Origin of the sequence: Agrobacterium deltaense RV3 (assembly GCF_900013505.1) — a bacterium.
Taxonomy (GTDB): domain Bacteria; phylum Pseudomonadota; class Alphaproteobacteria; order Rhizobiales; family Rhizobiaceae; genus Agrobacterium; species Agrobacterium leguminum.
In genome coordinates, this window is record NZ_LT009746.1 from 1,790,420 (window position 1) to 1,842,936 (window position 52,517).

The following is a 52,517-nucleotide window of genomic DNA, read 5'->3' on the forward strand; positions in this document are numbered from 1 at the left end:
AATGGGATGGTCCGCCTCGTCCTCCTGCCGCATCATGAGGCGGCCAAACCGAAGGAGGTTGCAATGCCACAGCGCAATATGCCGCGCCCAGCGGCTGTCTACGGAATTGATATTGGCAAGAACATCTTTCACGTTGTCGGCCTCGGGAGCGATGGCGTGCCAGTGCAAAAGGTTCGTTTCCGACGCGACACGCTGCTACAGTTCTTCGAGCGCGCAGCACCGGCGATCGTGGGTATGGAGTCGTGCGCCGGATCTCAGTGGATTGCCAGGAAGATACAGGCGCTTGGACATAAGGTGCGCTTGATCCCCGCGCAGTTCGTGAAGCCCTACGTGAAGTCGAACAAGAGCGACATCATCGACGCGGAAGCGATCGCTGAAGCTGCCACACGTCCAACAATGCGATTTGCTGCACTCAAGAGCGAGGAACAAGCCGATCTTCAGGCTTTGCACAGGATCCGGGATCAGATGATCGGAACGCGAACGCGTCTGATCAATCAGATGCGAGCTTTCTGCCTCGAATACGGGATCGCCCTGCGCCAAGGCGCAGGCCTATTCAAGGTCGACCTGCCGCACGCTGTCGAAGATCAATCCAACGATCTCTCGTCGGCAATGCGTAAGCTGCTCGCAGACCTGTTTGCCGATCTGCGCCAATTGGAACAGCGCATTGGTGACGTCACACGCGAGATCGAGGCGATCGCCAGTCGCGAGGATGTCGCACGACGGCTCATGACGATCCCTGGGATCGGAGCGTTGGGAGCCACCGCACTTCTTGCCGCGGTTGGCAACGGCCGACAATTCCAGAAAGCTCGCGATCTGGCAGCGTGGCTTGGCCTTGTGCCACGGGAATACTCGACCGGAGGAAAGCAGAAGCTTCTCGGCATCAGTAAGCGGGGAAACCGCTATGTGCGCAAGCTCCTTGTTCATGGAGCACGATCCTGCTTTCGGCACCTCGACCGAACACGAGATCGATTGGGGAACTGGCTGAATGGCCTTCAGGCACGAATGCACCCCAACAAAGCTGTAGTCGCACTTGCCGCTAAAATGGCCCGGATTGTCTGGGTCGTCCTGACCAAGCCTGGAGCGCTCTACGAACGCAGGGACCCTGCCTTCACCTGACGCTCCTGGCTCGATTGCAAGGCTCGAGAATAGTGATGACGAAACAGTGGATCAACATGCCGTAAGTCCTGTGCAAAAAAGCGGGCTTCGTGCCCGAACCATTTATTGGGAACGGCATGTGCGGATCTCATCATGGCCTGGCTGCAACCGCAGCCCACTCGCGAGAGGCCGGATACATTTATGCAACTGGAATCGTCATTTACGATGTCGCGTACCCTTGCACGGACGAGGCGGACCATACATTTTTGAGAGAAGCTCGCGGAGTGCGGCTGTATCCAGCATCTGCTCGGCGAGCAGCTTCTTCAACTTGGCATTCTCGTCCTCAAGCGCCTTCAAACGTTTGGCCTCTGACACTTCCATGCCGCCATATTTGGCCTTCCAATTATAAAAGGTCGCCTCGGAAATCCCGTGCTTGCGGCAAAGATCAGCCGCCTTAACGCCAGCCTCTTGCTCCTTCAGCACCCCAATAATCTGCTCTTCCGTAAATCTCTGCTTCTTCATAAGTCCGTCCTCGATGGGCCGGACTCTAATCCAATCTGGAGGAAATTCTCAGTGGCAGGTCACCTTCATTGGTCTCAACGGTAACGGCATTTTCAACCAACTGATCCATCAGCCAGCTGGCAGCTAGCGAAGCCGTGACAGCGCGGGTTATCTCAGGCGTGGCTGTAGAGCTATGCACGTCACCGATGACGTAGGATGCTGCAACCGTCGTCACCGCGGCCAGCGGGTTGCGATCTCCAAAAGCTTCGTACGGATCGCTGTCTCTGTAAGCAGAAAGCATGAAATTGTGTCGCCAGCCATATCCCAGGGCTGTTTTGCTAGTGCGGCGACCAGAGTCATAGTTCCGTGACACTGTCAGCCCGAAAGGAAAGGCGCGCGAGCCCACGAAAATATCATCGTGGTCATAATAGAAACTCCCCGAACGAAGATCTATCGGATCTAAAGACGACGGCGGCCGGAATTGTGTCTGGTTTGTCAATGCGCTCGCAGCAAAGGAGTTTCGCAAAGACGTCTGTACAGAAGAGTAACCTCCTTTATAGCCGCCTGCGATCCTCGCTGAATACGCACTTGAGACATAAGTGCTGCCCGAATACACCTCTTCCTTCTGGTAGTAGCCATTCCCGACCCACGCGTTGACGGTTCGGGAGCCATTTTGCGGAATTACGAGCGTCCTCACCCCGCTGCTCGGTGCTGCGAAGAACGCGTCGATGTTGTTTAGATCGGCAGTCGCCCATCCGCTGAGGAGCGGTCTGACAACCGAAAGCCAGTTCGAGTCGTTTGCCTCAATGAAGCCCGCGCCGGCTCCATTCGTGTAGTCGAACATACGCGGCGTCGATACCGCTTCGACGGACTGCATCTGTTTAACCGTGGAGGATTCAAGCGTGGCAATACGCGTTGCGGCAGCATAAAAAAGGCCAGCCCATGTCGCATCGGACACGCTCGCCTTCTTCTTGTTGGAACTTCCAAGGCTCGCACGAATATCGATATACGCGCCGCTGTTCCAGCCGACGATACCCATATCAGCATGGGCAGTTCTTGCGATGTTGAACAAGGTGTCGGCCACCCTCGAGCTCTCATAGGCTTGCGCAAAGAAAGCTGCGCTAATGGTCGCAAGGTTTCCGCCCATTACCTCCTCGGATGTGGATGCCGCACCACTCGCTACCGCCGCTGAAACCTTTCTCTGAAAACGCGTCACTGCGTCTCGACCGATCTCACCGGCCGAGAGCACCAGAACATATGCATAAGTGGTACCGACGGACACTCTTCCCGTGACGCTGTAATTGTTGAACAGGGTGGCATATGGCATCGAGACGGTGAAGGTAATGGTTTGGGACGTTGCAGCCGTCGCGGTGCCGGTGCCCACTGTTGTTCCGTCGAGTTTCAGGATCGGTTGTTTGGACGAACTGTAGGTTAGCGTTAGCCTTTTGCCAGCGATTTCATCGGTGAAGTAGGTCTTCGTAACCGTCGGGCTCGTACCATTGTCCGAGATTGCGACCGTGATTGCAGTGCGGAGTGAATTCGTCGCTGGTCCGCATGCTGATATCTCGCTGCACGTCGAGGTCAGCGGGTCGAATGTCGAGCCATAGTTGGTATTTGTGATAACGCGGCCGCCGAAGATTTCGGCCATTGATGCGGCAGCGTGATTGGTCCCGATATAGCTGGCGAGCGTAGCTGCGTATGTGTTCAGTTGAGTACTGATATTCGTCTTGTTGACGTTCTTGAGCGAGGTGACACCTGCAGGCAAGCCCGAGACGGTCGAAGATCCGGCTGTCGCCGCAGTCAGAAACGCCGAACGGTCGTAACCCATCGCCGCCGCGACATCTATCGGCTGATAGTACTGGAAAGACTTGAATGATGGATCAAGTCTGTACGTTGTCGTGCCCACGGTCGCTTCCGTGTTCAGCATCGTAAGCGTGACCTGTGCCGGGTTGAGTCCCGATGTCACACATGCGCCGCCAACCGTCATGCGGATGCAATTGGGAATAGATCCGTTTCCGAGCGCCTGATCAATCAATGCCGCGTCATCATCGACGCCGAGCAGATTCGAAACTGCTGCTCCGGAAAGATTGGCATTGCCATAACGGAAGTTTGCGGTGATGCAGGACTGACGCAAAAGCGTCACGAACAGCTGGTTCTGGTCCGCATTGTTTCCCCGCTTGTCGAGAAGCGTTTGTAATGCCCCTTTTTTGAGCCCAAAGGTCGGCGAGAACTCGATGTTGTAGTAAATGTACTCGTAGATTTGACTTAAGTTGTAATTCAACGCCCGGGCCAGTTCCGCGATTTCGGGATCGGCTGCCGGTGGCGTGCAACTTAGCGTGACGACGCCGGGAGCCGCCCGGACTGGTTCTGTCGGGATCAGGAACGCTGTCACGAAAGAGGTAATGGCCAATACGAACGCGAGCATTAATCTTCCGCATGAAAAGGCACAGCTTCGCATCGCCGGAACTCCAACGTTGGGTTAGACAGGTCTGATGATCTTGAGTGTTGATAAGTCTGCGGGATCGGAACGAATTGGTTAGGGCAGCCCGATTACCGGAGGCTTTTCCTCAACGGCGGTCCCTGCAGGCAGGGGGCGCATGATAATGTCAGGGCCTAGCGCATCGTTGCGCAGTTTGCTTTCCAGCGCTGGCGCGTCGGGTGAAGCAATAGCGAAATCGGCGCGCTTCATGCCGTGTGGCGTCGTATCGCCTTCCGGCAACTCATGCCCAAGTATAGCTTTGATATTAAATTTCATGAGCGGCTGATTGCCCGTTCGCGACTGAGCCGCGACAGGCACTGGGTCAATTGGGGGCAGTTTTCGAGATTTGAGAACCTCTTCGGCCTGCTCCGGCGTCATCGACGGCATCTTCAGGTTGCCGATTAACGGTTGATCGGGAATTGATGCCTGTTGTGCGGATGCAGTGCATGCCCCCGTCAACGTGACGGCGACAAGCATGGCTCGTGCTTTAGCATGGAGTGTCATGTACTATCCCCCAAAGTTCATTAGTACATGATCATACGGTGTCTGATGACGGAAGCGTTGTCAATCCTTAGTTGATTTTTTATTTTGAGGCCGCGAATTCAATATTCTTTGAGCTAAAACACAGGATCAAGAAATATTCAAAAATTACTCGAAGTCTCGCAACAACTAATTGATTTAAAATATAATTTTTCCGAATCCGCCAGACAAATCGTGTGGCGCGTATTTAGAGAAAAGAATATTAAGTTAGCGACTACACGGATGGATTGAATTTCACACATTTCCGGACTATGATCGATGCCTGATCTCAAATGGCAATATTTGTGAGAGTTCCGCGCTAACTTCAGGAGTTCGCATGACCCACCGTGCCTCAGTGATCCGGCAATATTTGCCCTACCTTACGTGCACGGCAGCGGTCGTGACTGCGGCTGTGAGCTATCTTTTTCTACCTACGCCTAAACTCGCCGAAGCTGCGACACCGGGAACGATAACTTATACATACGACAGCGTCGGCGGAATTCGAGGAGACGCCAATCCTACGGGCAACTCCGGGATCTACCAGTATGATAACGCCGGCAACCGAACCTCCATGACACTCAACTAGCTGACAAAGGCGGCGTGTTCAACAAATCCACGGTTCTTCTCCTCGGAAAGCTTTTTATACGCTACGCTCCTGATTTGGACAAACCAACAGGACGAAAATCAACCTCGATGGATGAATACGGCTGAGCAAACTGGACGAGGATTTGGCGCGTCTGCCCGACCAAGAACGTCGCTCTGTCGAATGTCCAGCACGTATCGAATTAATGGTCTCCGAGCGCTTGGCCGTGTGGGCCACCATAAGCCTCGTGAAACTTCTCTAACTCTTTGAGAAAAGAGTTTGCATAAAACCCTGAGCGGACCGGGAACGCTCGACCATCGAATAAAAAACTCAACACAGGTGACCGTTCGGGCTTTCGCTTGGGATGCCATGTAACGACTGGAAAGAAACCCCGAATATATATGGTATGAACTGACTTCACATCCTGCCACGCGACAAAAACAGGCTTGCTTAACACGCGCCGAACCGTGAACCCTTCTGGCGCGAGGGTGACCTTGGAGCGTCTGAATATGCTAGAAAGGTAAATCGTCGAGAACCAAGCAAACATCAAAGACAGCAGACCGAAGAAGACACCTGAAATATGACTCAACGTCGAAATAGAGAATAGGACCCATGTCATAGGAAGTAAAATTGCCGCTCCAAAAATGGAAAACCACCGGCTTGAATAATAAGTTTTCGTGTCCAATTTGCGCGCTCAAAAACGGTTTGGTTTTTGTTTCGGATCATATGCCCAAACGTCAAACATTGATATTCTGAATTCTCTCTATTTCATTGGCGATCCTCAAACGAACGCGCTCTGGGACCTTTTCAGTCTGCGACATAACCAACGCGCGGTCGAAGTAATCCTCTGCTTCATTCGAACCATACCGTTTATGCGCGTCTGCCAGCGTCAAACTGAGCGTGATACGAAGATAGTCCGTTTCGAGACGGCCATCGGTGTTGTTTTGCAAAGTCGCCTCTGTGGCCGTCAGTCGCGAAATCGCAATGGACAGGGCTTTTTTATTGGATGGCATCCGGGCGAAAATGCAACTCGCCAATCCGGCTTGAGCTTGGACGTTTCCGATAAACTGTGCCGAACAATCCTCGTAAAATTCTGTTGCGGTATCGTAGTCCAATCCGATCAATGCCGTCAGTTTGAAAATACAAAAATCAGTTTCACCCGAGACGGATGGCAGCTCACGTTCCATAATTTCGATGATTTCAAGCGCCTCGTTAAAATCTCCGAAGGCAAGTCTGTCAAACAGATCCCGGCCCAATTGGAGCTTTCTGACATCGCTGGTGGCCACCCGTGATGCCCATCGTTCCCTCGCGGCATCGACATTCCAGCTTCCGTCGAAGATGGATGGAAGATCCGCTTTTAGATCGTTCGGGTCTCCCATCCAGATAATTGAGTTCGAGCTGTCGATCACAAAACCCGCGGGTAGGCCGCCTTGTCCACTCGCCTCCAGCCACGTCCTCGTGACCAACCCTCGGAATAACGCCGAACTCTGCGAGCCGGGTTGTTCCAAGGCAAGTATCGCTTTTGACGCCCCTTGCTCGATAGCCAATGCGCAAGCGTTCGTATCCCGTACCATTACCGCGACACCGTGACACGGCACGTTATGTTCAGCACCGATCTCAGCGAGTTCCTGGACGATAGGAAGGCATCCGCCGCAGTCAAGATTCCACAAAACTACGAAGCTCAATCGATCGAATTTTGTCAGAACGGCGGCGGGGCCACCTACTCTTAACGGCGGAGCCTGATCCTTCGGCAGAAGTCGGGTAGCTTGCACGGGTCGCTCCTGCAATTCAGCACTCAAAATAAGCAAACTTTCCATATGGCCTACCACTGGGAACACAAAAGCAATCGACGGTCATGCCACAATTAATAGACCAGTGGCAGGGTTGGCCTTGCGGGCACAAAGCCATCGCTCTTGGCATGTCTTCGTCTTCCTGTTGAACATCGACATCGGAAGAATCATCTGAGCGCGCCGCTACATTGTGAACCAGTGATCCAGAAGCGACCAAAATACCTGGTCCCTTCAAAGGTGACGCAATCAGTTGCTCTCTCGGTGCTGCCCTCTGACTTCCCGGCACGTGGGGCAATTGTTTCAGGTTGTTGACGCTATAGGAAATCACGCCGCCATCATTTTGCGTATCGACGAGCCACATTTTCTTGTCCAACTCGGCCGACAAATTCAGGTCACGATAGTTATCAGTCAGGCCGTATTTTACCCTCAGCGCTGATATTTCGCCTGAGAAACCAATGGGGCCACCGATCTGGGTATAAATAAGGATGTTGTTGCTTACGCTTAGGGTAATCCCCTCATCGAGACGGATCTCTCGTTTTCCGTCAGTTTCAAAACGATAAGTTCGGATGGTCCCGTAGAAGTCCAGTGTTCGTTGAACCGTGTACTCGCGGTGACCGGTCGAGTTCGGTTTGGAATATGAGAGCATGAGCTATGTCGTTCCGGGAAGTCCCTTTTCCCATTTTTTCCCTGTCGTTCTGCACTTGGAAATGGTATTTTGCGCGCAAAACGGAGAAAATCACAGTTTTGCAATTTGTGAATGCATTTGTTCGCGGCCGTTCACAGATTGGGTTTAAATACATGAGTCAAAAAGGAAGAGGGCGGAGCATCCCGGCTGGCGCGTCTGATCGAGTTGCTGGCGGAAGAATGCACGCGCGAGGATGCGGGCAAAGAACTGATCATCCGGCGTATGCTGGAGGTTTTGCTGGTCGAAGTGCTGCGTCGGCCGAATGCGGCCAACGAGGCAATTCCGGCGGGACTGGTGAAGGGAATGCGTCTGCCGGGGCTTGCGCGCGCATTGTCCGCCATGCACGCCAATATCCGCGCGAACTGGACTGTCGCCGAACTTGCCGGCATCGCCGGCATGTCGCGCTCGGCCTTCGCGGCGCGTTTTCATGAAATGCTCGGCTGCGCGCCGGTTGAATATCTGGCCCGCTGGCGGATGGCGCTTGCCAGGGACGCGCTGATGCGCGGGCGGAAGTCGCTCGACGATATTGCGGATGAGATCGGTTATGAATCCGCCAGCGCATTCAGCACCGCTTTCCGCAGGAGAACGGGTGTCGCTCCGGGCAGCTTTGCCCGTGCGAACAGCGACAGGCACTGACTGCGCGGATTTTCTTCAGCCGTGCAGGTCACGGCGACGGCAGGAGCCTTTTCCGACCATCTAGAGGGAGTGACGTTGATCCGTGCCGGTATAGGCGCGTTCGCTCCAGAGCAGGGCTTTGCGCAGCCGATCCGATATTGCTTCGGTTATGGCGCCCACGAACAGTATATGGTCTGCGGCATCGATGGAACCGACAAGTTCGCAGTCCATGGACAGAAGCGCATCGGCAAGTCTGGGGCTTCCTGACGGCCAGGCATCCCAGTCCCCAACGCTGAACCGGTCCGGGTGATTTCCTTTGCCCGCAAAGACATCGGCAACCTCCTCCTGTCCTCTAGCCAGTGCCGCAACGGAGAAGCGTCGGCTCGCTGCGATGAGATCGACCATGCGACTGCTGGCGTCGATGGAGATCATCAGAAGCGGCGGTTCTGCGCTGAGCGGCATGAAGGAGGTGATTGTGCGTCCAACCCGCTCTCCGGCGTGGCAGGCAGCGGCCACCGCCACGGTGAAGGTTAGGCCGGCCATTGAATCCTTGAATTCACGCGGAGAGATCATCGGAGAGGCGCAAGCTTTCGGCGGAACATGCGCGTGATTGACCACACCACCATCAATCAGCCTGAGATTATGAGACATGATGTGCCGAGCTAACCGCCCGCTCCCGGATTTTTCGAAAAAATGGACATCTTCGCTGCAGCGCCATTCATGATGTCGGCATTGTCAGGCGGTGACTTTTTCTCGTGCACGCGCGGCCAGATACCGGAATAGTGGCGATTGAGGTCGAGCCAGACATGCAGCCCCGCTTCGGTATCCGGCCGGATCGCGGCGGCGGGACATTCGGCCTCGCAAATCCCGCAGTCGATACATTGATCGGGGTGAATGACGAGCATGTTCTCGCCTTCATAGAAACATTCGACCGGACAGACTTCCACGCAGTCCATGTATTTGCAGGCGATGCAGTTTTCGGTGACGACATAGGGCATTGAGACGCTCGAAGAGAGTTGCAGCCGGACGGCGGCTGTCCGGCTGCGCCTGATCCGGCCGGCCGCCCAGGGCAGCGGGACCGGCCGGATCGGTGGGGCTCAAATCAAAGGCGGGCGGCGACCGCCTGCCAGTTCACCAGATTGTCGAGGAAGTTTTCGAGGTAAGCGGGGCGCTTGTTGCGGAAATCGATGTAATAGCTGTGTTCCCAGACATCGCAGCCAAGAAGCGCCTTCTGCCCGAAGCACAGCGGATTGACCCCGTTTTCAGTGCGGGTGATCTTCAGCGAACCGTCGGTATCCACCACCAGCCATGCCCAACCCGAACCGAACTGGGAGGCGCCGGAGAGGGCGAAATTCTGCTTGAACAGCGCGACCGAGCCGAAGGACTGCGTCAGCGCATCTTCCAGCACCTTGGGGATCGCATGATTTTCCGGCCCCATGATTTCCCAGAAGAGATTGTGGTTCCAGTGCTGGGAGGCATTGTTGAATATGCCGGATTGCGCCACCGCACCCTTCTCATAGGTGCCCCGAACGACCTCTTCGAGGCTCCTGTTTTCCCATTCGGTGCCGACGATCGCCTTGTTGAGATTATCGACATAGGCCTTGTGGTGAAGATCGTGATGGAACTTCAGCGTCTCCTCTGACATGCCCGAGGGGGCGAGCGCATCATGGGCATAGGGGAGGTCGGGAAGCTGGAAAGCCATGGGGTATCCTTTGTCAACTGTTCGCTCAAGAGCATGGAAAGAGCCTTGCGAAAACAAGGTGACAGTACTTCTAGGACCTCAACCATGGTTCAGGTCAAGCGGTTTTTTCGCGCTGTGTCGTGCGCGCCAGTCGGAGTAACGGATGAATGTTTCGGAGTGCCAAAGCTCACCTTTCGCGATTTGAGACCGGCGTAATCAATGGTCCTGCCTGATATTGCCGCCGCGGCGGCGCAACATTGCGTCCGTTCTCGCAAAGCGGGAGGAATTCATGGCCGAGCCGTTGGAATTGGTGGCGTATTCTTCAGAGCAGCAGATGTCCCTGACCTGGTTGAATGGTATAAGAAACATCTCGGCATCGACAATCTGCATAAATCGGTATGGCAGCAGGACGCCGGAATGACGATTTTTGGGCCTTTCGCCAGAGACAGCGATTATTTCGACAGTGCTGAACAGCAATGGATGATCTCGATGCCCTCATCGCGAAGCTCACGGACGAAGGTGTAGAGGTTGAAACTCGGGCCGAATGGGATTCGGAGGTTGGACGTTTCGCCGGATACACGACCTGGAAGGCAATCCCGTGGAATTGTGGGAGCCCGCCCGAACCTGAAGACGTTTGCGCTCCGCAATGCTCGGACCGGGGGTGAGTGAGGCTAAAACATTCCCTTTGTTAGTCCGCAACCGCAATGGTTGACCACTGGATGAACTCCGAATTCGGCGATCGAGATCGAGCCATCTCATTGCCCAAATATGTCGCCGGCTGCGAAGCAATTTTAGTTTTCCTTAACTTTGGTACCTGTGAGGGGCTTGCAGGGTGATACGTATTGCAATAACTTCTGGTTGTTATTTGAATCAAAGGATCCATAGCGGGGAAATTCGGCGGATTGTCGTGAAAAATCACGGATGAAAAATGATAATCTTGCCATGACGTTGGTAGGATTGATTATTACGTGAATTTTTGACGTGCGCGGCTCTTTGAGCAAATGACTTACGACTATCGTTTCGTAATAAAATATACTACTTTAACGCTTCTTGGATCAGATGATCTGATCTATTAACCCGGTAGGGATCGACAGCAAGGACGGCTGCACAGTGAAGCATGAGCGGCATTGCCGCGACCAACTTCATTTCAAATGCAGGCCTCCTAAACATGCCCCTCGCTGCTTTCATTACTGGTTTCCGATCGCCACTTCCTCCTGATTTTTGTCTCGCAATTGTGATGGCGGTTCGAGTTTCCGCTTATTCCCCGATCGCTATCCAGGCAGAGCGGAATACCTTGGGTAATTCGAGGGCCGCGCCCAACAGTTCCAAATGGGCCGTCACCACCCTGCTTTTGGCGGGACTGCTCGCGGCAGAACCGGCAAGTGCCCAGTCGCCCGCCGATGATTTTTCCCGCCAACAGGATCAGCAACAGCAGTTGCAGCGGCTTGAAAACCTGAAACAGATAACCCCTGATAGTGTCATTGGCCGTGAGGGCGAGGCACCGCGAGGCGACGCGAAGCCCGATGATTTATGCTTCGATATCTCCCGTGTGGAGATCGAAGGTGCGGCGAATCTGTCTGCCGCTACGCTTGGAACACTGACGCGGCCTTTCAACGATCGTTGCGTCGGCGTTGCCGACATCACCTCCCTCCTCAAGGCCATCACTGACATCTATCTAGACAAGGGGTTCGTGACGTCACGCGCCTATGTTCCGCCGCAGGATATTGCCGGAACAGGATTGCTGAGATTGGTCGTTGTCGAAGGCACGATCGCGGATATCTACCTCAATGGTCAACCGGCCGAGCAGAACGGTTCATTCGCCACGGCCTTTCCCGGCATGAAAGGAAAGGTTGCCAACATTCGTGATGTTGAGCAGGGGCTGGACCAGATCAACCGTCTGTCGTCCAATAACGCCAAGACTTCGATGTTGCCGGGAAAAACGGATGGTACATCCATTCTCAACGTCGAGAACAAGCCGGGCAAACCCTGGTACGTGAGCATTTCCAATAATAGTCTCGGCCAGCAAAGCACCGGCTACTCCCAAAGCAATATTTCCCTGGGTTTCGATGACCTCTTGGGTCTCAATGATCAGTTGGGGCTATCTTATGGGCGTAGCGGCCCGGACTACCCCTGGGATGATGACGGTCGCGGGCGCAGTAACAGTTATTCGGTCAATACAAGCGTACCCTATGGCTACTGGACGTTTTCGGCGAATGGTTCCTGGTACGAATATGACAGCGCCATCCCCGGCAATTTCGGGTCTATCGAAACCTCCGGTAATTCCGGTCAGGTTGGATTTGGCATCGACCGCGTCATTCTGCGCGACAAGGACTCCATCACGACCCTCAGAGGCGGTCTCACCTACAAGCAGACCGACAACTTCCTTCTCGGTAACCGGATTGAGGTCGGAAGCCGCCGATACACCATAGGCACTCTGGGCTTGTCGCGTTCACAAAGAATACTGGGTGGCGTCATCGCCCTCGATTTTGCCCTTGATAAGGGTCTCGATCTCTTTGACGCGGTGGAGGCCGGAGAGCCCGGAGCCGGCACGGCCGATCCTCGGTTCCTGAAACTCAACACGACCGTCAGCGCGACGCGGCCGTTCGAGGCGGCTGGCCAGCGGTTCGAGTTAACCACGCTCCTCAATGCCCAATATTCGCCCGATAACATGTTTGGCGCAGAACAGATCGGCCTTGGTGGCCCCAGCAACGCACGCGGCCTGAGGGAAGGCGTCATATTCGGCAATAACGGGTTTTTCAGCCGCAACGAATTGACCTGGCGGACAATGCCATGGGAGGGCACCATTCTTGCGCCCGTTCTGGGCGAGCTACGCCCCTACCTCGGTCTCGATTACGGCCGGGTGTTCTCGCAGCATCGCTTCGATATCCCCGACGGCCACCTCGCGAGCTGGACCGTTGGTGCAAAACTCGTGGGGGGAAACATCAGCGCCGATTTTGGCTACTCCCAGGCATTTTCCAGCAGCGTCAATGGCGGGCGCGGAAATCTCATTTTCGCCAGCGTGACGGCACGCTGGTAGGCTTCAAAAGAGAATATTATGATCAACTCTTCTTTTCGCACCCCTAAATTATCTCTCGTCTCCGCCATGGTGGCGACAGCCATTGTCGTTTCCGGTTGCGGTGGCCGGGCGGCACATCCGGTGTCTTCGACCAACCCGGCCGACAGTGCTTTCGACTGCGCCGGCATAAAGCGCGAGTTCGAGGCCAACGAGCGGCAGGTGCTGGCGACGGTGAAAGAACGATCCGACGCGCAGGGTAAAAACGTGATCCTTGGTGCGACAGGTGTTCTTCTGTTCTGGCCGGCCCTTTTTTTCATGGATCCGAAATCGCCGGAAAAACTGGAGATCGACGCCTTGCGTAACCGCAATCAGGTCCTTGCCGAGATTGCCAGAAGCAAAAAATGCCCAGCTCCGCAATCGAAGCTGGCAGATGTCTACAAGAAACTCGACAGCAAGCCATCCCCGGCCGACACGAGCAGAAAAGACCGCTAAGCCCCAAATTCCGTCTGCCACGAGAGGCGAGCAACAATGACATCACAGTTTAAGCGTCTTCCACGCAAGACAATCGACCTCGCGTTGCTCGCTGGTGCTGGGACGCTGGCTCAAAAAATCATTGCCACCGTTGTCAGTTTTACGCTCCTGCTTCAGCCAGCGCTTCTTCACGCACAGGACATATCGCCGGAAGTTGGAGGATCTTTGGCAAATCGCCCCGGGATAGGGGCTGCTCCGAACGGAGTGCCGCTCATTGATATCGTCGGACCCAACAGCCAAGGTCTGTCGCACAACAAATACAACAATTTCAACGTCGGCACACAGGGCGTCATCCTCAACAACTTCAACGGCGAGATCGGTACATCGAAACTGGGTGGCGTGACACCCGGCAATCCAAATCTCCAAGGTAAAGGCCCTGCGTCCGTCATCCTCAATGAGGTCACGTCGCAAAACCGCAGTTCGCTTCTCGGTCCAACCGAAGTGTTCGGTGGCAGGGCCGATGTCATCATTGCCAATCCGAACGGGATCACCTGCGACGGCTGCGGTTTCATCAACACGCCGCGCGCCACGCTGACGACGGGTGTACCTGACATTGGCACCGATGGACGTCTCAATGGATTCACGGTGAACGCAGGGGATGTCACTTTCGGCCCTGGGGGTGGGAATTTTGCGCTCGGTGATGGTGCAGTCAGTCTGTTCGATGTCGTGTCCCGTACCATCCAGATCGACGGAACGATCTACGGCGAGGACCTGCGTCTGACCGCCGGTAGGAGCAAGTTCGATTATACCACCGGGGAGGCAACAGCGCTCGATGCCACCTCCGGGACACCTGAATACGCAATCGATGGTTCAGCACTCGGGGCCATGCAGGCCGGCCGCATCAAGATGGTTGTCACGGAAAAAGGGGCTGGCGTTCGCATGCGCGGCGACATGGCGGCCAATGCCGGTGAGCTCTCGCTGTCGGCAGACGGTAAAATTTCGATCGGCAATGCCTCTGGCAATAACGGCGTCAGCATCTCTTCGAAGAGCAGTGTTTCGGCCGGTCGTCTGACCTCGAAAAAATCGGTGTCGGTCAAGGCGGGCAAGGACGCCAGGGTCGCTTCTATCGGTGCAGAAGAGGATATCCTGATCAATGGCGGAGCAGGCTTCATCGATGTCGCCGGTACTCTCGGGGCGAGTGGCGCACTCAACCTTCTGGCAGACGGGCGTATTGCCTTGGCCGACGCGTCTGCTGCCGGACCTGTTTCGCTATGGTCGGGGGCTGGCTCCATTGCCATCAGCGGCACGGCCCAGTCTGGCGCGGCGATGTCGCTTACGGCGGCCTCAGGAGCGATCACGGCGGGCTCACTCCTTTCGAAAGGTGATTTGGCTCTGCTCTCCGGCCTTGATCTGGGGATTTCCGGGCTCGTGCTTGCAGAAGGGAATTTGCAGGCTTCGGCTGGCGCCGACATCCGCTATGACAGTCTGGAGGCAAACGGAGACGTTTTACTGTCTTCGACAAATGGTGTCATCAGCTTCGATAAGCGCACGGCCGCCGGGGGCGACATCAGGATCACGCAGCAAAATGCTGACCTTTCCAATAACAGGAGCAGACTTGCCACATCCGGCACGCTCTACATCAATGCCAATAATATCAATCTCACCAACAGCACGCTGACATCAGGCGGTATTGATCTCACCTCATCTGGAACGACAGATCTGACGGGTGCGCGGCTCAATGCTGTCACCGCGAGCAGCACTGCTGGTTCTGCTCAGGGATCAGGTGACATCGCGATCCAAACGGGTAGCCTCACTGCGAATGGCGCCACCAATATTCTGGCGGCCCATGATCTGACGCTGTCGCTTTCGCAGCTTGCCAACTCCGGTCAGCTGGCTGCTGGCAATGATCTTACCCTCAATATCGCCGGCAACCTGACCAACACCGCCACGGGGCTGATCTATGCCGGCAACGATGCCGCACTTTTCGTGGGCGGCGTGCTGGCCAATGATCAGGGGGCGATTGTCGCAGGTCGTGACGTCACGATTGCCGGCAGCGCTTCAGGCGCGCGCAATGCTGCTACGGTCAACAGTTCAGGTCTGATTTCCTCTGGTCGCAATATCTCGATCCTGACGGCAAATCTGCGTAACGAGAAAAGCGTGGCTCCGACCTATACGAGCCAGCAAATCTCAAACGCACTCGTGTCGGCTTATGACACTTATTATGCACGCCTGTGTGGAGATTGTTCATCTTCCGTCTCTTTTGCTGATAAGCAGTTCGTCATTGGTGCGCCCATTCGCCATGTCTATCGTGATGTAACCGAGGACCGCCTCACATCGGCTGGAAGCCCCGCGGCGGCGATCAAGGCGGGTAATACGCTTTTTGTCGATACCGTCGATCTTACCAATGCCTACAGCAACATTGAAGCCGGCTCCGGCATGACGTTTGTTGGCACAGGCACGCTGACAAATCTCGGCTTGCAGCTGCAGCGCACGACGTCGGTCAACTGCAATCAAAGCTCGGGTTGCCAATATTATCCTGATGTCATCTTCCAGTGGGAAGAAAGGCGGGACAGCGGCGATACCGGAGGCCATGAATTCTCATATCAAGTTTCCATGCCTGGCCCCAGCCCGTTTGGAACGCGGGATGCGTCAAAGGATATCGGCCCCGGACGAACCGTGGAAAGCGTAGAGGCGATCGGTGGGGTTCCAGCGGCAATCCGCTCGGGCGGAGCACTTGGTATCACCGGCTTTGCTGCCGTCAACAATACGGCTTCGGCCGGAACGATCGCCGACCGTGTTGCCGTTGCAGCGCCTGCGCCTTCGAACAATCCGACCGCATTGCTGTCCAGTATGACGGCAAGCGGTGCGCTGTTCACGCTTGGCGGCGTCGCCACCCCACAGTCCGGCGGTTTTGGCGGCACCATTCCTGGCCAGAGCTTTCTCTATGAAACCCGCGCCGCCTTCCTCGACGTCTCGAAATTCTACGGTTCCAGCTATTTCCTTGGCCGCATTGGCTACCAGCCGGATCGCCAGGTCCAGTTCCTTGGTGACGCCTATTTCGAGAACCAATATATTGAGCAGCAGCTCAGGCTGGCGACAGGCTCCGGTTTTACGGGGCAGGATTCGATTACCCAGATAAAGCAGCTGCTTGATAACGGAGCCGCCTATCTGGGAGCGAGCCAGCGCCAGTTCGGCCAACCGCTGACGGCTGAAGAGATCGCCAGCCTCACCGAATCCGTCGTCGTTTATGAGTGGCAGACGGTGAACGGTACGACCGTTCTTGCGCCGGTACTGCATCTCGCCGCCAATGACAGGGAAAGATTGAATTCTGCGGGCGCGCTGATCGCGGGCAATCAGGTGACGATCGATACCGGCCTGCTTGCAACATCAGGGATGATTGCATCGACTGGTGATCTTAGCGTTTTCGGTTCGTCGATCGCGGCAATCGGCGGCACCTTCACGGCGGGTGGCAATGCCTCGCTGAAGGGTAACGAGAGCATTCTGCTCGCCAATGCGAAGGTGACGGCCGGCGGCAATCTCGGCCTGACGTCGAATGGAGACATCAATATCTCCGTCACCGAACGGTCAACGACCAGCACTTTGCGCGACAAGCGGAGTTCTACGACAGTTGTCAGAACCACAAGTCAGGGCTCCGAGATCACCGCGGGCGGATCGGTCTCAGCCAATGCAGGTGGTAACCTCAACGTCATCGGCAGCACGATTGCCGCTGATGGAACGGTCGGTCTGAAAGCGACCGGCGATGTGACAATCGCTGAGGCCATCGACACCACCACGATAGATTACACCTACAGGAAAAAGGGCGGTCTGTTCGGCGGAAGCAAACAGACGACGAGCCACACGGAAACGCAGACCGTCGTCGGATCATCGGTTAGCAGTGGGAAGGGCGTGTCCATCATCTCAGGTGGAGATACCGTCGTCTCCGCCTCGAAGGTGACTGCCGGCGACGAGACCGACAAAGCCGATATCAATGTCAGCGCGGGCGGCGATCTGCTGATCGCGTCGGGCAAGAATACGGCGGAGTTCGAGCAGAGCTCCTCATCCAAGGGCTTTCTCTCGAAAAAGAGCTCGACGCAGTACAACTATGATGAAGCCACAGTCGGCTCCGAGCTTTCCGCGTCCGGCAATATCAAGCTGGATGCTGGCGGCAACGCTGTCATCGCCGGCTCGAATGTGACGGCAGGCGATGCGATCGGCGTTGCGGGCGACAGCGTCGCCATCATCGGGGCCGAGGAACAGCATGCGCTGGAAAGCTCGAGCAAGAAGTCCGGTCTGTTCGCCGGTTCCGGCGGTGGTTTCCTCTCGCTATGGGGCAAGGAGCAGAAAGAAAGGAGCCAATCGTCCGGTCTTAACGTTGGCTCCGGGCTGAGCGCTGGAACCGATGTCACTCTTACGGCGCGCGAAAACGACGTCAATGTGATCGGCTCTTCCATCATGGCCGGCCGCGACATCGCGCTGGAGGCAGCCCGCGACGTCAATATCACTCCCGGGGCTGAAAGTGCCTCATCGCAGGAGAAGGAAAAACGCTCGGGCTTCGGCATTCAGGTGAAATCTGGCAACGGCAGCGCATCGATCGGTATCGGCTACGGCAAGTCGGTCGATCAGACCAGCCAGTCATCAGAGACTAACGCCAGATCCATCCTGTTTGCCGGTCGTGACCTCACGATATCAGCAGGTCGTGATGCTAACCTGCAGGCGGCTGAGGTGTCCGCAGAGCGTGATGTTGCCATCCTCGCAGACCGTAACGTCAACCTTCTCTCGGCGCAGGACAAGTCCAACTACGAACACATGCATGAGGAGATGTTTGCCGGCGTGACGCTATCAGTCTCGACCTCGCTGGTCAGCGCTGCCGACAGCGTCGGCAACGCGGCGCAGAAGCTTACGACCATCAACGACGGCTATTCTGCCGCCAATGCTGCCTTTGCATCGCTCAAGGCCTATGATGCGCTCGACACTGTCGTCAACGGCAATGTCGCTTCGGCCTCGCTCACCGCCGGCTTCACCTATACAAAAGACAAGGCGGCGGGGACGGGCTCTGTTCCCGTTCTCACCGAAATCAATGCCGGCCGCTCGGTAACGATCGAAGCCGCATCCGGCGATATCACCGGCCATGGCGTGCAAATCTCGGCCGGCTATGATGCTTATGGCCTGCCGGTCGACAGCGCCGACGACAAGGCCGGCGATATCACGCTTTCGGCCGGCAATGATATTACCCTTAAAAGCGCCGAGGCGACGCGGAGTTCGTCGTCCAGCAGCACGTCCGCCGGCGCCAGTATCGGCATTGGCGGCGGCGTCAGCCTGTCGGGTGGCGTCGGCGTCGGGCTGACAGGCGGCGCCAGTGCGTCCACGGCCAAGGCGAACGCCAACGGAACTACCCAGATCAACAGCCACGTCAGCGGTACCGGCGACATCGTCATCCAGTCCGGCAACAACACGACGCTCGCCGGTGCGCTCGTTGCCGGTGAGACAGTGACGGCCGACATCGGCGGCGATCTCACCATCGTCTCCGTTCCCGATACCGGCGAGACCACGAACAAATCCACCTCTGGCGGCCTTAGCCTCGGCGGGGGGAAGAGCCTCATCTCCGGTATTCAGATCGGTGGCGGTGCGGGGTCCGGGTCGACGAACTGGGTTTCCGAGCAGTCTGGTCTCGTTTCCGCGGACACGATGAATGTCACCGTCGGCGGCAATACCCATCTCGGTGCCGGCAAGATCGTCTCCGGCTCGGGCGATCTCACTCTCGACACAGGCACGCTTACCCATGAGAACTTCGAGGGCCAGAAGCAGTATGAGGGCTTCAGCGCCAATCTCGGCCTCGATCTCACCGGCGGCAAAGGAACCGATGCCAATCCGGTCGGCAACAGCACGCTCGAAGGCAGCTATCAGCTCGATGATACCCGCCAGAGCGTCCGCGCCACCGTCGGCCCTGGGGACATCGTCGTTCGCAATCCCGACCAGCAGGCGGCACTTGAGCACGACGGTGAAACAAATCCTCTCTCCGAACTCAACCGTGATCCGGGCAAGGCTCATGAGATCACAAAGGACAAACATGTCGGCATCGATTTCTATCTTTCAACCAACAGCCTGAAGGCTGCGGCAGAGGGGATCAACGTCGTCGGCAAGGCTCTTGGCGACGCCTTCGAGGCACTGGGGACGAAGCTTGCGGCTTCCGGTGATCTGACGCCGGATGAATTGGCGACAGCCCGTAAAGTCGCCAAAGCGCTGGATTCCGGCACACTCGATATCGCAGCGCTTGCGACCTGCGCGGGCCGGCAAGGCTTCAATCTCCTCGATCTTTTGTTCACGCCGGCCTATGCATCTGGATGCGTCCTGTTCGACAAAAACGGCAAGGAGATCGCTGAACTGACGGCGAATGAGCGTGAAGCCTGCATACAGATGCTGGCGACGCTGATGGAGACCTATACCGAGAAATATGTGACCGGTGCGGCTGGCAAGGGTGAACTGCCGGGCAGCGTCAAAATACTTGCGGCACAGTTACGCAAGGTTGGTTCGGACGAACAGCTGGTCGCGGGTTTCCAGGCGATCGGTATGTCGGCCTCGTTCATCCGGGATGTCACGATAAGGCTGACGCTCGGTGAGGAAGGCTACAAGGAATACAAGGCAGCGTTCGAGCCGCTTGCGGCAGCCGGCACGTTGGGCAAGGAGGCCAGCGAGCGGGCGATTGCCGACATTGCTGCCAAACACGGTCTTTCCTTTGAGGATACCAAAGACCTCAAACTCCTCGTCGGGGTCACTACCGCAGCAATCATTGGAGTCGTGGGTATCAAGGCAGGCGGCTCGCTCAGCAGCAAAGAAATCGAAATTGTTTCGAAACAAATTGCTGATGGTCACGCATTCCAAAAGCATATACTTGAAAAAGGCGAACTGGCTGGTATGGGCATACGAACTAGGGCGCAACTTGCCGACTTTATCAGCGAAACAATGAGGAAACCTTCAGATGTAAAGGCATTGGGTGGTGGTAGAACGGCATACTGGAACGACGAGTATCAATCGGTAATTATACACAACCCCAAAGCAGGAGACGGTGGGACTATTTTTCAACCAAAGAACGGAAAATTGTATTTTGACAACATGAGGTAAGGACAATGAACCCTTCGGAAACGCCAATTAAGAACGCTAAAATCAGCATCGAATTTAGTAGAAAAGAATTAACTATTCTGTCGTCTTCCTTAAATGAAGTGCTGAATGGCATAGGTGCATTTGAATTCGAGACAAGAATTGGAGGCGAAAATTCGGAAGTAATAAAGCTTCTGGAGATGCTCAATTTTTATATAGATAATTTTGATAAATCTGAACAGCCTCCATTTTCGACCGGACATTAAAACTTATCCACGCTAGGTCGTGTTGACAAAGTGGATTCCAAATCGGCTGAAGCGTGATTCAAGACTGCTTTTTAGGAGGCAGTATTGGCGCGAGGCGATTTGAGTGACGAGGAATGGCGTGTAATCGAGCCGTTCCTACCCAGAGAACGGGGACGCAAATCGCGGCCCGCTCACGATAATCGGCGCTTTTTGAACGGGATGCTGCATGTCCTGCGCGTTGGTTGCCCGTGGCGCGACACGCACGAACGTTACGGCAAATGGAACTCTGTCTATGTCCGTTTCCGACGGTGGGCTGAGCAAGGCGTCTGGGACGCTCTGCTTGAGACCCTTGTGGAGCTTGGCTTAACCGACGACTGGCAGCATATGATCGACAGCACGACCGTTCGCGGTCATTCGCAGGCTGCTGGCGCAAAAGGGGGACTGATAAGGAGGCTTTTGGTCGATTCACGCGGCGGCTTTACGACAAAAATACACGCCCGAGCAGACGGTCAGGGACGCCCTCTCGGCTTTGTCCTGACCGGCGGTGAGGCATCAGATTACAAGGCCGTTCCCCAACTTCTTGCTATTCCCGTCAGCAGACCGCGCAAAATGCTGGCGGACAAGGGATATAATGCGGATGCAATTCGCGAAGAACTCCTGCTGCATGGCACTCGTCCTGTCATCCCATCGCGCTCGACGCGGAAGCGCTCACCTCCTTGCGATTACGTTGCATACAAAGACCGGAACCGCATCGAGCGCATGTTCAATAAGCTGAAGCAGTTCAGGCGCATCGCTACGCGCTATGACAAGACGAGGATGTCGTTTGCTGGCTTCCTGGCGTTGGCCTCAGCCAAACTCTGGTTGCCCTTCATTTGCGCACAGGCTTAGGGCGCTCTTTCTCCGCTCCCCAGAAAGAAAGCCGCGCGTCTGGCGCTTCCTTGTGAACCGCAATCTGCATATGAGCCCGAAGCTCCTTGCGGAAACGTGAGGCGTTGCGTGCTCCCCATACGCCGACGAAGCAATCTCCGGACGCATCGTTCTTGAAGACTGCCGCCCCGCCAAAGGCCGAAGACAGGCCACCTTCGCCAATGACACCTCCGTTACCGTAAACTGCGACAACGCAATCCAGCGGCGCAACGCTGACCACTGTATCGCCGGATGGGGCGAAACCTGCGCTTCTGAAAAGGTAGACAGGACAAGGAGAAGTCATCATTCCCTGAGCATATCTCCGTCATCGGAGATCACAAGCGCCTGATGTAACTTTGTCAACACGACCTAACAGGTATCAAATGATCAAAGATCCAGAGAAACGCCAAGCATGTGGTGTTTTCATGAACCAGAGGTTCATAGCGGTAAACACAATGTCGGGCTGGCGGCTTCTTATCGCTGACCCAAAGGGTTTACGTTGTCGTTTGCCACCTGACACAAGCGATTTTGAAATAGGTTCTGTCGTATTGTCAGCTTTGGCCAAGAGCAGGCTTGTCCATCCCGACGAAGATATTGAATTATCAAAAAACTCAAAAATTGAGGAGCGCTACGCCGCCTGGGTGGCGGATTTAATGCAGACTTATGGCTACAAGACCAAAAGCGCGCTATTTAAAGGCATGCTGCACTGCGATGTCGAAGTCAAGGCCGGCGAGATGACGATTCGTCCTACAAAGCGCGAGCGGGGCGACGGGTTCGGTCCAACCCTTCGGCGAGAGAAAGACTATGTACACTTGTCCGCAGACAGCTCACCTGAAGAGGTAGGCGCAGGTGTGCGGCTGGCACTGAGCCGTTCCATCGGCTAGAGGGGCAGGCATTTAATCTAATGAAGATGATATCCAGAATGTAAGCGACAAGCTGAGGCCGTTCAGGCCTTGTAGCTTCACGGCCTGAGAGCAGCAGGTAGGCCAAAGGCTCGACGCCGTAAGCCCGACAAATCAGCGATCGTTTCGTGCCCCTACTATCGGCTCAATCCAAGCCCGCGAGACCGATTGAGCTGCCGTCTCAGCGCGTGGTCATGGCTGAGTTCTGCATGGCGTGTTCGATGCACCATGCGGGCGATTGTCTGGATCTGCTCGGCCTGCCTTGCGAACTCCGGGCGTGCTGCAAGCTCTTCGGCAATCCTGCGAGGATCGGAGCTTCCGAACCGCTGGGTGAGCGCTTCGGCCACCAGCTTTGCCTCATCGAGCGCGGCTCGGCCCTCAGGTAACGATCGCAGCTCTTTGATGAACTTGCTTCGCCTCTCGACCGGCATCTTCTCCATCTTCGCAAGGATTTCGGCACCGCGGGGCGTGAGGCCGGGCACCTCGATCACGTCACGCTTTTCGCGTTGCCATTGTTCGCTCGCGCGTTCTTCGCTAAGCCGGCGCTCCCATGCTTCGGAGACATAGCCGATATGGGCAGAGAGAGACCTGGCATATTGCAGCGCCTCTTTCCGCTCCTTGTTGTTTCCGAACATCCCCGACTTGCCACGTAGCTCCCCGAAGCGTTCTGGCTGCTCTGCCATGGCCTTCGCCATGATATTGCCGTTGCCTTCCTTCTCGGTCATCGCGGTGCGCAGTCTCGCTGAGACCTCGGCCGGATCACGGAACACGCGCCGCACCAGAGATTCGACTGTATCGAACCTCTGATCGATCACGGATATCGCCCTTTCCCGGGCTATTTGTTCGATGCTGCGGTCGTATCGGGTGATCGCTGGTACCAGCGGACCGGGCTTACCGGCTTCCAGCGGCGAGTGCTGGCCGACGACTTCTGTCGGGGCAGGGGCGGCGCCGTCTTGCGACATGAGATCGGGCCACCGGATGCGGCGATAATCTTGCCTCGTCGCTCTCTGGCCGTCCGGCTGATCGTGATTAATATCCGGAACGAGATCATTGCGACGATTTTCGCGGCGAACAGGACCGGCGAGATCGCCGGCAGGTTCCTCGTAAACCTGCTGACGCTCTGATGGCCGGTCCTGTTGCTCCCGCACCGGATGGGCCGCGCGGGACAGGACCTCTTGACGCTCATCCCGGGCGGAAGCAAGTTCAATCTCGCTCCTGACCCCGAGCTTCTCCGCGATGCCCCGCCGCTCGGCAAAGTCCCTGACATAGTCCAGCGTCGTTTCCTTCGCGCCGGAACGCGACAGGCGGTTTTCTAACTGCTGGTAGGCCAGTTCATCACCCGTAACGACGCGCCACGCATTTCGTTGGACCTGCGTACCGTCCGGAAGCCTGACAGGCGTGGCTCCTTGATGGTGCAGTCCAATCCTGTCCCCGATCTTTGGCGAGGCCTCCTGCATGGCCCGTTTGAGATCAACGCCCCACACCGTGTGCCGCTCGCCCTTGTCATTCTCCAGCGTCACAAAATAGTTTTCTCGCGCCTGGCGATTATGCTCATAGGGAGCCGCGCCGTGATCGACCAGCCGGCCGGCCTTGGTGAACTCCTGGCTGTCGGCATAGAGCTGCACGCTGTCGCGATGCCTGGTCATGGCAACATAGGTCAGATGCCGGTCCATGGTGCCGGACGCCAGCACAAAGGCGCGATCGACTGTCGCCCCCTGATTTTTATGAATCGTCGTCGCATAACCGTGATCGATCGCCTGGTAGCTGTCTGTTGGAATGCTGACGCTGTCGCCACCTCGGCCATCGAGCCGGGCGATGATCTTATTCGGCTCGACATGCTCGACCGTGCCAAGCATGCCGTTTTTCACGCGGAGGTCGCGGTTGTTTTCGAGGAAGATGATCCGGTCACCGGGGGCGAAGGCGCGTTTGCCGTTATTGGTCTGGAACACGCGTTCTCCGCCGTCCTCACCATCCCCACGGTCCCCACCGTCGCTCAGCCCGTGGCCGCGCTCCAGCCGTTGTCTGTTCTGAAGCTCGGAGCGAATGGCGGCATTGAGGGCGCGCACATCGGCGCGGCGATGCGCCATGGCAATCCGGGTGCCATCCGGCCGCTTGGCACTGTCGGCAACATACTCATGCACGATCTCTGCCATTGCCGCGTCGCGGCTTTCCGCAAAGTGGATGTCGCCGTGATCGCGGTAGGCGGCAAGGCCCTCGGCCGTCTTGTGGGTCGCAAAGGCAACTGACGCTTGCCTCTGCCAATCCTGGTGCTGGCGGCGAATGTCGGAAAGTTCGACATGGCCGATCTGCTCGGCAATCGCCCTGAAGGGTGCGCCGGCCCCGATCGCCTGGAGCTGCTCATGGTCGCCGACAAGAACGATCTTTGCACTACGCGCTTCAGCCTCGCCGATAAAGCGGGCAAGCTGCCGGCTCCCGACCATGCCCGCTTCGTCGATGACGAACACGTCGCCACGGCCGATCAGATCTCGGCCGTGGTTCCAGCTGTAAGTCCATGACGCCAGGGTGCGGCTTTGAATTCCGGAACTTTCCTCAAGACCCTCGGCTGCCTTTCCGGCAAGCGCCGCACCATGGACCTGATAACCTTGAGCCTCCCACGCCTCACGGGCGGCTGCCAGCATGGTGGACTTTCCCGCACCAGCGAACCCGACCACAGCCGCGATGCCTTTAGGGCCCGTAACATGTTTGATCGCATGACGCTGTTCGTCCGACAATCCTGCTGGTGGATCGCTCGCAGCCACCATTCCGCCGGAGCTTTTCCGAAGAGAGCTATCCTGCCTTTCCATTGCGCGCTCGACATGGCGGGGATCAACCCGATGGCAATGTGCCTGATGCAACCGCTTGGCCGACCGCGCCATCGCGAGTTCCAGGTCGATCATCTCCTGGGTCGAATAGCGCGCATTGGACACGTTGCCTGTCTCAGGATCGATGCGCTCAGCCTGAAGCTCGACGAGCGCTGGTGATGCCATAACAGCCGCAAAAGTGTTCCGAAATGTCTGCGCGTCATCGTTTATATAGCGATGCAGGGTCCTGGCAATGTCGTGCCGATCGAACACGCTCTTTTCATTGCTGATCAGCAACAAAACCTGTTCCGGCTTTTGGCGGATCAGCTCGGCATTTTGCCGTGCTGCCTTGTCATCCAGCCGGCCGCGCTCGACTGCCATCCCTCGCCGTGCCATCTGCGAGGCATGCACGCCCATATGCCCGGTCGGCGACAACTCGAGGCCGCGCTGAGCAAGGGAGCGATGATCGATGCGAACGTCCAGGCCTTCGCGTTGAAGCTGACGGATGGCGATGCCTTCCCATGACTGCCTGATATCTTGAAGCTGCATGTCGGTCGTCGCCATACCGTTTGCCAACAGCCGTGCGTTCTTGTGCTCCAGAAAAGTTTTCTCGCCAAGGCCGACCCGGCGAACCTCTCGCGTCGTCATCAGCACATGCGCATGGTAGTTCCGGATGTCACCATGCTCGCCTGGCGAATGGATGGCAAAATCCACTGCCGCGCCATAGCGGTTTGCCAGATCCTGGGCAAAGGCGCGCGCAGCCTTCAGTCGCCCCTCTGGCGAAAGCTCACGCGGAAGCGCGATTTCGAATTCGCGGGCAACGCGGGCATCTTTTCGCTTTTCTGCAAACTCGGCAGCGTTCCACAAAGCCGAACGATCCAAAGCCCAGTCGGCAGAAAGACCTTCCGGCAGCACGATCTCGATGTGCTCCACTCCTTCTTTCCGGGTAAAATCATGCACGAGACCATCGCGGTGATTGGTGAGAAGAACCGCGCAACGATAGGCGGCAGATGCCACAGCGCTGCGGCCGGATGAGCGCGAGACAGGTTTGGTGCTGAGATGATAAATCGCCAACCGAAATCTCCGATCCGCAAACGGGGAAATTCAGGGCTCAACTGCGGTGCAAGTCGTAAGTGCGCCCTTGTCTGTTTACCGGTGACGACGCTAGCAACATCAAATGGGTATTTCGACTACTAAAAGTAGTAGTCGCCAAGTGGCAATTGCTCGTGTTTGAATAGGGACACAAACGCATCAATCAGGGGAGGGCGATACGCGGGCTGATAGCACGACTGATCGGGAAGAAGGGAGGAGTGGAGGAAGACATTGCAGGCACGGCTCGACAAACAGGAGCGCGCAGGCAACCTGCCGGAAGATTTTGCGTGCAGGAGACAGGCATTCGATTGGCGGCTGCCAAAAATCGGAGTTTCAAAGAAGTTTACAATGGCCCATACAGGATACCGTCCAGAAACGGAGCAGACATGAAGACCAGCCTTGAACATTTGCCGGAACGTAAGCAACGCGAGCTTGCGCGTGTCGTCGGAATTATTCAGGAAGAATTTGCTGATCTGGTCGAGCGCTCGAAGTCTGACGCCAAGAAGGATGGACGGATTTTCAAAATCATCCTGTTTGGTTCTTACGCACGTGGCATCTGGGTGGATGAACCGCATACGTCGAAAGGCTACCGCTCGGATTTCGACATTCTCGTCATCGTTAGCAACAAGGAACTGGCCGATCCCAAATACTGGGACAAGGCGACAGACCGGCTGATGTGGGACAAGGAGATCGAGACGCCCGTGGGCCTCATTGTGCACGGCGCTCGGGAGATCACCAACTTTTTGAATGATGGGCAGGCCTTCTTCGTCGATATCACTCGCGAGGGTATCGTCCTCTACGAATTCGATGACAGAGAACTCGCCGGGCCCAAGCCTCTTAGACCTAACGATGCACTAAGAGTGGCGGAAGAACATTTCCAGCGGGAAATGAAGAGCGCAAGCGAGTTTCTCGAGCTAGCCGAAATCGCTTCTGGAAAGGAAATGGATAAAAAAGCCGTCTTCCTGCTCCACCAAGCAGTTGAGACCGCCTACAACTGCTATCTCCTGACGCTGACAAATTATTCGCCAGCGTCGCACAATCTCAAATTCCTGCGTGGACTTTCCGAAGGTCGCGATCACCGTTTGATCGAGATCTGGCCGCGCGACCGTCAGCGATTTACCACATGGTACAACATCCTGAATGAGGCCTACGTCAAGGCGCGCTATTCGAAGCGTTTCGAGGTTTCCGAAGAGGCGCTCACCTGGCTTCAGGAGCGGACCGCAGAACTTCACAAGCTGGTGGAGACGCTCTGCCGCGAGCACATCGAAAAGCTGGAACAGGCCGCGGGACAGGCCGCAAATTCCAGCGACTGAGATTCACGGGTGGCTCCACAACCTTGAGCTCAGGCAACAGCCACCGCGGCGTCATGAACCATTGGGTCCAACCTCTTCTTGCAATCGCTATGTCGATCTCCTCATAGAAACTGGTCTGCCTTTCAGGAGCGAAGCCGTGGTCGACAGCGGCAGTTCCGGTGCGGCCGCAATCGAAAGGAATAATCGTGGCAAGGAAAACCATCGCACAGCGCCTGGCTGAACTGGACGCGCAACGGTCTGCACTCAAGGCCCGTCTCTCGAAAACCGAGCGCAACAACGATATGCGCCGCAAGGTCCTGATCGGGTCGCTGGTTCTGCATCACCTGGAGACCTCGGATGATCAGGAGTTTAAGAAGCAGCTTGGTGCATGGCTGCGTCGCGAACTGCCGGGCTTTCTGACACGCGACAATGACAGGGCGCTCTTTGACGACCTGATCGGACCAGGACCGCCGGGCACGGGAGAGAATGATGGTAGCGGGCAGGGCGCTCCATGAACCGGTTGCGACTTTCTTTGGACGCATTCAAGAACATGATGCGAGCCGCCGCACGTGATCCTCTTTGGGCATTTCTGGCTTTGATCACCATGCCCTTCCGGATATGGAAACCGATTCTCGGATTTGTCGTCATCCTCATCATCGTCACGTTTGTGATCGGCATGGGTGGCCGTCATTTCCTCGAGCAAACGGGTTTCGGGCGCGGCTCGCTTGTCTACATCCTCCCCGATTTCGTCACCTTGCTGGCGCTTGCCGTCATCACCTTCCGGTTCATCACCAGCGCGCTGATTTTGCATTTCGGGGAAAGTGACGATGATACCCACGGCTCCGCCCGCTTTGCGACAGACAATGAGATAGCCGCTCTCACTGCGTCCGGCTCCGGCCTCCTGATCGGTCGTGATACGAAAACGGCCAAGCCCCTGCGCTACGATGGCCCGGCCCATCTCCTGACGATGGCGCCGACGCGTACCGGCAAGGGCGTGGGAACGATCATTCCAAACCTGCTGACCGCCGACCGTTCCGTGATCTGCGTCGATCCAAAAGGCGAAAATGCGAGGATCACCGGCCGTGCTCGTCAAAAATTCGGGCCGGTTCATGTGCTCGATCCCTTTGGGGTCACCGGCAGACGCTCGTCAGCCTTCAATCCGCTGGCCATGATCGATCCTTACAGCCTCGATGTCGCGGAAGATGCCAGTGCCCTCGCTGACGCTCTCGTGTTCGACGAACCGGGAATGGCGGGCGAGGCGCATTGGAACGAGGAGGCAAAAGCATTGATTGCCGGATTGCTGCTCGAGATCGTTGCGGAAGAGCCTTTGAGACGCAGGCACCTTGCAACACTTCGAGAGTATCTCACCCTTGCTCCTGAACAGTTCGCGGCACTGCTCAAGCGTATGCAGGATAGCGACGCGGCGGGAGGTCTTGTCGCGCGCGCCGCAAACCGCCACCTTGGAAAATCCGATCGCGAAGCCGCAGGCGTTCTGTCGGCCGCCCAACGCCATACGCATTTTCTTGATTCACCGCGCATGACGGCCGTGCTCAGCCGCTCGGATTTCCGGTTTGCCGATCTCAAGCGCAGCAATGTGACGGTGTTCCTCGTCCTTCCCCCTGATCGTCTCTCGACCTATTCGCGCTGGCTGCGCCTGCTTGTCTCGCAAAGCCTGCTCGAAATGGCCCGCGATCCGACAAAGCCGGTTGCACCGGTTCTCTATCTGCTCGATGAGTTTGCATCCCTTGGGCATTTGGCACCAGTCGAACGCGCGATGGGTCTGATGGCAGGCTATGGTGTCCAGCTTTGGCCCATCCTCCAGGACATCCATCAGCTGCGTGCCACATACGGTCACCGCGCCGGAACTTTTTTGTCAAACGCCGGCGTGCTGCAGGTCTTCGGCGTCAACGATCATGACAGCGCCCGCCTCATCTCTGATTTGCTCGGACAGGAAACGGTCGTGTTCCAGACGATGGCGAGAGCGCTCGATTCCGATAAAACCGGAATTTCCTATAGCCAACAGCATACCGGCCGGCCGCTGCTCACCCCTGATGAGGTGCGCAATCTGCCCGCAAAAGGACAACTGCTGTTCCTGGCCGGGCAACGACCAATTTTTGCTGAAAAGCTTGCCTACTTTGTTGATCCGGAGTTCAGGGAGATGTTCGACCCGGCCTAACGGCAAGCACGACGAAAAAGCAGTCCGGCATCTGCATCGGACCTTGTATGCGCAGCCTCGGGCTCTCTTCGGCGCAATGGGAAGCGGGTAGATGAGCTCGTCCAAATTGCAGCCCTGCGGCAACGGCGGTATCGCGGCCGAGGGATCGTTTTCGATCGCGAGGTCTAGCAACGGAGTAATGACCTTGACAGGGCACCATAGGAGTCTAGACGAGGTTTCATAATCATCTCGGGAGTATAGACATGAAAACACTGGCAGCCGTTTCGGCTTTTGTAGGCAAGACCTTTGCCGCCTGGGTCATCCTGTTCGCCGTGCTCGGCTTCTTTTTTCCCGATACGTTCAAGCAGATTGCGCCGTGGATCGTCACGCTTCTGTCGATCATCATGTTCGGGATGGGGCTCACACTTTCGGTCGATGATTTCAGGGAGGTCGTGAAAAGGCCGTTCGATGTGACGATCGGCGTGCTCGGCCAGTTTCTCATCATGCCGCTTCTGGCGGTGCTGCTCACCCGCATCATTCCCATGCCGCCGGAAGTCGCGGCGGGCGTCATTCTGGTCGGCTGCTGCCCTGGCGGCACATCTTCCAATGTCATGACCTATCTCTCCAAGGGCGATGTCGCCTTGTCCGTTGCCTGCACCTCGGTCACCACGCTTGCCGCGCCGCTGGTGACCCCGTTCCTCGTCTGGCTGTTTGCAAGCCAGTTCCTGCCGGTTGACGGCTGGGCCATGTTCCTCAGCATCGTCAAGGTCGTTCTGGTTCCGCTCGCTCTCGGCGCCGCCCTGCAGAAGCTGCTTCCCGGTCTCGTCAAGACCGCCGTTCCGGCATTGCCGCTGGTAAGCGTCATCGGCATCGTCCTCATCGTTTCGGCGGTGGTGGGAGGATCCAAGGCGTCCATCGCCCAGTCCGGGCTGATGATTTTTGCCGTCGTCGTTCTGCATAACGGGCTTGGCTATCTCCTCGGTTACCTCGCGGCAAAGGCAACGGGCCTGTCGCTTGCCAAACGCAAGGCCATTGCAATTGAGGTCGGCATGCAGAATTCGGGCCTTGGCGCGGCACTTGCCACGGCCTATTTCTCGCCTCTCGCCGCGGTTCCAAGCGCCATTTTCAGCGTCTGGCACAATATTTCCGGTGCAATCCTGGCGAACTGGTTTTCGGGCCGGGTGGACGCAGGTTCCGCCAACAAAACTGCCTGAAGCTTCCCATCTGTCAGGCCGCCTGTAGTTCAGGCGGCCTGACCCTGCCTTAGAACGGCATAGTCTGACGTGCTACGGCCGGTGGATTAAGCTTGGCAAAGCCCTCCTGGCGCTGATACGGGAAATGCGGATAGGGAGCAGTTGTCTCGCTGGCCTCGTCCAGCCTCGCTACCTGTGCGGACGTCAGTTCCCATCCCACGGCATTAAGGTTCTGGCGAAGCTGTTCCTCATTGCGCGCGCCGATGATGACCGTGGAAACAGTGGGGCGTCTGAGCAGCCAGTTGAGGGCGACCTGCGGCACCGTCCTGCCGGTTTCTTGCGCGACAACGTCGAGCGCATCAATCACGCGGTAGAGATGTTCATCATTAACCGGCGGGCCGAAGCTGGCGGTCTCATGCAGGCGGCTACCTTCGGGCAGCAGCGTGCCGCGGCGGATTTTTCCGGTCAATCGTCCCCAGCCAAGCGGGCTCCAGACCATTGCACCAAGACCCTGATCCGCGCCGAGCGGCATCAGATCCCACTCGTAATCCCGGCCGATCAGGGAGTAATAGACCTGATTGACCACATAACGCGGCCAGCCATATCGGTCCGCGACGGCAAGCGATTTCGTGATCTGCCAGCCGGAAAAATTCGAGACGCCGGTATATCGCACCTTGCCGGAGCGGACGAGTGTATCGAGCGTCGCCAGCACTTCCTCAACCGGTGTGAAGGCATCGAAGGCATGGAGTTGCAGGATGTCGATATAGTCGGTCTTTAGGCGGCGCAGGGCGTCATCCACCGCGCGCAGCAGCCGGAAGCGGGACGACCCGGCCTCGTTCGGACCGTCGCCCATCGGCAGGCTGGTCTTGGTTGAGATCAGAACGCTGTCGCGCCTTCCCTTGACGGCTTCGCCGAGCACTTCCTCCGATGCGCCATTGGAATAGACATCGGCGGTATCGAACAAGTTGACGCCGGCTTCCAGACAAATATCGATCAGGCGCCGGGCCTCCGTGGCGTCTGAATTGCCCCAGTTGCTGAAGAGCGGGCCGGAGCCGCCGAAAGTTCCGGTGCCGAAACTTAAGACCGGCACCTTCAGGCCGGATTGACCGATGGCGATATTCCATGGGGCGTTCCTTTGTTGCTTCGAAATGGTCGCGGGGGCTCTGGCAGCGCCGCGCTCTGTCCATCCCGTCATGATTGGCAGATGAAGATTGCGATGCGTTTCAATCGCTGTCTGAAGATAGACGCTCGCTTTTCAATGAAATAGAATGCCAAAAATACTATCACTTGTGAGATGAAGTCATCATGGCACGACTGGAGATCAACCGGGCAGGGGAGATGGAAATCTTCGTGCGGATCGTCGAACTCGGCGGTTTTTCCCGCGCGGCCGCGGCGGCAAACATGACGCCTTCGGCGGTGAGCAAGCTGATCGCGCGGCTGGAAAGCCGCCTGGGCGCGCGCCTGCTCAACCGTTCCACCCGGCAGCTTCAGATCACGCCGGAGGGCTGCGCCTTCTATGAAAGGGCCACCCGCATCCTCGCCGATCTCGAAGAGGCCGAACGCGCCGCCGGGGAGGGCGAACAGCCTGTCGGCCGCGTGCGGATCAACACCAGCGCTTCTTATGCAACGCATATTCTTGCGCCCATCCTGCCACGGTTTCTGGCGCTTCATCCGGGCATCAAGCTCGATATCGTCCAGACGGATATGGTGGTTGATCTTCTTGCGGAACGCATGGATGTGGCGGTGCGCGCAGGGCCGCTCAAAAGCTCAACTCTCCTTGCCCGGAAACTCGGTGAGACGGGGATGATCATCGCCGCCGCCCCGGCCTATCTGGAGCGTTGCGGCGTGCCGCAAACCATCGCCGATCTGGAAGATCACAATCGGCTCGGATTCGGTTACGCGCGGTCAGTTGACGGGTGGCCGTTGCGGGACGCCGGAAAAACCGTTGTCATTCCGGCGACGGGGCGCGTGCAGGTAAGCGACGGCGAGGGCCTTCGCCGTCTTGCCCTTGCCGGTGTCGGGCTGGTCCGCCTTGCCGCTTTCACCGTGCGGGAGGATATCGCCGCCGGCCGGCTTGTCTCCGTGCTCGATCACCTCGATACGGGTGAGACGGAGATGTTTCATGCCGTTTATGTCGGCCAGCGCGGTCCGCTTCCCGCCCGCATCCGGGCCCTGCTCGATTTTCTCGGCGAGCACGGGCGGGTGAAATGACCTTCCGATGCATTGGAAGTCGCGGCGGGGATGAAGACGGCAGGCGGCTGAAAAAAAGATGGTCCGGCCAACCGGACGCCTATGGTCTCGGACCGGACAGCGTAAAGGCGTCAGCCGATTTCAGCGTAATGTGTGTTTCGCCGGCAAGTGTGCTTGGTATCGCGCCGCAAAGGCTGCCCGTCGTCACGACATTGCCAGCCTTGAGCATCTCGCCGGTGTTGAATACCGCATTGGCAAAGGCAACAAGCGGCGCAAGCGGATCACCATTCGGATGTTTTACCCCGGCATCGAACAGCGATACCGACCCCTCGGTAACGGTGAGCTGCGGCAGGTTCTCGCCATTTCCGGCAAAGACGTCCAGGATGCCTTTATCGACTTCCGGGCCGATGACGAAGCCGTGGTTGGCGAGACGATCCGCGAGAAAAAGCGGAAACGGCACCTGATTTTTCTCCACCAGCCTGTAGCGGAGAAGTTCAACGCCAAGGTGAACCTTGTCGATAAATCCTATCAGGTCGGCCCTCGTCAGCGGCCCCGCCGCCGCCGCAGGAATATCCGCCGAAAGCGTAAAGCAGATCTCGACCTCGATGCCTTCGGTGCCGCCATGGGGAAAAGAAGCGGCATTGGCTTCATCGATCCGCACACAATCGAACATGGGCGCCCCAATGGCCTCGCCATCCGCGCGAATCGCCAGTTTCCAGCCGGCAACCGGTTCTGCCCGGCTCTCAGCAAAAGCCCGCTGGACCGCCATAGCCTCTCCAAGCGTACCGGGAATGAGACCCTCCGCCTGCACCGCCGCCAGAGAAATCTTCGCCCCCTCGCGGCTCGCTGTCGTGAAGCTTTCCGCCAGTTTTTCGATTGCCGCCATTGCGTCCATGATCTCCGTTGTTCTCGAACGCCAAAATGTTGTCACGATTTGGCGCTCACTGCCAAGGCCATCAATGCCGGGTTTGACAACATCGCCGACTTTAAGGGCGTGCGGCGAAGGGCATTGTGCGGGGTTTATGGGAGAGCAAATGAATAGTGTTTATGGTTGACAGCGTCACAAAACATAAATTCAAGCGTTTGCTTCTGGGTTTCCTTAGCGTATTCGTCCCTACCACGACGTAGAACAGAGAGTTGACGCATGACATTGCAATTTCCGAGCATCGCGCAGACGCTTGCCGAAGAGATCGGAAGATTACGCAAATGGCTGGATGAGGACGCCCTGCCCCTGTGGTGGGAGGCGGGTTCGGCCCGGCCGGATGGCGGCTTTTACGAACGTCTCGACCAGGATGCGAAACCGGTTTTTTCCGATGACCGACGCGCCCGCGTGCAGCCGCGCCAGGCCTATTGTTTCGCCGCCGCCGGCCAGCATGGCTGGCAGGGACCGTGGAAGGACGCGCTCCTGCACGGGCTTTCCTGGTTCGAGAAGGTCTATCGCCTTGAAAACGGCCTTTACGGCAACCTTGCCGACCAGACGGACCGGCTGATCGATCCCTCCTTCGATCTCTACAATCAGGCCTTTGCGCTGTTTGCCGCCGCACAGGCGGCTGCAAGCCTTCCCGAGCGCCGGGACGAGATGCGCGGCCGGGCGCTCGATATCCTTGCCATCCTCGAACGCGACTACAGACATCCGGTCGCCGGCTTCGAGGAAGCGAACCCGCCGCGCACGCCGCTCTGCTCCAATCCGCACATGCATCTCTTCGAGGCGATGCTGGCCTGGGAGGTGCAGGACCCGGACGGCCCGTGGTCGGCGCTGGCCGACGAGATCGCCGATCTTGCGCTTAACCGCTTCATCGATGGCGGCAATGGCGGCTTGCGCGAATTCTTCGCCCATGACTGGACACCGCATGACAGCGACAAAGGCCGGATCATGGAACCGGGGCACCAGTTCGAATGGGCCTGGCTTCTGGTGCGCTGGGGCAGCCTGCGCGGGAATGATGAAGCGATCAGGAAGGCAAAACGCCTCTTCGAGATCGGCGAAGAACACGGCATCTGCCCACGCCGCAAGGTGGCGATGATGAGCCTCTACGACGATTTTTCGGTGCATGACGGGCTGGCGCGGTTATGGCCGCAGACGGAATGGCTGAAGGCTTCGGTGCGGCTTGCGAGCGTCACGGGCGGTGAGGAGCGTCAGCGTTACCTCGCCTCCGGTCTCAGCGCCATCGGCGCGCTGCAGCCTTTCCTCGACACGCCGGTCAAGGGCCTGTGGTTCGACAAATGGCCGGCCGACAGGCCGATGCTCGACGAGCCGGCGCCGGCAAGCACGTTTTATCACATCGTCTGCGCCATATATGAGGCAGAGGCCGTGCTGGCGGTCAGTGGGTGAACTCAGCACGCCCAGCCGGTGGGCGTGCTACATTCGCCACCCTCATTTTCAGGGCGGCGAAACAGCCAGTATTAATATGCTGCAAGCAAGCGGTTTGTCGTAACTGACGCACTCGGCGCAGATCAAAGTCGCGCCTTTCGTGTGTCGAATCTTCCCCACTAAGCTACATCGGCGTCAAATTGGATGCTGTGAAGCCGTTTATAAAGGCCATCATTCGCAAGAAGCTCACGTCTGCTGCCCTGCTCGGCGACTTCACCATTATCCATAACGACAATCTTGTCGGCACGATTGATAGTGGAGAGACGGTGAGCAATGACGATTGATGTCTTGTTGAACGTCAGTCGTTCAAGTGCATCGCGAACGAGAGCTTCGGATTCCGAATCCAATGCGCTGGTCGCTTCATCGAGGATCAAAATATCCGCGTCTCTGAGCATGGCGCGGGCAATCGCAACACGCTGCCGCTGCCCCCCGGACAATCCAGAGCCATTTTCACCGAGCCTGCTGTCATAGCCGTCCGGCATGCTCATGATGAAATCGTGCGCATTGGCTGCCTTGGCGGCCGCTATTATCTCTTCTTCGGTGGCATTGTCGCGGCCAACGGAAATATTGTGCCTTATGGATCCCGAAAACAGGAATGTTTCCTGCCCCACATAAGAAACGTGCTCGCGCAAGCTCGAAAAAGAAACGTCGCGCAAATCCATACCGTTGATTTCTACTGAGCCGGTTTGCGGATCGTAAAGGCGCATCATGAGATTGATGATGGTGGATTTGCCGCTGCCGGATGGGCCGACCAGTGCGGTCATCTTGCCACCTTCGAAGAGCAGGCTGACATCCTTCAGAACGGGCTGGCCTGCAACATATTCAAAGCTCACATTTTTTAGTTCGACATCGCCTGTCGCTTTGGGCAGAGGCTCGGCGTCTTTTTTCTCGGCAAGCGTCAGCGGCGCGTCCAGCACCTCAAACATCATCCGCACGCCAATCATGCCGCCTTCGATCTGTACCCGCATGCGGGCGAGGCGTTTCGCCGGTTCATAGGCAAGCAACAGGGCGGTAATAAAAGCCATCAAATCGCCCGGCGAGCCGCCTTTTTCGAGAACGGTATAGCCGGACACGGCAATAACGACAGCAATTGCGAGGCCTGATAGCGTCTCCATGATGGGACTGGTGGCGGCCTCCAGTTTGGCAATGCCATTGGCACGTTGCTCTACGTCGGAAACCGCCTTGTTCATGCGCTGACGCATAAGTTTCTCAAGGGAGAATGCCTTGATGACACGTACACCTATGCTGGTTTCCTGTACGACATTGACAATCTCACCGAGCGAAGCAAGCTCCGCCTCCATGATCTTGCGTACGCGGCGCAAAACAAGCCGAACGCTGAAGATGGCAAGAGGGCCGATAATCATGGAGATCGCACTCAGGAGGAAATTCTGGGCGAACATCACGATAATAAGACCGATAAGCGAAAACAGGTCACGTACGAACGATGTGACAATCGTATCGATGACGCTGCGCGCCGCCTGTGCATTGTAAGTAACGCGAACCAGCAGTTCCGAGGACGGCAGATTCTGAAAGAAGGAAACGCCCTGTTTCAGGAGCCGATCGTAGATCTTGCGTTGTTGCTCCGCTACGATGCTATTACCAGCTTTGCTGAGATAATAGCTCTGCACAAAGGTTGCGAGGCCTTTGACGATGAAGATAGTCGCGACTGCAAAGGCAATCTCGAGAACGACGTCAAAGCCCTGCTTCAGATAAACGCTGTTGACGATATCGCGCATGATCCATGCGCTGAGAGATGTCGTGCCGGCGACGACGAGCATCGCGGCAATTGCCGCAGAATACCAGCCAACATGCTTTCTGAAATTTTCTTTGAAAAGTCGCACCAGCAACGTCTTGTCGTTTTCAGACAAAAAAGATCCGATCACGGAGATATCCTTAGTTAGCTGATACCACTACGATTTGAGAAATTGATGGCTGTCCATTTCGATCATTTTTGACCAGGAAACCAGTCCACTATCTGTTCCGAATAGGTAAGCCGCATTCTACTTCGTTTCGTAATCCCGTATCAACTGGCTTAATAATTTCTCTCGGCGCTGGAAAAGTCCTCAGACTCGTTGTTCAAGCGAACCAAATAGTGCGGTGGCCGGCGAGTGTCAACATCCCGCCGACCCGGTCGAACATTCGAGATGCACCGTTACCGTCTTTTATAATCGTCCTCGATGCGGATGACATCGTCCTCGCCGATATAGGCTCCGGTCTGGATTTCGACCAGTTCGAGCGGGATCTGCCCCTCATTGGCAAGCCGGTGCGGCTGGCCGATCGGGATATAGACCGACTGGTTTTCCGTCAGCAACTTCGTCTCTTCACCGATCGTCACCGTCGCCGTGCCCTTGACGACGATCCAGTGTTCCGAGCGGTGATAATGTTTCTGGAACGAGATGCGGTGGCCGGGATCGACCGTGATATGACCCACCCGGTAACGCTCGTCCACATACATGTGCTCGATATAACCCCAGGGGCGATAGACGCGCTTGTGGGTCTGCGTCTGTGGTGCGTGTTCGCCGTCCTTCAGCGTCTCCACCAGACCCTTCACATCCTGCACCCGGTTTTTCGGCACCACCAGAACCGCATCCTTGGTGGCCACCACCACCATGTCTTTGGCGCCAACCACCGTCGTCAGCAATTGCGTCGAATGGATGAGGCAGCCTTCGGAATCGATGAAGACGCCGTTGCCTTCCAGCGCATTGTCGTTGCCGCGCTTGTCGGCGATTTCCCAGATCGCATCCCAGCTGCCGATATCCGACCAGCGGAAATGGCCATGCACCACCGCCATGCGTTTGGTCTTCTCGATCACGGCATAGTCGATGGAGTTTTTCGGCGAGGCCTCGAAGCTTGCCTGATGCAGGCGCACGAAGCCGAGGTCGCTTTCATATTGCTCGACCGCCTGCGTCACCGCCGCAAGAATCTCCGGGGCGAAGGCCTTCAGTTCGGCGATCATCACATCGGAGCGGAACAGGAAGTTGCCGGAATTCCAGAGATAACCCTTTTCCAGATAGGAGATCGCCGTCTTCATATCCGGCTTTTCCACGAAGGCATCGACGGTGCTGAGGTCTTTTTCGCCATCGATCGCATCACCCGGCTTGATATAACCGTAGGAGGTGCGCGGTTCGGTGGGCACCAGGCCGAAGACGACGATATTGCCCTGATCGGCGGCTTTTGCGCCGAGTTTCACGGCCTGTGAAAACTTGTCGGCATCGAGCACCACATGGTCGGCGGCAAGCGCCAGCACCAGGCATCCGGGCTCACGGTGCTCGGCCAGCACGGCGGCGGCGGCCATGGCAGCGGCGCTGTCGCGGCGGGCGGGCTCCAGCACCACGGTTGCCGGCAGATCGATCTCTTCAGCCTGACGGCGGGCGAAGAAACGGAAATCCTCATTGGTGATCACCAGCGGCTCGGCATAAAGGCTCTTGTCGCCCACCCGCTGCAGCGTCTGCTGATAGGTCGAAAGATTGCCGACCAGCGGCTGGAACTGCTTGGGCAATTGATCGCGCGATACCGGCCAAAGCCGCGAACCAGCACCGCCGGCAAGAAGAACCGGCGTGATCTTTCGAGCGTATGTGTTCAAAATGAAACCTCTCAACTTTCTATCGCCCCCTAACTTTCGTGATATCGAACGCGAGGCGACGCTTCAAATGCCGGATAGAGCTTTCCACAGTGAATAGAAACAACCCAATTTTTGCTTGATGAACCGATGACTGCCGAAGTTTTCACGGGTGATGAGCGCATTTGACAAGGGTTCAGAACCACCTGTATAAGCCGCGCACATCTCTCCGCCTGCGCCAAAAGTTAATGGTTTAAAGCGGGGCGTGTCCCCGATGTGGGTGATTTAGTAACGCTGCATCGGCGTCAACTGCCACTTGGTGGGGCATGAGGATATGTCTGCAAGATGACTGAAGTTTTTTTCGATCTTTCCGAGCTTTTTTTAAATTCAGGCGTAAAGTTTAAATATTATGGTATCTCCAGAACTGTGATGGAGGTCGCTTACGAACTGACAAAATTGGATTCCAGAGTCCGATACGTCATATATTCTCCGTATCATGGTCGGTTTTTTGAAGTTTTCCCGAGGGTTGGAAACGCATCGCCGACTGGCGTGCTGGACCACAATCTTCCTCCTTCGGCTACCCCCCTTCGGCTGCGCCAAAGCCTCTTTAATAATAACCCCGTCAAATCTTCCGTTTATTGGGCAATTCGAAAGGTCGTCGATTTCAGAAACCGGCGGCGATGGGCTACGGTCCCGGATGGTTCGGCTAAGGAAGTCGATCTCTCCGGTCATGTGCTGATCTCCCTGGGCAGGCCGAAGATTATGTCCGATTATCTGGCGGCCCTTGAAGCACGTGGAACAAACGTGATCTTTGTCCCACTTCTGCACGACATGATCCCGTTGCACGATTTCACGCACAGGAATCAATTCTCTTTCCCGAAGAATTTTCTGCACGACAATCAGGTGGCGATTAAAGCATCGTCACTCATTCTCACGAATTCGGAATTCACAGCTCGCGAGGTTCTGCATTTTTCGGAGAAAGGCGTGTTGCCGCCTGTATCAAAGGTCATTGCCGTGCCGCTTTGCAACGAGTTGCGTCCGACCTCGGAGCCTATAGAGAAGCGCGGGCCGTCCGGACGTTACATCTTATGCGTGGGAATCTATAATGGCAGGAAAAATCTGGAATGCGTAGTTGAGGCCATGATGTCCCTTCACGAGCGGGGAATGGATGTCCCCAATCTCGTATTGGCTGGTGCGAGACGCAAACGTGTGGAGAAATTTCTAAAGAATAAGCGATTTCTGCCGCTGTCCACAAAATTTCATTTCGTACTCAACCCGAACCAGGCGGAACTGGCGGAATTGTATAAGCGTGCATTTGTGCTTGTTCTCCCCAGTCGGATGGAAGGATGGGGTTTGCCGATCAGCGAGGCGTTATGGTGCGGAACACCTGCACTGGCGGCGGACGTTCCGGCACTGAGAGAGGCGGGGGGCGATCTGGCCCGTTATTTCGATCCGGAAAAGCCTGTGGAACTTGCGGATATTCTGAGCCAATTGCTGGCGAATAAGTCTGAATATGATGTATTGAGAGCCAAGATTGCGGATGCACGTCCCGTAATGCGAACTTGGCGCGATGTCGCTTCTGGATTGTTGCAGGCGTTGGATGACGATGGAATCGCCAAACGGGTTGATATCGGCTGGGTCAACAATTAAACGGTGTGGGTATTAAATGCCCGTGCCATTGATCATCATAACCAAAGTAGCTAAGCGCTATTGAGGCAAGGCAATTAGCGAAATCACTCCGCTCGGACGCATTCTAGATAAGGAACATGAAAATATGCCCAAGGCGCTTATAACGGGGATTATCGGGCAGGATGGGGCCTATCTTGCGCAATGTCTCCTTGACAAAGGCTATGAAGTCTACGGTCTGGTTAGACGTTCGTCTTCTGCTGACATAAACGATTCCCGTCTGAGATGGTTGGGTATTCGCGATAGAGTAAAATTGCTTGACGGCAATTTGACCGATCTTTCGAGTTTGACCCGTATATTGCGTGAGACACGTCCAACAGAAATCTACAATCTTGCTGCGCAGTCATTTGTTAAATCGTCTTGGAACCAGCCTATTCTGACTGGCCAAGTTACAGGTATCGGCTGTGTAAATATGCTGGAAGCGTTTCGTCTGGAGACGCCGGAGGCCAGGTTCTATCAGGCATCCTCATCGGAGATGTATGGACTGGTTCAAGAGCCAATTCAGAGCGAGCAAACACCGTTTTATCCTCGTTCTCCCTATGCTGCCGCCAAGCTCTATGCTCATTGGATGACGGTCAACTACCGTGAAAGCTTCGGCTTGCACACATCCAGTGGGATATTGTTCAATCATGAGTCGCCGCTTCGAGGTATCGAGTTCGTAACTCGAAAAGTCACCGATTGCGTTGCGCGCATAAGATTAGGAATGGAGAAGGAGTTGCGCCTCGGTAATATTGATGCGCAGCGTGACTGGGGGCATTCCAGGGATTATGTCAAGGCAATGTGGCTGATGCTGCAACAGGACGTGCCAGACGACTATGTGATTGCGACCGGTCGGACGGTAACCGTTAGACAGATGTGCGAAATAGCATTTTCGCATGCGGGTCTGAAAATGGAAGATCATTTGGTTATCGATCCGGAGCTCTTCCGGCCCGCAGAAGTGGATATTCTTCTGGGGAACCCGGCAAAGGCGAAAGAAAAACTCGGATGGGAGGCGCAAATTAGCTTGGAAGAGATGATTTGCGAAATGGTTGATGCAGACCTGCAGCGGTTGAGCGTTAAGTGAAAATGATATGAAGGTAGAGCGTCGTTCGCGCTTTTGCGTTTTGATAACTGGTGCGGGTGGGTTCGTCGGCAATTGGCTACGACGAGCACTTTTGGATGCTTTACCTTCAGACGCTCTACTTCTTTCCTCTGGTCGGAAAGGCGAGGTTTCCGGTTCGGTTGGTCTTGATCCTCGTGAGAAGTGGATTTTGCTGGATGTTGCCGATGAGGCTGCAACTGCTGCGGTAATCATCGAATGGCGACCAGAAGTCGTAATTCATCTTGCTGCGCAGTCGAATGTCCAGCGAGCCGCCGCTGCGCCACGGGAGACTTTCTCCGTTAATTTTTTCGGTACAATGAATTTGGCGGATGCCATAATGAAATATTGTCCGGAGACCCTGCTTATAAATGTTGGTACATCTGAGGTATATGGGGGCACGGCTAAGGAAATAGCCCACCCTCTTGATGAGCAAACTCTGCTCGATCCAATGAATGCGTATGCAGTTTCAAAAGCATCTGCAGATTTGTTGATCGGACAAATGTCACGCAACGGTTTGAAATCTGTCCGGTTCCGGCCGTTCAATCACACAGGGCCATTTCAAACAGACAGCTTTGTTGTGCCAGCCTTCGCGGCCCAGATTGCAAGAATCGAAAAGGGTTGGCAGGAGCCGACAATCAAGGTTGGTAATCTTGAGGCTCAACGCGATTTCTCGGACGTGAGAGATATAGTTTCGGCTTACGTCAAGGTAGCGTTGTCGATGCCGCCCTCTTTGGAGCCTGGAACGGTGTTTAATTTAGCGTCCGGAAAATCCAGACGGGTTGGCGACATATTGGAAGCCCTATTGGCTAAGTCCAATGTGAAGATTGAACTTGTTGAAGACCCGTCAAGATTACGACCGAGTGACGTTCCGAAAATCGTTGGGGACTCTAGCCGTGCAAGACAACTGCTTAATTGGCAACCGGCTCACGATTGGGACGAAACCTTGAATGGTTTGCTGAACTATTGGCGTGAAGAGGTTCGAAAATAGTCTTCGCTGATTGTTTCAGCAAGCTTTGAAATTCATAAGTTAGCAGGGTGTGAGCTTTTTGGTACAGAAGGTCGTGAAAGCATTGAGCATGTTCATAAATGGCCAACTCCAAAAGCTAAAATACATAAGTGACAGACTTGGTGCGCCTGTCTGGGTTTCGTCGATTACCGTAACATTTTCCATATTTCTTATGTTTTTCTTTCTCGCTGGGGATGGGCGAGGAAATTTGGCATGGCATGTTCGCCCCGCTGCTTACTTTGGAATAACTGAGGTCCTTCGAAATCACAATGTTGAGCCGTGGTACGTTGGCGCCGGTAACGTGGGATGGGACGGGCAATTTTATTTTGCGATCGCAAACGATCTCAAAATGAGTGAAGATACCGCTCGGCATATGGATACCGCTGTAACCTATCGTTATCAGCGTATTGGTTTACCGTTAGCGGCGAACGTTGTTGCTCTTTTGACGTTGCAGGAATGGGTAAGTCCTTTCGTCTATTGGGGCACGAACCTAGTGTTACTTTTTTGGGGCACTTTTGCTTTAGCTTCGATACTGAAGAGAATGGGCCTCAGCGCTAGTTGGGCTTTATTCTGGTCACTCAGCGCCGGTGTTCAGGTTACGGTATTGAGTGGGTTACCCGACGCCGCAGGTGATGCTTTTTTCTTAATTGCCATTGATAGTCTTTTGCGGCGACGGTACCTACTATATTCGCTTGCAGCGATTATGGCGATACTTTCGCGAGAATCTTTCGTATTTGCAGCAGCAGGGATATTTTTGGCGTATACCTATGTTCATCGAGCCGACCTTACGAAATGGGCTATCTCGCTGTACAGGAAACTTTTTTTGTTGGCGCTGCCAGGGATCGTTTTTGTCGGCTGGCAACTAAGCATCTTCCTGAGATTTGGAAAACTTCCCTCTCAAGAGCCGGGAGTTGCCGGGGCAATTTTTACAACACCGTTCTTGGCTTGGTATGAGGCACTTCAGCGAGCAGTCACCGATGGTTCAGCTTTTTTTGCTAGGTCTTTAGCAAATTCACAGGTTGCGCTGGCGCCAACAATTGTTCTCCTGTTGGGGGCTTTCACCGCATCCCTCTATCTAATTCGCAAGAATAACGGGAAAGCGTCCATTAATGTGATGATGATTGGTGCTGCTTTCCTTCCGCTGCCTCTTTTAGCCGCCACATTTGGTGCAATTGTGACAATGCATTGGACGGGTTATTTAAAAGCAACAGCCATTCTTATCGTACCGGTGATGTTGGCCTTTTCCAAATCGCAAATCCAAAAGATTAATGCGTTGGGAATTGTACTTTGTTTGTTTTTGGTTATCCAGATGCCTGGGCTGTGGGCGTGGACACGGACTGATGGGGCTGCAAATGAGTATTCTAGCGAAGAGATTTTCTGGGGTCATAAAGAAAGCAGTTTTCCTAAAGAAGTTTCGTGCCTAAGCGAATATAAATCGAAAATTACTCTGCTTCGCTTTGAAAACTTTGATCGGAGTAATTTCTTTAGAGCCGTGGCCAGATTGCCTTCGCGTTATTTGCTGGAGCTCCAAGTTGAAAATTTGGGCGCCGAGAAATGGCAACATACGCAAGGCAAAGGCAACATAAATCTAGCCGGACGGTGGATAGATGACCGATCTCGCCTTGAAATTGGTAGGACGAGGTTTTCTGTGATTGGCGGAGAGATTGGGCCGGGAGAGCGCCGGAACCTGCATATGGTGATAGAAGGCGCGCCCCCGCGCCCTGGCGCAAAGCTGGTCCTCTCTATGATTCAAGAAGGCTGCGGGTGGTTTGACTCAGCGGGTGATGTTGGCTTCGTCGATATGGGTACATTCCGATGAGCCCGTCCGCTGAAGCCGAGCGCAAATGCAGTCGGGAAACGACCTTTTTATCGACCAGGACACTAGGAGAATATTGTTTTCGCGCTAACGCGCTCGCCATTATGCCGGAGCGGTGTGCGTTTTTACTGGAAAGCGGACTGCTTACTTCATCTCGCTGAAGAGAACGGGTTGGTAAAGAAACGGGGTACGCAGGGAATGTCAGATCAAAATAGTATTCGAACTGCTGTCGAAGAGTACGTTAAGGACGACCTAATGAAAGGTGATTTCTTAAGTCAGGCCTATAAGTATGATGAAAATGACATTCCTGCAGAATATTTATTCGATTCCGAACCATCCGACTTTCTGAAATGTATTTATAGGATACTTCTGCATCGGAGTTGTTGTGGAAGTGAGCTCGAGCATAATAAAGGGCTGCTAACTAACGGCATTTTGCGGACAGATATTATGCGCGGAATTTTGCAGAGTGAGGAATTCAAGCAAAATCAAAAACAGCCTTCTAAACATATAGAATTGCTGATCGCAGAGGAAGAGCATCGGCAGAAGACAAGGCAAACGGGGGTAGGCCGCTTTCTTCGCAGACTTCTGGGATTAAAATCTCGACCACGAGGCCTTGCAATCAATGCTGATCCGTCCGCAACAGATGCGGATGGCTCTGTCATCCAATCAGTAGCGCGAGAGCGGCGTCGGGACGATGATAATAATGAGGATGGAGAGGAACAGTTGAAACCAGTGCTACGAAAAAAGTCATATCGCCGAGAAGATATAAATCTTCTTAAGCAAGATATTATGACCGAGCTTGATCGTCGCCATAGAGGTCCCTCTGATGTTGTGCGAAAGCAGCTAGAGGCTTACATTCCACATTTAGTACTTGATGTTGGAAATGGAAAAGTTCTGGATATCGGATGTGGCAGAGGTACGTTTCTTGAGATTTTAAGAGATAATGGTGTTGAAGGCGTTGGGCTAGAAATAAACCAGGAACAGATAAATGAATGCTTAGATAAGGGATTGGATGTCCATCTCGAGGACGCATTTGTTTTCCTCAAAAATTGTGATGAAAATTCTTTTGCTACAATCACATTGTTTCATGTGATTGAACATCTCGCGTTCGAGGATCTTGTCCTGCTACTGAATGAAATTTATCGGGTTCTTGCTGTCGGTGGAACATTGCTCATGGAGACTCCGAACGCCGAGAACCTGTTTGTTTCAACATTTTTCTTCAACGTTGATCCTACCCATGTTAAGCCGATAACATACCAGTATATTTCCACTGTTCTTGAAGTGATCGGGTACCGATGCGAACGATTACCAGCGTCTGGATACATCAATGAGGACGCTGGCGAACCGACACAAAATATACACCTAAATCACCTTTTGTTTGTGGCGGCCAATCTATTGGTGAAAGCAACCAAGGGAGATGCGGGTTGAAAGCGTTGAGTGTAGTAACTCCCGTTCCGCCGCAACCTACGGGGATTGCTGACTATGCTGAAGGACTGATCAGAGGACTTCGATCTCTAGGTCATGATATCAACATTTTCACACAAAGCAGATTTTGTCACACTCCAAGCCCATTGGGACAGGTCATGGGACTGGACAGTTATGATCCATTGGAAAACGCCCCATCGCGCACTATCTACCAGATAGGTAATAACCGCGCATTTCACGATGAACAAATTTTGAGTTTTTTCAAATATGGAGGTGTAGTTCACCTTCATGATTTTTCATTACATCACCTCTTCGCGCATTTCACGTATGTGAGAGACAGCGAAATATATTATGCCCTTCTGAGGAAGTGGTACGGAGAGGAGTTTTCGGAGAGTTGCAGGCAACGAATTGATAGGGCGGAGATTATGCCCTGGGAAAGTTCGGATGTATTAAGGCATCCATTAAACGAGGAAGTTATCGCGAGGGCGAGTAAAGTTATCGTACATTCGCACTTGGCGCGAAACTTTATATTGGAGCGCTTCCCCGAGACGCCTACGTTTCTTCTCCCGCAGTGTTACCCCGATGGGGTGCCAGTAAAGAGGCGCGAGGTGCGGGATTCTTTGAATGTTTGTACGTTGGGATTTGTTGATCGGTTCAAGAGAGTTGACAACCAGATTGAGGCGATTGCTCTTTGTAAAGAACGCGGTTTGGAAATTCGGTTAGATGTGGTCGGCAGGTTAAGCGAAGACTGCTCCGATTTACCCGATATGGCGGCGGATTTGGGCGTTTCGCATCTAGTGCAGTTTAAGGGAGGCGTCAGCCAGGACAAGCTTTTAAATTACTTTCGAAGTGCTGATGTGTGTATCGTTTTACGCGACCCAACGGTTGGAGAAACGTCAGCTATCGTGTCACGCGCCTTACAATATGGCCTGCCGTTGATCGTTAGCGATATAGGCACGTATAGTGAAACGCCGGACTTCGTGGGAAAGGTTTCCGTGGGGCCAAAAGCAGCCACAGAACTTGGGGTTATCTTGGAGGAATGGGCGACAAAACCACAGGTCTATGACGATATCTCTGCGAGATCATATCGATATGCAAACAGCGACCTTGCTTCGTTTTCGAGGACTTGTGAAGCGTATAGTGCGCTATTTTAAGCGCATTGTTTCGGTGAAAGTTGCTTCGAGTTTGGTAGCTGAAAATCGAGGGCGAGGGCGGGCAAGCAATGATACCTGACGGACGGAAATGGTAATAAATTCGAGAAAACTGGAATTTATTATGTACGCGTTCGTCTTGGTCGCCTTATTTACTTTAGAGATTCATTTATTGGGTTATCGAAAAAGTATAGGGATACTTAGATCAGTTGCGCCTGATGAAGCGTTATTTTTTGATGTATCTGCGAATTATATGAAATCGTTTATATCTTGGGATGCTTCTTTGTTCCCCCAAGGGTTCCCTGGGCCGTATGGTCACCCATTTTGGTTTCTGATGGTTGCATTGCTCGGTATCGCAAATTTGTTGGATTTGAACAGTGTGCTGTTAGCATATAACGTATTCTTATCACTAAAATATTTATCTTGCTATTTTTGGAAGAAAACCTTCGAAGAGCGGTATGATTACTTCCAGTCATCTATATTTTCGTTGACCTTACTTCTGTCGCCGGGGTTGTTTTTCTACGGAAAGGTTATTTCTCCGGAGTACATGCTTATGCTCGTTTTTTCGATCGGGACATACTATATTGTCAAAAAAAAGTATAATATCGCTCTTTCATGCACTATTCTCGGAACTTACATCAAAATCCTCTACGCTCCCTATTTCTTGATTGCCTCGACGGTTGTGATTGCTAGAGACCCGTGGAAATTCCATCGGCTTGACTTGACGTTTGTGGTGGCTTTGCTTTTGAGTTGCCTTGCAATCATTATGGCGGGTGGGCCGATTGTGGTGCTAAATTCAATTTTGGCGCTTCCAACTCCTCCGCTTCATTTTGATTTTGATTTTTGGTGGGAAAGTTTTTTTGGTGCCCCAATTTTCAGTTGGGACCAGATTCTATTGCTCCGTCCGGCCGATGCGTTCCCGATTTTTCTAATTCTGGCACCAATCGCCGTGATCACATTTATGTTGCGGCTTAGAGGAATTGTTGCTGACCATTTCGGGCTTCTCGGCTTCCTAGTGGGATCGGCACTGCTGATTTTTTTGCTTACTTCGAAGGGGATGATATTTTCTTGGTACTCATTTGTGCCTTTAGTCGTGGCGGTTGTTTCCGCGATTTTTCTCTGTGTTTCCCTGCGGGGGACTTTAGGATACGTATTGTGCGCCGTATCGATGATGATCGGGGCAGGACAAATCGAGGAGTCAATCTCGGCGGAAATTCAAAAAATGAAGCTAACTCGGAGTGCTTACGAAGAAGCTCCCGGATTGTTAACTGCAGCGAGGTCGTTGTGTCCTAGTGCGGAGGCGATAATCTTTGATGTCATGATCCCATTCGATGCGGACAAAATCGAAGGGACGGAGCCCATCGCGCTTAGCGAAGCAGTTAAACGATCAGGGGTGATGCAGATCGTGAAACTCGGCAAATTCGTTATTGTCAGTCACGAGAAATCATTCTCGATACCTTCTGCGGTTCAGCAGCGAATATATCTCCCCTTGGGCATTGAACAAACAGTGGTTCCGGTAACGGCTTACAAAAAATATAAATTTTCGGTTGGGAGCAGTTGTGAACATACTTGAGTTAGTGATTGTCTTTAAATTTAAGGTAGGTTCGTGTTCGAAATCAAATTAAACTTGGCGGGTTTCTGATAAATGGTTGCCACTGGGGCCGGCGCCACAAAAAATGAACAGTAATGTTTCGGAGTACTTATGACTACTGCAGATAGAAAGAGTAATGCGAGTGTGACTCTAGTCGCGCTCATTTTGTTTTGTGTGTTTTGCTATGCGTCCTTGCACATCGACTTTCATCCAGATGAGGCGATTTATTTTGAAGGGATTGCAGTTAGCACTCGCAAAGATACGGGAATATTTTATTCGCTAGTTTATATGGCTGGACAGCTTATTTATCCTGGCCCGAATGGCGCGAGGTTCATCTCGGCGGTATTCGGCGCTGGAACGTATTTTTTCATGATGAAAACAATATTACTAACGGTCGGCGGTAATCGCACTAAGGCGTTTTTGCTCGGTACACTGGTATTTATGTGCTCATATCAGGCTTTTTTTGTATTCGTTCGGGTACGGCCTGAAGCAGCTTGGTGGTTTTGTAGTGCGATGGCCGTTTACGGTCTCGCAAGGCTGCGCGTCTCATTTGACCGGATATCTCTTAGTTTGGTAAGCGTCGCCGTCGTAATTTTGCCTATGAATCACCGGCTGAGCTGGTTCGCATGCATGTTCGTCGGCCTCTATATTGTGCTCTACGTATTCCGAGACAATGGTCTAAAAACGGCGGTTACACTGCTCATTGCAATGGCTTCAGGTGTAATGCTTAACGCGGCGATACCGGCGTTGATTCTTCATTTGCCTGTATTTCAAACGATTGTCGAGAACTTTAAGAATGCGTCTCCTAACATAGAGCGATATGGAGCGCTCCAATTTTTCGAGTACGTATTTTGGGAGGCGCCTGATTTCTTGAATGATTTCGCAAAAAATCCAAATCTGTATCAAATGGCGGGTCTGGGCTTTGCGCGTGCCAATCATTCTGTGGTGCAGATCGTACCTTGGCTGCTCTCGCCCATTCTCTTGATATTCTCGCGCAGCTGGCGTCAGTTTTTCTCGTTTCTGATTCCGGTTTTATTTTATTTCTTGTTCTGGAAGTTGAACTATTTCAATCCAACATACTCTGCAGGGATAAGCTTGCTCGCGGTTTGCCTATGCCTGTACCTGTGCCTAGACTTCAAGGGACCTGCGCTGGGCAAAGTTTTTTCTGCCTCTATTTTAATGCTGTCGTTTGTTAATGGAATGTCATTCTTGACTACGAGGTTATTTAATCACGGAGAAGCGACGTACTTCGGAATCGAGGAAGAAATCCGCAGCTATATCGCCCATACGGATTTTAAAACCATTGCGATTCCAGAGCGTTACCTTTCCGTTTCCCCAAACTGGGTTCAGAGGCCAATCGTGACCTTTAAACAATCGCTTACTCCCGATCTTCAGCTTCTGGTTTTGGATGAAGGCGACGTTGAAATGTACAAATTCGTGCCTGACTACCACCAGCGTATTGAGGAGATTGAAGCACTCAAGCGTTCGATGTGTTTGAAACGCGTTATCAAAGGCACCGTGTACGATGACGACGACCTTTTTGAGCCTAGTCGCCTTAACGGCTCGTGGTTCTTCAGAAATTCCGTTTCCACTAACATATCGATCTACGAAAGATGTTCTTCTTAAATAAACAATTGGGCGTTTTAGCTCCAAAGTAACCGGTGGTCTGACCTCACATTGGCAGCCGCTGTCTGATCGTAAGCCTCCGGTGAAGGCCGCAGGTCAGGCCGCTTGAGCGTTGACGGTCGGCGGCGTCCAATTTCACGGAAGCAACTGCTCCAGCCTGGTAATAGGCGTGTCAGCGATGCGGGCAAGAACGTCGGCCGGCCACACCTGCGGATCGATGCTGACCTGCCACTGAGAATTTCCTCCAGATTGGATTAGAGTCCGGCCCATCGAGGAGGGACTTATGAAGAAGCAGAGATTTACGGAAGAGCAGATTATTGGGGTGCTGAAGGAGCAAGAGGCTGGCGTTAAGGCGGCTGATCTTTGCCGCAAGCACGGGATTTCCGAGGCGACCTTTTATAATTGGAAGGCCAAATATGGCGGCATGGAAGTGTCAGAGGCCAAACGTTTGAAGGCGCTTGAGGACGAGAATGCCAAGTTGAAGAAGCTGCTCGCCGAGCAGATGCTGGATACAGCCGCACTCCGCGAGCTTCTCTCAAAAAATGTATGGTCCGCCTCGTCCGTGCAAGGGTACGCGACATCGTAAATGACGATTCCAGTTGCATAAATGTATCCGGCCTCTCGCGAGTGGGCTGCGGTTGCAGCCAGGCCATGATGAGATCCGCACATGCCGTTCCCAATAAATGGTTCGGGCACGAAGCCCGCTTTTTTGCACAGGACTTACGGCATGTTGATCCACTGTTTCGTCATCACTATTCTCGAGCCTTGCAATCGAGCCAGGAGCGTCAGGTGAAGGCAGGGTCCCTGCGTTCGTAGAGCGCTCCAGGCTTGGTCAGGACGACCCAGACAATCCGGGCCATTTTAGCGGCAAGTGCGACTACAGCTTTGTTGGGGTGCATTCGTGCCTGAAGGCCATTCAGCCAGTTCCCCAATCGATCTCGTGTTCGGTCGAGGTGCCGAAAGCAGGATCGTGCTCCATGAACAAGGAGCTTGCGCACATAGCGGTTTCCCCGCTTACTGATGCCGAGAAGCTTCTGCTTTCCTCCGGTCGAGTATTCCCGTGGCACAAGGCCAAGCCACGCTGCCAGATCGCGAGCTTTCTGGAATTGTCGGCCGTTGCCAACCGCGGCAAGAAGTGCGGTGGCTCCCAACGCTCCGATCCCAGGGATCGTCATGAGCCGTCGTGCGACATCCTCGCGACTGGCGATCGCCTCGATCTCGCGTGTGACGTCACCAATGCGCTGTTCCAATTGGCGCAGATCGGCAAACAGGTCTGCGAGCAGCTTACGCATTGCCGACGAGAGATCGTTGGATTGATCTTCGACAGCGTGCGGCAGGTCGACCTTGAATAGGCCTGCGCCTTGGCGCAGGGCGATCCCGTATTCGAGGCAGAAAGCTCGCATCTGATTGATCAGACGCGTTCGCGTTCCGATCATCTGATCCCGGATCCTGTGCAAAGCCTGAAGATCGGCTTGTTCCTCGCTCTTGAGTGCAGCAAATCGCATTGTTGGACGTGTGGCAGCTTCAGCGATCGCTTCCGCGTCGATGATGTCGCTCTTGTTCGACTTCACGTAGGGCTTCACGAACTGCGCGGGGATCAAGCGCACCTTATGTCCAAGCGCCTGTATCTTCCTGGCAATCCACTGAGATCCGGCGCACGACTCCATACCCACGATCGCCGGTGCTGCGCGCTCGAAGAACTGTAGCAGCGTGTCGCGTCGGAAACGAACCTTTTGCACTGGCACGCCATCGCTCCCGAGGCCGACAACGTGAAAGATGTTCTTGCCAATATCAATTCCGTAGACAGCCGCTGGGCGCGGCATATTGCGCTGTGGCATTGCAACCTCCTTCGGTTTGGCCGCCTCATGATGCGGCAGGAGGACGAGGCGGACCATCCCATTA

General features: G+C 54.9%; 33 protein-coding genes and 6 pseudogenes. 24 read left to right on the forward strand and 15 right to left on the reverse strand.

All coding sequences use genetic code 11. The features are described 5' to 3' along the window. Positions 1–63: 63 nt before the first annotated feature. A complete protein-coding gene (locus tag AGR7B_RS22585; RefSeq protein WP_080858174.1) occupies positions 64–1,116 on the forward strand; it encodes an IS110 family RNA-guided transposase in 1,053 nt (350 codons plus the stop codon). Positions 1,117–1,344: 228 nt separating this feature from the next. On the opposite strand, the pseudogene AGR7B_RS22590 reads toward AGR7B_RS22585, so the two are convergent. From AGR7B_RS22590 to AGR7B_RS22610, 5 genes and pseudogenes are all read right to left on the reverse strand, one after another. Further along, positions 1,345–1,617, reverse strand: a pseudogene (locus AGR7B_RS22590) (transposase); the annotation flags it as partial. A gap of 25 nt (positions 1,618–1,642) precedes the next feature. After that, positions 1,643–4,021 (reverse strand): DUF6531 domain-containing protein, encoded by a 2,379-nt coding sequence (locus tag AGR7B_RS22595; RefSeq protein ID WP_080857959.1) that lies wholly within the window; start codon positions 4,019–4,021, stop codon positions 1,643–1,645. Positions 4,022–4,132: 111 nt separating this feature from the next. Continuing rightward, the gene (locus tag AGR7B_RS22600) at positions 4,133–4,579 is read right to left on the reverse strand and encodes a hypothetical protein (protein WP_162934232.1); all 447 of its coding nucleotides are present in this window, start codon (positions 4,577–4,579) and stop codon (positions 4,133–4,135) included. Positions 4,580–5,914: 1,335 nt separating this feature from the next. After that, on the reverse strand, positions 5,915–6,994 hold the full coding sequence (locus tag AGR7B_RS22605) for a hypothetical protein (RefSeq protein ID WP_162934233.1): 1,080 nt from the start codon (positions 6,992–6,994) through the stop codon (positions 5,915–5,917). Next, positions 6,966–7,613: a hypothetical protein gene (locus tag AGR7B_RS22610; RefSeq protein WP_080857962.1), complete on the reverse strand. Its 648-nt coding sequence runs from the start codon at positions 7,611–7,613 to the stop codon at positions 6,966–6,968. Before AGR7B_RS22610 ends, AGR7B_RS22605 begins: the two co-directional genes overlap by 29 nt. A 168-nt stretch (positions 7,614–7,781) precedes the next feature. Here AGR7B_RS22610 and AGR7B_RS22615 point away from each other — a divergent pair. Then, positions 7,782–8,288, forward strand: a pseudogene (locus AGR7B_RS22615) (helix-turn-helix domain-containing protein); the annotation flags it as partial. 60 nt (positions 8,289–8,348) lie between these two features. Here AGR7B_RS22615 and AGR7B_RS22620 read toward each other — a convergent pair. The 3 genes from AGR7B_RS22620 to AGR7B_RS22630 form a co-directional block, all read right to left on the reverse strand. Beyond that, positions 8,349–8,918, reverse strand: a complete 570-nt coding sequence (locus AGR7B_RS22620; protein WP_162934234.1) for a flavin reductase family protein — start codon at positions 8,916–8,918, stop codon at positions 8,349–8,351. Positions 8,919–8,929: 11 nt separating this feature from the next. After that, a complete protein-coding gene (fdxA, locus tag AGR7B_RS22625; protein ID WP_080857963.1) occupies positions 8,930–9,265 on the reverse strand; it encodes a ferredoxin FdxA in 336 nt (111 codons plus the stop codon). Between the two features lie 104 nt (positions 9,266–9,369). Beyond that, a complete protein-coding gene (locus AGR7B_RS22630) occupies positions 9,370–9,969 on the reverse strand; it encodes a superoxide dismutase (RefSeq protein ID WP_080857964.1) in 600 nt (199 codons plus the stop codon). A 264-nt stretch (positions 9,970–10,233) separates the two neighbouring features. Between AGR7B_RS22630 and AGR7B_RS22635 the strand changes: the two are divergent. From AGR7B_RS22635 to AGR7B_RS22660, 7 genes and pseudogenes are all read left to right on the forward strand, one after another. Continuing rightward, a pseudogene (locus AGR7B_RS22635) lies at positions 10,234–10,576 on the forward strand (VOC family protein). Positions 10,577–11,065: 489 nt separating this feature from the next. After that, on the forward strand, positions 11,066–12,985 hold the full coding sequence (locus tag AGR7B_RS22640; RefSeq protein ID WP_080857965.1) for a ShlB/FhaC/HecB family hemolysin secretion/activation protein: 1,920 nt from the start codon (positions 11,066–11,068) through the stop codon (positions 12,983–12,985). Positions 12,986–13,051: 66 nt separating this feature from the next. Next, the gene (locus AGR7B_RS22645) at positions 13,052–13,456 is read left to right on the forward strand and encodes a hypothetical protein (protein WP_374997074.1); all 405 of its coding nucleotides are present in this window, start codon (positions 13,052–13,054) and stop codon (positions 13,454–13,456) included. Between the two features lie 36 nt (positions 13,457–13,492). Then, positions 13,493–20,554: a hemagglutinin repeat-containing protein gene (locus tag AGR7B_RS22650; protein ID WP_080857967.1), complete on the forward strand. Its 7,062-nt coding sequence runs from the start codon at positions 13,493–13,495 to the stop codon at positions 20,552–20,554. Between the two features lie 5 nt (positions 20,555–20,559). Further along, positions 20,560–20,796, forward strand: coding sequence for a hypothetical protein (locus AGR7B_RS26025; RefSeq protein ID WP_155246237.1), 237 nt, complete (start codon positions 20,560–20,562; stop codon positions 20,794–20,796). Between the two features lie 84 nt (positions 20,797–20,880). Beyond that, positions 20,881–21,663: an IS5 family transposase gene (locus tag AGR7B_RS22655; protein ID WP_080857968.1), complete on the forward strand. Its 783-nt coding sequence runs from the start codon at positions 20,881–20,883 to the stop codon at positions 21,661–21,663. Positions 21,664–22,064: 401 nt separating this feature from the next. Further along, positions 22,065–22,565: a contact-dependent growth inhibition system immunity protein gene (locus AGR7B_RS22660; protein WP_121490448.1), complete on the forward strand. Its 501-nt coding sequence runs from the start codon at positions 22,065–22,067 to the stop codon at positions 22,563–22,565. A gap of 155 nt (positions 22,566–22,720) precedes the next feature. Here the strand turns inward: AGR7B_RS22660 and traA are convergent, their stop codons facing one another. Beyond that, complete coding sequence (gene traA, locus AGR7B_RS22665; protein WP_080857970.1) at positions 22,721–26,458, reverse strand: Ti-type conjugative transfer relaxase TraA; 3,738 nt, start codon at positions 26,456–26,458, stop codon at positions 22,721–22,723. A 404-nt stretch (positions 26,459–26,862) separates the two neighbouring features. Here traA and AGR7B_RS22670 point away from each other — a divergent pair, with 404 nt between their 5' ends. From AGR7B_RS22670 to AGR7B_RS22685, 4 genes are all read left to right on the forward strand, one after another. Beyond that, positions 26,863–27,789, forward strand: a complete 927-nt coding sequence (locus AGR7B_RS22670) for a nucleotidyltransferase and HEPN domain-containing protein (protein WP_080857971.1) — start codon at positions 26,863–26,865, stop codon at positions 27,787–27,789. Positions 27,790–27,974: 185 nt separating this feature from the next. Further along, positions 27,975–28,283, forward strand: a complete 309-nt coding sequence (locus tag AGR7B_RS22675; RefSeq protein WP_120947675.1) for a mobilization protein — start codon at positions 27,975–27,977, stop codon at positions 28,281–28,283. Continuing rightward, complete coding sequence (locus AGR7B_RS22680; RefSeq protein ID WP_080857972.1) at positions 28,280–29,944, forward strand: type IV secretory system conjugative DNA transfer family protein; 1,665 nt, start codon at positions 28,280–28,282, stop codon at positions 29,942–29,944. Before AGR7B_RS22675 ends, AGR7B_RS22680 begins: the two co-directional genes overlap by 4 nt. 242 nt (positions 29,945–30,186) lie before the next feature. Then, positions 30,187–31,137 (forward strand): bile acid:sodium symporter family protein, encoded by a 951-nt coding sequence (locus tag AGR7B_RS22685; RefSeq protein ID WP_020808814.1) that lies wholly within the window; start codon positions 30,187–30,189, stop codon positions 31,135–31,137. A gap of 49 nt (positions 31,138–31,186) precedes the next feature. Here AGR7B_RS22685 and AGR7B_RS22690 read toward each other — a convergent pair. Next, positions 31,187–32,240: pseudogene (locus AGR7B_RS22690) on the reverse strand (aldo/keto reductase). Between the two features lie 181 nt (positions 32,241–32,421). Here AGR7B_RS22690 and AGR7B_RS22695 point away from each other — a divergent pair. Further along, the gene (locus AGR7B_RS22695; protein WP_080857973.1) at positions 32,422–33,327 is read left to right on the forward strand and encodes a LysR family transcriptional regulator; all 906 of its coding nucleotides are present in this window, start codon (positions 32,422–32,424) and stop codon (positions 33,325–33,327) included. A 79-nt stretch (positions 33,328–33,406) separates the two neighbouring features. On the opposite strand, the gene AGR7B_RS22700 is transcribed toward AGR7B_RS22695, so the two are convergent. Further along, complete coding sequence (locus tag AGR7B_RS22700) at positions 33,407–34,192, reverse strand: 2-keto-4-pentenoate hydratase (protein ID WP_162934235.1); 786 nt, start codon at positions 34,190–34,192, stop codon at positions 33,407–33,409. A gap of 258 nt (positions 34,193–34,450) precedes the next feature. Between AGR7B_RS22700 and AGR7B_RS22705 the strand changes: the two genes are divergently transcribed. Further along, the gene (locus tag AGR7B_RS22705) at positions 34,451–35,635 is read left to right on the forward strand and encodes an AGE family epimerase/isomerase (protein ID WP_080857975.1); all 1,185 of its coding nucleotides are present in this window, start codon (positions 34,451–34,453) and stop codon (positions 35,633–35,635) included. Between the two features lie 158 nt (positions 35,636–35,793). On the opposite strand, the gene AGR7B_RS22710 is transcribed toward AGR7B_RS22705, so the two are convergent. Continuing rightward, positions 35,794–37,557 (reverse strand): ABC transporter ATP-binding protein, encoded by a 1,764-nt coding sequence (locus AGR7B_RS22710; RefSeq protein WP_080857976.1) that lies wholly within the window; start codon positions 37,555–37,557, stop codon positions 35,794–35,796. 269 nt (positions 37,558–37,826) lie between these two features. After that, positions 37,827–39,257 carry a mannose-1-phosphate guanylyltransferase/mannose-6-phosphate isomerase gene (locus AGR7B_RS22715; RefSeq protein WP_080857977.1) on the reverse strand — a complete coding sequence of 477 codons (1,431 nt, stop codon included), beginning with the start codon at positions 39,255–39,257 and terminating at the stop codon, positions 37,827–37,829. 321 nt (positions 39,258–39,578) lie between these two features. Here AGR7B_RS22715 and AGR7B_RS22720 point away from each other — a divergent pair, with 321 nt between their 5' ends. From AGR7B_RS22720 to AGR7B_RS22755, 8 genes are all read left to right on the forward strand, one after another. Next, positions 39,579–40,883: a glycosyltransferase family 4 protein gene (locus tag AGR7B_RS22720; protein WP_080857978.1), complete on the forward strand. Its 1,305-nt coding sequence runs from the start codon at positions 39,579–39,581 to the stop codon at positions 40,881–40,883. A 124-nt stretch (positions 40,884–41,007) separates the two neighbouring features. Then, the gene (gene gmd, locus AGR7B_RS22725; protein ID WP_080857979.1) at positions 41,008–41,982 is read left to right on the forward strand and encodes a GDP-mannose 4,6-dehydratase; all 975 of its coding nucleotides are present in this window, start codon (positions 41,008–41,010) and stop codon (positions 41,980–41,982) included. Between the two features lie 7 nt (positions 41,983–41,989). Beyond that, positions 41,990–42,988, forward strand: a complete 999-nt coding sequence (locus AGR7B_RS22730) for a GDP-mannose 4,6-dehydratase (protein WP_080857980.1) — start codon at positions 41,990–41,992, stop codon at positions 42,986–42,988. A 58-nt stretch (positions 42,989–43,046) separates the two neighbouring features. Then, the gene (locus AGR7B_RS22735; protein WP_208616054.1) at positions 43,047–44,825 is read left to right on the forward strand and encodes a hypothetical protein; all 1,779 of its coding nucleotides are present in this window, start codon (positions 43,047–43,049) and stop codon (positions 44,823–44,825) included. A gap of 252 nt (positions 44,826–45,077) precedes the next feature. Beyond that, the gene (locus AGR7B_RS22740; protein ID WP_162934237.1) at positions 45,078–46,250 is read left to right on the forward strand and encodes a class I SAM-dependent methyltransferase; all 1,173 of its coding nucleotides are present in this window, start codon (positions 45,078–45,080) and stop codon (positions 46,248–46,250) included. 155 nt (positions 46,251–46,405) lie between these two features. After that, the gene (locus AGR7B_RS22745; protein WP_080857983.1) at positions 46,406–47,401 is read left to right on the forward strand and encodes a glycosyltransferase; all 996 of its coding nucleotides are present in this window, start codon (positions 46,406–46,408) and stop codon (positions 47,399–47,401) included. A gap of 121 nt (positions 47,402–47,522) precedes the next feature. Next, the gene (locus AGR7B_RS22750) at positions 47,523–48,971 is read left to right on the forward strand and encodes a hypothetical protein (protein WP_162934238.1); all 1,449 of its coding nucleotides are present in this window, start codon (positions 47,523–47,525) and stop codon (positions 48,969–48,971) included. A 129-nt stretch (positions 48,972–49,100) separates the two neighbouring features. Beyond that, positions 49,101–50,615, forward strand: a complete 1,515-nt coding sequence (locus tag AGR7B_RS22755; RefSeq protein WP_080857985.1) for a glycosyltransferase family protein — start codon at positions 49,101–49,103, stop codon at positions 50,613–50,615. A gap of 135 nt (positions 50,616–50,750) precedes the next feature. Here AGR7B_RS22755 and AGR7B_RS26320 read toward each other — a convergent pair. Next, positions 50,751–50,834: pseudogene (locus AGR7B_RS26320) on the reverse strand (transposase domain-containing protein); the annotation flags it as partial. 64 nt (positions 50,835–50,898) lie between these two features. Here AGR7B_RS26320 and AGR7B_RS22760 point away from each other — a divergent pair. After that, a pseudogene (locus AGR7B_RS22760) lies at positions 50,899–51,162 on the forward strand (transposase); the annotation flags it as partial. 238 nt (positions 51,163–51,400) lie between these two features. On the opposite strand, the gene AGR7B_RS22765 reads toward AGR7B_RS22760, so the two are convergent. Beyond that, the gene (locus tag AGR7B_RS22765; protein ID WP_080858174.1) at positions 51,401–52,453 is read right to left on the reverse strand and encodes an IS110 family RNA-guided transposase; all 1,053 of its coding nucleotides are present in this window, start codon (positions 52,451–52,453) and stop codon (positions 51,401–51,403) included. Positions 52,454–52,517: the final 64 nt, after the last annotated feature.

Bases quoted from the DNA above. Each gene is read 5' to 3' on its own strand.
- AGR7B_RS22585 (WP_080858174.1), top strand. From the start codon at position 64: ATGCCACAGCGCAATATGCCGCGCCCAGCGGCTGTCTACGGAATTGAT.
- AGR7B_RS22595 (WP_080857959.1), bottom strand. From the start codon at position 4,021: ATGCTCGCGTTCGTATTGGCCATTACCTCTTTCGTGACAGCGTTCCTG.
- AGR7B_RS22600 (WP_162934232.1), bottom strand. From the start codon at position 4,579: ATGACACTCCATGCTAAAGCACGAGCCATGCTTGTCGCCGTCACGTTG.
- AGR7B_RS22605 (WP_162934233.1), bottom strand. From the start codon at position 6,994: ATGGAAAGTTTGCTTATTTTGAGTGCTGAATTGCAGGAGCGACCCGTG.
- AGR7B_RS22610 (WP_080857962.1), bottom strand. From the start codon at position 7,613: ATGCTCTCATATTCCAAACCGAACTCGACCGGTCACCGCGAGTACACG.
- AGR7B_RS22620 (WP_162934234.1), bottom strand. From the start codon at position 8,918: ATGTCTCATAATCTCAGGCTGATTGATGGTGGTGTGGTCAATCACGCG.
- fdxA (WP_080857963.1), bottom strand. From the start codon at position 9,265: ATGCCCTATGTCGTCACCGAAAACTGCATCGCCTGCAAATACATGGAC.
- AGR7B_RS22630 (WP_080857964.1), bottom strand. From the start codon at position 9,969: ATGGCTTTCCAGCTTCCCGACCTCCCCTATGCCCATGATGCGCTCGCC.
- AGR7B_RS22640 (WP_080857965.1), top strand. From the start codon at position 11,066: ATGAGCGGCATTGCCGCGACCAACTTCATTTCAAATGCAGGCCTCCTA.
- AGR7B_RS22645 (WP_374997074.1), top strand. From the start codon at position 13,052: ATGGTGGCGACAGCCATTGTCGTTTCCGGTTGCGGTGGCCGGGCGGCA.
- AGR7B_RS22650 (WP_080857967.1), top strand. From the start codon at position 13,493: ATGACATCACAGTTTAAGCGTCTTCCACGCAAGACAATCGACCTCGCG.
- AGR7B_RS26025 (WP_155246237.1), top strand. From the start codon at position 20,560: ATGAACCCTTCGGAAACGCCAATTAAGAACGCTAAAATCAGCATCGAA.
- AGR7B_RS22660 (WP_121490448.1), top strand. From the start codon at position 22,065: ATGATCAAAGATCCAGAGAAACGCCAAGCATGTGGTGTTTTCATGAAC.
- AGR7B_RS22670 (WP_080857971.1), top strand. From the start codon at position 26,863: ATGAAGACCAGCCTTGAACATTTGCCGGAACGTAAGCAACGCGAGCTT.
- AGR7B_RS22680 (WP_080857972.1), top strand. From the start codon at position 28,280: ATGAACCGGTTGCGACTTTCTTTGGACGCATTCAAGAACATGATGCGA.
- AGR7B_RS22685 (WP_020808814.1), top strand. From the start codon at position 30,187: ATGAAAACACTGGCAGCCGTTTCGGCTTTTGTAGGCAAGACCTTTGCC.
- AGR7B_RS22695 (WP_080857973.1), top strand. From the start codon at position 32,422: ATGGCACGACTGGAGATCAACCGGGCAGGGGAGATGGAAATCTTCGTG.
- AGR7B_RS22700 (WP_162934235.1), bottom strand. From the start codon at position 34,192: ATGGCGGCAATCGAAAAACTGGCGGAAAGCTTCACGACAGCGAGCCGC.
- AGR7B_RS22705 (WP_080857975.1), top strand. From the start codon at position 34,451: ATGACATTGCAATTTCCGAGCATCGCGCAGACGCTTGCCGAAGAGATC.
- AGR7B_RS22720 (WP_080857978.1), top strand. From the start codon at position 39,579: ATGACTGAAGTTTTTTTCGATCTTTCCGAGCTTTTTTTAAATTCAGGC.
- gmd (WP_080857979.1), top strand. From the start codon at position 41,008: ATGCCCAAGGCGCTTATAACGGGGATTATCGGGCAGGATGGGGCCTAT.
- AGR7B_RS22730 (WP_080857980.1), top strand. From the start codon at position 41,990: ATGAAGGTAGAGCGTCGTTCGCGCTTTTGCGTTTTGATAACTGGTGCG.
- AGR7B_RS22740 (WP_162934237.1), top strand. From the start codon at position 45,078: ATGAAAGGTGATTTCTTAAGTCAGGCCTATAAGTATGATGAAAATGAC.
- AGR7B_RS22745 (WP_080857983.1), top strand. From the start codon at position 46,406: ATGGGACTGGACAGTTATGATCCATTGGAAAACGCCCCATCGCGCACT.
- AGR7B_RS22750 (WP_162934238.1), top strand. From the start codon at position 47,523: ATGTACGCGTTCGTCTTGGTCGCCTTATTTACTTTAGAGATTCATTTA.
- AGR7B_RS22755 (WP_080857985.1), top strand. From the start codon at position 49,101: ATGACTACTGCAGATAGAAAGAGTAATGCGAGTGTGACTCTAGTCGCG.
- AGR7B_RS22765 (WP_080858174.1), bottom strand. From the start codon at position 52,453: ATGCCACAGCGCAATATGCCGCGCCCAGCGGCTGTCTACGGAATTGAT.